Annotated in this window: 52 protein-coding genes and 2 pseudogenes (1 of these 54 only partly in view); 31 read left to right on the top strand and 23 right to left on the bottom strand. The window is 72.8% G+C overall.

The features are described from left to right. Positions 1-186: 186 nt before the first annotated feature. Positions 187-1,236: a DUF3533 domain-containing protein gene (locus ACFYOP_RS32710; protein ID WP_356899155.1), complete on the bottom strand. Its 1,050-nt coding sequence runs from the start codon at positions 1,234-1,236 to the stop codon at positions 187-189. 674 nt (positions 1,237-1,910) lie between these two features. Here ACFYOP_RS32710 and ACFYOP_RS32715 point away from each other — a divergent pair. The 3 genes from ACFYOP_RS32715 to ACFYOP_RS32725 all read left to right on the top strand — a co-directional run bounded on the left by ACFYOP_RS32715 (position 1,911) and on the right by ACFYOP_RS32725 (position 7,509). Next, on the top strand, positions 1,911-5,441 hold the full coding sequence (locus tag ACFYOP_RS32715; RefSeq protein ID WP_356899156.1) for a DNA polymerase III subunit alpha: 3,531 nt from the start codon (positions 1,911-1,913) through the stop codon (positions 5,439-5,441). Further along, a complete protein-coding gene (locus ACFYOP_RS32720; protein ID WP_356899157.1) occupies positions 5,438-6,421 on the top strand; it encodes a hypothetical protein in 984 nt (327 codons plus the stop codon). Before ACFYOP_RS32715 ends, ACFYOP_RS32720 begins: the two co-directional genes overlap by 4 nt. A gap of 218 nt (positions 6,422-6,639) precedes the next feature. Further along, positions 6,640-7,509, top strand: coding sequence for an alpha/beta fold hydrolase (locus ACFYOP_RS32725; RefSeq protein WP_356899158.1), 870 nt, complete (start codon positions 6,640-6,642; stop codon positions 7,507-7,509). A 71-nt stretch (positions 7,510-7,580) separates the two neighbouring features. Here ACFYOP_RS32725 and ACFYOP_RS32730 read toward each other — a convergent pair whose 3' ends face one another. Further along, positions 7,581-8,597, bottom strand: a complete 1,017-nt coding sequence (locus ACFYOP_RS32730; RefSeq protein WP_356899159.1) for a lytic polysaccharide monooxygenase — start codon at positions 8,595-8,597, stop codon at positions 7,581-7,583. 485 nt (positions 8,598-9,082) lie between these two features. Between ACFYOP_RS32730 and ACFYOP_RS32735 the strand changes: the two genes are divergently transcribed. The 4 genes from ACFYOP_RS32735 to ACFYOP_RS32750 all read left to right on the top strand — a co-directional run bounded on the left by ACFYOP_RS32735 (position 9,083) and on the right by ACFYOP_RS32750 (position 11,236). Beyond that, the gene (locus tag ACFYOP_RS32735; protein ID WP_356899160.1) at positions 9,083-9,682 is read left to right on the top strand and encodes a hypothetical protein; all 600 of its coding nucleotides are present in this window, start codon (positions 9,083-9,085) and stop codon (positions 9,680-9,682) included. Between the two features lie 21 nt (positions 9,683-9,703). Then, positions 9,704-10,099 carry a hypothetical protein gene (locus tag ACFYOP_RS32740; RefSeq protein ID WP_356899161.1) on the top strand — a complete coding sequence of 132 codons (396 nt, stop codon included), beginning with the start codon at positions 9,704-9,706 and terminating at the stop codon, positions 10,097-10,099. Between the two features lie 109 nt (positions 10,100-10,208). Continuing rightward, positions 10,209-10,874 (top strand): GNAT family N-acetyltransferase, encoded by a 666-nt coding sequence (locus ACFYOP_RS32745; RefSeq protein ID WP_356899162.1) that lies wholly within the window; start codon positions 10,209-10,211, stop codon positions 10,872-10,874. Further along, a complete protein-coding gene (locus tag ACFYOP_RS32750; protein WP_356899163.1) occupies positions 10,871-11,236 on the top strand; it encodes a DUF427 domain-containing protein in 366 nt (121 codons plus the stop codon). The genes ACFYOP_RS32745 and ACFYOP_RS32750 overlap by 4 nt, the downstream gene beginning before the upstream one ends. Here ACFYOP_RS32750 and ACFYOP_RS32755 read toward each other — a convergent pair. Then, positions 11,209-11,597 (bottom strand): annotated as a pseudogene (locus ACFYOP_RS32755) (flavodoxin); the annotation flags it as partial. The gene ACFYOP_RS32750 and the pseudogene ACFYOP_RS32755 overlap by 28 nt on opposite strands. Before the next feature lie 12 nt (positions 11,598-11,609). Here ACFYOP_RS32755 and ACFYOP_RS32760 point away from each other — a divergent pair. Beyond that, complete coding sequence (locus ACFYOP_RS32760; protein ID WP_356899213.1) at positions 11,610-11,765, top strand: hypothetical protein; 156 nt, start codon at positions 11,610-11,612, stop codon at positions 11,763-11,765. Between the two features lie 31 nt (positions 11,766-11,796). Here ACFYOP_RS32760 and ACFYOP_RS32765 read toward each other — a convergent pair whose 3' ends face one another. Beyond that, positions 11,797-12,483 carry a response regulator gene (locus ACFYOP_RS32765; protein WP_356899164.1) on the bottom strand — a complete coding sequence of 229 codons (687 nt, stop codon included), beginning with the start codon at positions 12,481-12,483 and terminating at the stop codon, positions 11,797-11,799. A gap of 122 nt (positions 12,484-12,605) precedes the next feature. Here ACFYOP_RS32765 and ACFYOP_RS32770 point away from each other — a divergent pair, with 122 nt between their 5' ends. The 3 genes from ACFYOP_RS32770 to ACFYOP_RS32780 are packed head-to-tail and all read left to right on the top strand — an operon-like array spanning position 12,606 to position 15,597. Then, positions 12,606-13,589: a tripartite tricarboxylate transporter substrate binding protein gene (locus ACFYOP_RS32770; protein WP_356899165.1), complete on the top strand. Its 984-nt coding sequence runs from the start codon at positions 12,606-12,608 to the stop codon at positions 13,587-13,589. Beyond that, a complete protein-coding gene (locus ACFYOP_RS32775) occupies positions 13,586-14,107 on the top strand; it encodes a tripartite tricarboxylate transporter TctB family protein (RefSeq protein WP_356899166.1) in 522 nt (173 codons plus the stop codon). Before ACFYOP_RS32770 ends, ACFYOP_RS32775 begins: the two co-directional genes overlap by 4 nt. After that, positions 14,107-15,597, top strand: coding sequence for a tripartite tricarboxylate transporter permease (locus tag ACFYOP_RS32780; RefSeq protein WP_356899167.1), 1,491 nt, complete (start codon positions 14,107-14,109; stop codon positions 15,595-15,597). Before ACFYOP_RS32775 ends, ACFYOP_RS32780 begins: the two co-directional genes overlap by 1 nt. 54 nt (positions 15,598-15,651) lie before the next feature. Here ACFYOP_RS32780 and ACFYOP_RS32785 read toward each other — a convergent pair whose 3' ends face one another. After that, positions 15,652-16,143 (bottom strand): DUF402 domain-containing protein, encoded by a 492-nt coding sequence (locus ACFYOP_RS32785; RefSeq protein ID WP_356899168.1) that lies wholly within the window; start codon positions 16,141-16,143, stop codon positions 15,652-15,654. Next, positions 16,124-17,044: a GNAT family N-acetyltransferase gene (locus ACFYOP_RS32790; RefSeq protein WP_356899169.1), complete on the bottom strand. Its 921-nt coding sequence runs from the start codon at positions 17,042-17,044 to the stop codon at positions 16,124-16,126. The genes ACFYOP_RS32785 and ACFYOP_RS32790 overlap by 20 nt, the downstream gene beginning before the upstream one ends. A 71-nt stretch (positions 17,045-17,115) precedes the next feature. On the opposite strand from ACFYOP_RS32790, the gene ACFYOP_RS32795 reads away from it, so the two are divergent. Further along, entirely contained in the window at positions 17,116-17,508 is a 393-nt protein-coding gene (locus ACFYOP_RS32795; protein ID WP_356899170.1) for a GntR family transcriptional regulator, read from the top strand. 427 nt (positions 17,509-17,935) lie between these two features. Here the strand turns inward: ACFYOP_RS32795 and ACFYOP_RS32800 are convergent, their stop codons facing one another. From ACFYOP_RS32800 to ACFYOP_RS32815, 4 genes are all read right to left on the bottom strand, one after another. Further along, the gene (locus tag ACFYOP_RS32800; RefSeq protein ID WP_356899171.1) at positions 17,936-19,033 is read right to left on the bottom strand and encodes a DUF5925 domain-containing protein; all 1,098 of its coding nucleotides are present in this window, start codon (positions 19,031-19,033) and stop codon (positions 17,936-17,938) included. Between the two features lie 72 nt (positions 19,034-19,105). Then, positions 19,106-19,915 (bottom strand): polysaccharide deacetylase family protein, encoded by an 810-nt coding sequence (locus tag ACFYOP_RS32805; protein ID WP_356899172.1) that lies wholly within the window; start codon positions 19,913-19,915, stop codon positions 19,106-19,108. Continuing rightward, on the bottom strand, positions 19,912-20,982 hold the full coding sequence (locus ACFYOP_RS32810; protein ID WP_356899173.1) for a glycosyltransferase family 2 protein: 1,071 nt from the start codon (positions 20,980-20,982) through the stop codon (positions 19,912-19,914). Before ACFYOP_RS32810 ends, ACFYOP_RS32805 begins: the two co-directional genes overlap by 4 nt. Then, positions 20,979-21,821, bottom strand: a complete 843-nt coding sequence (locus tag ACFYOP_RS32815; RefSeq protein WP_356899174.1) for a glycosyltransferase family 2 protein — start codon at positions 21,819-21,821, stop codon at positions 20,979-20,981. The genes ACFYOP_RS32810 and ACFYOP_RS32815 overlap by 4 nt, the downstream gene beginning before the upstream one ends. Positions 21,822-22,312: 491 nt before the next feature. Between ACFYOP_RS32815 and ACFYOP_RS32820 the strand changes: the two genes are divergently transcribed. Continuing rightward, on the top strand, positions 22,313-23,122 hold the full coding sequence (locus tag ACFYOP_RS32820) for an SGNH/GDSL hydrolase family protein (RefSeq protein WP_356899175.1): 810 nt from the start codon (positions 22,313-22,315) through the stop codon (positions 23,120-23,122). A 48-nt stretch (positions 23,123-23,170) separates the two neighbouring features. Here the strand turns inward: ACFYOP_RS32820 and ACFYOP_RS32825 are convergent, their stop codons facing one another. Then, a complete protein-coding gene (locus ACFYOP_RS32825) occupies positions 23,171-24,214 on the bottom strand; it encodes a serine/threonine-protein kinase (RefSeq protein ID WP_356899176.1) in 1,044 nt (347 codons plus the stop codon). A 282-nt stretch (positions 24,215-24,496) separates the two neighbouring features. On the opposite strand from ACFYOP_RS32825, the gene ACFYOP_RS32830 reads away from it, so the two are divergent. Continuing rightward, positions 24,497-24,760, top strand: coding sequence for a hypothetical protein (locus tag ACFYOP_RS32830; RefSeq protein WP_356899177.1), 264 nt, complete (start codon positions 24,497-24,499; stop codon positions 24,758-24,760). Positions 24,761-24,820: 60 nt separating this feature from the next. Here ACFYOP_RS32830 and ACFYOP_RS32835 read toward each other — a convergent pair whose 3' ends face one another. The 4 genes from ACFYOP_RS32835 to hmgA all read right to left on the bottom strand — a co-directional run bounded on the left by ACFYOP_RS32835 (position 24,821) and on the right by hmgA (position 29,438). Beyond that, a complete protein-coding gene (locus ACFYOP_RS32835; RefSeq protein WP_356899178.1) occupies positions 24,821-26,023 on the bottom strand; it encodes a CaiB/BaiF CoA-transferase family protein in 1,203 nt (400 codons plus the stop codon). Positions 26,024-26,101: 78 nt separating this feature from the next. Beyond that, positions 26,102-27,241, bottom strand: a complete 1,140-nt coding sequence (locus ACFYOP_RS32840) for a type ISP restriction/modification enzyme (protein ID WP_356899211.1) — start codon at positions 27,239-27,241, stop codon at positions 26,102-26,104. Positions 27,242-27,329: 88 nt separating this feature from the next. Then, positions 27,330-28,082: a GntR family transcriptional regulator gene (locus ACFYOP_RS32845; protein ID WP_356899179.1), complete on the bottom strand. Its 753-nt coding sequence runs from the start codon at positions 28,080-28,082 to the stop codon at positions 27,330-27,332. A 27-nt stretch (positions 28,083-28,109) separates the two neighbouring features. Next, on the bottom strand, positions 28,110-29,438 hold the full coding sequence (gene hmgA / locus ACFYOP_RS32850) for a homogentisate 1,2-dioxygenase (protein WP_356899180.1): 1,329 nt from the start codon (positions 29,436-29,438) through the stop codon (positions 28,110-28,112). A 95-nt stretch (positions 29,439-29,533) separates the two neighbouring features. Between hmgA and ACFYOP_RS32855 the strand changes: the two genes are divergently transcribed. The 9 genes and pseudogenes from ACFYOP_RS32855 to ACFYOP_RS32895 all read left to right on the top strand — a co-directional run bounded on the left by ACFYOP_RS32855 (position 29,534) and on the right by ACFYOP_RS32895 (position 40,973). Continuing rightward, entirely contained in the window at positions 29,534-30,178 is a 645-nt protein-coding gene (locus tag ACFYOP_RS32855) for a TetR/AcrR family transcriptional regulator (protein ID WP_388453840.1), read from the top strand. Positions 30,179-30,688: 510 nt separating this feature from the next. After that, entirely contained in the window at positions 30,689-32,938 is a 2,250-nt protein-coding gene (locus ACFYOP_RS32860) for a molybdopterin oxidoreductase family protein (RefSeq protein WP_356899182.1), read from the top strand. 164 nt (positions 32,939-33,102) lie between these two features. Then, a pseudogene (locus ACFYOP_RS32865) lies at positions 33,103-33,558 on the top strand (MFS transporter); the annotation flags it as partial. 118 nt (positions 33,559-33,676) lie between these two features. Continuing rightward, positions 33,677-34,360: a hypothetical protein gene (locus tag ACFYOP_RS32870; RefSeq protein ID WP_356899183.1), complete on the top strand. Its 684-nt coding sequence runs from the start codon at positions 33,677-33,679 to the stop codon at positions 34,358-34,360. Between the two features lie 274 nt (positions 34,361-34,634). Then, positions 34,635-35,252, top strand: a complete 618-nt coding sequence (locus ACFYOP_RS32875; protein WP_388453843.1) for a class F sortase — start codon at positions 34,635-34,637, stop codon at positions 35,250-35,252. A gap of 232 nt (positions 35,253-35,484) precedes the next feature. After that, positions 35,485-36,819 carry an ABC transporter ATP-binding protein gene (locus tag ACFYOP_RS32880; RefSeq protein ID WP_356899184.1) on the top strand — a complete coding sequence of 445 codons (1,335 nt, stop codon included), beginning with the start codon at positions 35,485-35,487 and terminating at the stop codon, positions 36,817-36,819. Between the two features lie 136 nt (positions 36,820-36,955). Beyond that, positions 36,956-38,350: an aldehyde dehydrogenase family protein gene (locus ACFYOP_RS32885; RefSeq protein ID WP_356899185.1), complete on the top strand. Its 1,395-nt coding sequence runs from the start codon at positions 36,956-36,958 to the stop codon at positions 38,348-38,350. A gap of 17 nt (positions 38,351-38,367) precedes the next feature. After that, positions 38,368-39,447, top strand: a complete 1,080-nt coding sequence (locus ACFYOP_RS32890) for a zinc-binding dehydrogenase (protein ID WP_356899186.1) — start codon at positions 38,368-38,370, stop codon at positions 39,445-39,447. 179 nt (positions 39,448-39,626) lie between these two features. After that, positions 39,627-40,973 carry an MFS transporter gene (locus tag ACFYOP_RS32895; RefSeq protein ID WP_356899187.1) on the top strand — a complete coding sequence of 449 codons (1,347 nt, stop codon included), beginning with the start codon at positions 39,627-39,629 and terminating at the stop codon, positions 40,971-40,973. Here ACFYOP_RS32895 and ACFYOP_RS32900 read toward each other — a convergent pair. Genes ACFYOP_RS32900 through ACFYOP_RS32910 form a run of 3 tightly spaced genes read right to left on the bottom strand, consistent with a single transcriptional unit; the run spans position 40,927 to position 43,345 of the window. Further along, positions 40,927-41,910 (bottom strand): DMT family transporter, encoded by a 984-nt coding sequence (locus tag ACFYOP_RS32900; RefSeq protein WP_356899188.1) that lies wholly within the window; start codon positions 41,908-41,910, stop codon positions 40,927-40,929. The genes ACFYOP_RS32895 and ACFYOP_RS32900 overlap by 47 nt on opposite strands. 32 nt (positions 41,911-41,942) lie before the next feature. Continuing rightward, the gene (locus ACFYOP_RS32905; protein ID WP_356899189.1) at positions 41,943-42,644 is read right to left on the bottom strand and encodes a helix-turn-helix domain-containing protein; all 702 of its coding nucleotides are present in this window, start codon (positions 42,642-42,644) and stop codon (positions 41,943-41,945) included. A 14-nt stretch (positions 42,645-42,658) separates the two neighbouring features. Next, on the bottom strand, positions 42,659-43,345 hold the full coding sequence (locus ACFYOP_RS32910; protein ID WP_356899190.1) for a TetR/AcrR family transcriptional regulator: 687 nt from the start codon (positions 43,343-43,345) through the stop codon (positions 42,659-42,661). Between the two features lie 68 nt (positions 43,346-43,413). Between ACFYOP_RS32910 and ACFYOP_RS32915 the strand changes: the two genes are divergently transcribed. The 3 genes from ACFYOP_RS32915 (at position 43,414) to ACFYOP_RS32925 (ending at position 45,658) form a co-directional block, all read left to right on the top strand. After that, entirely contained in the window at positions 43,414-44,565 is a 1,152-nt protein-coding gene (locus ACFYOP_RS32915) for an acyl-CoA dehydrogenase family protein (RefSeq protein ID WP_356899191.1), read from the top strand. Between the two features lie 95 nt (positions 44,566-44,660). Further along, complete coding sequence (locus ACFYOP_RS32920; protein ID WP_356899192.1) at positions 44,661-44,948, top strand: YiaA/YiaB family inner membrane protein; 288 nt, start codon at positions 44,661-44,663, stop codon at positions 44,946-44,948. A gap of 71 nt (positions 44,949-45,019) precedes the next feature. Continuing rightward, complete coding sequence (locus ACFYOP_RS32925) at positions 45,020-45,658, top strand: TetR/AcrR family transcriptional regulator (protein WP_356899193.1); 639 nt, start codon at positions 45,020-45,022, stop codon at positions 45,656-45,658. Between the two features lie 65 nt (positions 45,659-45,723). Here the strand turns inward: ACFYOP_RS32925 and ACFYOP_RS32930 are convergent, their stop codons facing one another. Continuing rightward, the gene (locus ACFYOP_RS32930) at positions 45,724-46,185 is read right to left on the bottom strand and encodes a MaoC family dehydratase (RefSeq protein ID WP_356899194.1); all 462 of its coding nucleotides are present in this window, start codon (positions 46,183-46,185) and stop codon (positions 45,724-45,726) included. Between the two features lie 100 nt (positions 46,186-46,285). Here ACFYOP_RS32930 and soxR point away from each other — a divergent pair, with 100 nt between their 5' ends. Beyond that, complete coding sequence (gene soxR, locus ACFYOP_RS32935; protein ID WP_356899195.1) at positions 46,286-46,765, top strand: redox-sensitive transcriptional activator SoxR; 480 nt, start codon at positions 46,286-46,288, stop codon at positions 46,763-46,765. Positions 46,766-46,819: 54 nt separating this feature from the next. Here soxR and ACFYOP_RS32940 read toward each other — a convergent pair whose 3' ends face one another. Further along, entirely contained in the window at positions 46,820-47,893 is a 1,074-nt protein-coding gene (locus tag ACFYOP_RS32940) for an RNA ligase (ATP) (protein ID WP_356899196.1), read from the bottom strand. 146 nt (positions 47,894-48,039) lie between these two features. Between ACFYOP_RS32940 and ACFYOP_RS32945 the strand changes: the two genes are divergently transcribed. Then, positions 48,040-48,792 (top strand): hypothetical protein, encoded by a 753-nt coding sequence (locus tag ACFYOP_RS32945; RefSeq protein ID WP_356899197.1) that lies wholly within the window; start codon positions 48,040-48,042, stop codon positions 48,790-48,792. A gap of 46 nt (positions 48,793-48,838) precedes the next feature. Here ACFYOP_RS32945 and ACFYOP_RS32950 read toward each other — a convergent pair whose 3' ends face one another. The 3 genes from ACFYOP_RS32950 to ACFYOP_RS32960 form a co-directional block, all read right to left on the bottom strand. After that, entirely contained in the window at positions 48,839-49,450 is a 612-nt protein-coding gene (locus ACFYOP_RS32950) for a hypothetical protein (RefSeq protein ID WP_356899198.1), read from the bottom strand. Positions 49,451-49,551: 101 nt separating this feature from the next. Further along, positions 49,552-50,835, bottom strand: coding sequence for a serine-threonine protein kinase (locus tag ACFYOP_RS32955; protein WP_356899199.1), 1,284 nt, complete (start codon positions 50,833-50,835; stop codon positions 49,552-49,554). Positions 50,836-50,935: 100 nt separating this feature from the next. Further along, on the bottom strand, positions 50,936-52,174 hold the full coding sequence (locus tag ACFYOP_RS32960) for a DUF1343 domain-containing protein (RefSeq protein ID WP_356899200.1): 1,239 nt from the start codon (positions 52,172-52,174) through the stop codon (positions 50,936-50,938). A 175-nt stretch (positions 52,175-52,349) separates the two neighbouring features. On the opposite strand from ACFYOP_RS32960, the gene ACFYOP_RS32965 reads away from it, so the two are divergent. The 3 genes in view from ACFYOP_RS32965 to ACFYOP_RS32975 are tightly spaced (at most 50 nt apart) and all read left to right on the top strand, a layout consistent with a single transcriptional unit that may run on beyond the window. Continuing rightward, positions 52,350-53,114: an SDR family oxidoreductase gene (locus ACFYOP_RS32965; RefSeq protein ID WP_356899201.1), complete on the top strand. Its 765-nt coding sequence runs from the start codon at positions 52,350-52,352 to the stop codon at positions 53,112-53,114. Beyond that, positions 53,111-54,763, top strand: a complete 1,653-nt coding sequence (locus ACFYOP_RS32970) for an AMP-binding protein (protein ID WP_356899202.1) — start codon at positions 53,111-53,113, stop codon at positions 54,761-54,763. Before ACFYOP_RS32965 ends, ACFYOP_RS32970 begins: the two co-directional genes overlap by 4 nt. 50 nt (positions 54,764-54,813) lie before the next feature. Then, a protein-coding gene (locus tag ACFYOP_RS32975; protein WP_356899203.1) for a TetR/AcrR family transcriptional regulator crosses the window boundary here: on the top strand, positions 54,814-55,260 show its 5' portion. 147 nt of this gene lie beyond the right edge of the window; 447 of the gene's 594 nt are visible here — the first part of the coding sequence; the start codon lies at positions 54,814-54,816; its stop codon lies beyond the right edge, outside the window.

The raw sequence follows: 55,260 nt of genomic DNA on the forward strand, positions 1-55,260 counted from the left end.
GGGGGGGGGGGGCCCCCCCCCCGCCCCCGCCCCCCCCCCCCGGCGGGGCGCCCCCCCCCCCCCCGGGGGGGGGGGGCGCGCGGGGGGGGGGGGGGGGGGGGGGGGGGGGGGGGGGGGGGGGGGCCCCCCCCCCCCCCCCCCCCCCCCCCCACCCCCGCGCCTCAAACGCCGGCGAGGCTGACAGAGTCAGTCCGCCCGGGCCCGCTCCCCCCGCCGCACCACCGCGCACCCCAGCGTGACCACCGCACCCCCCGCCGCCCACGCCGCCAGCACCAGCAGCGGCCCGCCCACCCCGTTGCCCCGGAAGTACGCGATCGAGCGCGCCGCGTACGTGCCCGCCCCCGGCGGCAGCGCCGGGCCGATCGCCTGCCAGAACGGTGGCAGCAGCGGGTACGGATACGCGCCGCCCGCGCTCGGGTTGCCGAGGACGACCACCAGCAGGATCGCCAGCCCGATGCCGATGACCCCCGCCAGCCCCTGCAGCGCCAGCGTCACCGCGCCGACGGCGAAGACGAGCAGCGTGCCCAGCCCCCACAGGCCCCAGACGCTGCCGGGCAGTGCGTCCAGCACGGGGCCCGCGACCACCGTGCCGAGCAGTCCCGCGGCGATCGAGTACAGCAGCAGTGCGCCGAGCCGGATGACGGCGCGGCTCGCGTTGGCAGGACGGGCGCCCGCGCTGATCGCCAGGATCGCCGCGCACAGATAGCCGCCCACGCACCAGCCGACCACCAGGTAGAACGACGAGAGCCCGCGCGCGTCGCCGGCGGCGCCGGGGACGACGTCCACCACCCGTACCGCACGGCCCTGCGACTGCTCGGCCCTGGTGACGACCTCGGCGAGCGCCTGCGAGAGCGCCCCGCCCGCGCCGCCCGCGACGAGCAGCCGGTCGGTGGTGCCCCGCGGGTCGATGACGAGCGCCCCGTCGACCTTCCGTTCCGTGATCTGCCGGCGGGCCGCCGCCTCGTCGGCGACGGTGCGCGGTTCCAGGGGATCGCCCGGCAGCCGGTCGAGCCGGTACAGGGCCTCGTCGGCGACCTGGGTGTCGGGCGAGGTGACGGCCAGCGGAATCCTGTCGGGCCGCGGCTGATGGAAAGCGCCGATGTACGACGTGATGAAGCCGAGCTGGAGCGCCAGCACCCCGAGGACCAGGGCCGCGGCCCGCAGACTCACCGCGTCCCTGACCTCGCCGAGGAAGCCCCTGCGCTGCCCGTCGTCTGTCTGTGCCGTCTGTGCCATGGCCCAACGCTCGACCGCACCCGCGCCGGACGCAGGCGCTACGGGCCGAATGGGTCACCGCGCCACGCCGCCACGGCGGATCGACCACGAAAAGAGTTTCACGCTCCACTCCTGGTCCGGGCATGATCCCCACCGTGGACGAGGACCGCGACCATCGCGGCAGGGCCGGTACAGGCGGACGGACACCGGAAGCGGCCAGGTCTGGGGCGTCTGCGCCGAGGCGGAGGGACTGTGCGGGGAACCCCGGCGCGGGACGTACGAACTGCTCGGCTGGGTGCCGGACGGACCCTCGCGACGTTGCCCGTCGGCGATCGTGAGCACCGCGACCAGCAGTCGGAACGCCCGCTCCGCCACTCCGATGCGGGCTCACCTCCGGTGTTCCCGTCGGGAGGCGGTTCGGCCATGTGGGGGGAGGGCGGGGGGCTCAGGCACGTGCAGCGTCGAGCCCGTGTGACGAGTACGCCGTCCGTGCGCCGGCAGAAGCGAATGCCGGAGAAGTCCCAGGTCAGCGGCGCAACGGAAGCGCCTCGCGTGGCCAGGGGGCCGGCTGGAGCGCGTCGTCCGGGGGCCGTTCGGGCCGGGGCGGCGGATGGCGGGAATGTGTCGTACGTACGTTCGAAACTGGTCTATGGTGGAGATGGGGGAGGTGAGAACGACTGATCCAGGAGGTGCAGATGTCAGGCTTCACGCATCTGCGCACCGTTTCCGGGTTCTCCCTGAGATACGGGGCCTCCCACCCGGAGCGGCTGGCCGCCTCCGCCGCCGAGCGCGGCATGGACGCCCTCGCGCTGACCGACCGGGACACCTTCGCCGGTGCGGTCCGCTTCGCCTCGGCCTGTGCCAAGGAGGGGGTGCGGCCGCTGTTCGGGGTCGACCTCGCCGTGGGGGAGCGGGAGCGCCCGGAGGGGCCCGCCGAGCGGCGCCGTACACCGGTGCGCGGCGGGGCGTTCGTCGACGAGTCCGCGCCACGCAACGTCTTCCTCGCCCGGGACCGCCACGGCTGGGCCGCGCTGTGCCGGATGATCACCGCCGCCCACGCGAGTGACCCGCGCAGCCCGCTGCTGCCCTGGGACGACAACCACGGCGACGGGCTGACCGTGCTGCTCGGCCCGTCCTCCGAGGTGGGCGCCGCCCTGGCCGCCGGCCGCCCCGACCGTGCCGCCAGGCTGCTCGCCCCCTGGCGGGAGCGGTACGGCGACCGGCTGCGGCTGGAGGTCGTGCACCACGGCCGCACCGGCACCGGCGCCGGTTCGCTGCGGCACGCCGCCCGTACTCTCGGCCTCGCCGCCGAGCAGGGCGTACGGGCGGTCCTGACCAACGCCGTCCGGTACGCCGACCCCGGCCAGGGCCCGGTTGCCGACGTCCTCGACGCGGCCCGCCGCCTGGTGCCGATCGACCCGCGCAAGGGTCTCGACAGCGGCGAGCGCTGGCTCAAGGACCCGGCCGCGATGGCCCACCTCGCGGAGCGGGTCGCCGAGGCCGCGGGCTTCCGGCGCGACACCGCGCACCGGCTGCTCGCCATGACGGAGGAGACGGCCGCCGAGTGCCTGGTCGACCCCGAGGACGACCTCGGGATCGGCAGCGTCCACTTCCCGGAGCCCGCCCTCGTCGGCGCCGAGTACCGCACGGCGCAGCGGGTGCTGGCCTCACGGGCGGCCGCCGGAATGGTGCTGCGCGGCTACGACGGCCGGCGCGCGTACTGGGAGCGGATGCACCACGAGCTGGACATCATCGCCCACCACGGCTTCGCCTCCTACTTCCTGACGGTCGCCCAGGTCGTGGACGACGTGAAGGGCATGGGCATCCGGGTCGCGGCGCGCGGCTCCGGAGCCGGCTCCCTGGTCAACCACCTCCTCGGCATCGCGCACGCCGACCCGGTCGAGCACGGCCTGCTGATGGAGCGCTTCCTGTCCAAGCGGCGCCGGGTCCTGCCCGACATCGACATCGACGTGGAGTCCGCCCGCCGGCTCGAGGTCTACCGGGCGATCATCGGCCGCTTCGGCGAGGAACGGGTCGCGACCGTCTCCATGCCCGAGACCTACCGGGTGCGCCACGCGGTACGGGACGTGGGCGCCGCCCTGTCCATGGAGCCGGCCGAGATCGACCGGATCGCCAAGTCCTTCCCGCACATCCGGGCCCGCGACGCCCGCGCCGCCCTGGAGGAGCTGCCCGAGCTGCGCGGCGTGGCGCGCGAGGAGCACGGCAGGCTCTGGGAGCTGGTCGAGGCGCTGGACGCGCTGCCCCGCGGGGTCGCCATGCACCCGTGCGGCGTGCTGCTCTCCGACGCCTCGCTGCTCACCCGTACGCCGGTGGTGCCCACCAGCGGCGAGGGGTTCCCCATGTCGCAGTTCGACAAGGACGACGTGGAGGAGCTCGGGCTGCTCAAGCTCGACGTCCTCGGGGTGCGGATGCAGTCGGCGATGGCGCACGCGGTCGCCGAGGTGCGCAGGGCGAGCGGCGAGGGCGTCGACCTCGACGCCGTACCGCAGGGCGACCCGGACACCTACCGGCTCATCAAGTCGACCGAGACACTGGGCTGCTTCCAGATCGAGTCCCCAGGCCAACGCGATCTGGTGGGGCGGCTGCAGCCGGAGACCTTCGGCGACCTGGTCGTCGACATCTCGCTGTTCCGGCCGGGACCGGTCGCCGCCGACATGGTGCGGCCGTTCATCGAGGCCAGGCACGGCCGCGCGCCCGCCCGCTATCCGCACCCCGACCTGGAAGGGCCGTTGAGCCAGACGTACGGAGTGGTCGTCTTCCACGAGCAGATCATCGAGATCCTGGACATCATGACCGGCTGCGGCCGGGACGAGGCCGACCGGGTGCGGCGCGGCCTGTCCGACCCCGAGTCGCAGGGGAGGATCAAGGTCTGGTTCGCGCAGAGCGCCGGGGCGAAGGGGTACGCGCCCGAGGTGATCGGCCGCACCTGGGAGATCATCGAGGCCTTCGGGTCGTACGGCTTCTGCAAGGCGCACGCGGTCGCGTTCGCCGTGCCGACGTACCAGTCGGCCTGGCTCAAGGCGCACCACCCGGCCGCCTTCTACGCCGGGCTGCTCACCCACGACCCCGGCATGTACCCGAAGCGGCTGCTGCTCGCGGACGCACGGCGGCGCGGGGTGCCGGTGCTGCCGCTGGACGTGAACCGGTCCGCGGTCGCTCACCGAATCGAACTGGTGTCTGGTAACGGTGAGGGTGGGACTGGGACTGGGACTGGGGCTGGGGTTCGGGCTGAGAGCGGGGCTCGGGCTGAGGTCGGGGCGGGTTCCGGCCGGTGGGGGCTGCGGCTCGCGCTCTCGGACGTCCACGGCATCAGCGAGGCGGAGGCCGCCCGTATCGAGGCCGGACAGCCGTACTCCTCCCTGCTGGACTTCTGGCAACGGGCCAGCCCCGCACGGCCGGTCGCCGAGCGGCTCGCCCAGGTCGGCGCGCTCGACGCCTTCGGCGCCAACCGCCGCGACCTGCTGCTGCACCTCGCCGAACTGCACCGCACCCGGCGCGGCGCCGCCTCCTACGGCAGCCAGCTCCCGCTCGCCCAGGGGCAGCGGACCGCCCCCGTCGGGCTGCCCGACCTCGGTGACGCGGAACGCCTCAGCGCCGAGCTGGGTGTGCTCGGCATGGACGCCTCCCGCCATCTGATGGCCGATCACCACGCCTTCCTGGCCGAGCTGGGCGCGCTCTCCGCGCAGCGGCTGCGCGGCGCGCCGCACGGGGCGACGGTGCTCGTCGCGGGCGCCAAGGCGGCCACCCAGACACCGCCGATCCGCTCCGGCAAGCGGGTCATCTTCACCACGCTCGACGACGGCACCGGCCTGGTCGACCTCGCCTTCTTCGACGACAGCCACGCCGCCTGCGCCCACACCGTCTTCCACTCCTGGCTGCTGCTGGTGCGCGGAGTGGTGCAGCGGCGCGGACCGCGCAGCCTCAGCGTGGTCGGCTCGGCCGCCTGGAACCTCGCGGAGCTGGTGGAACTGCGGCGCACCGGCGGCCTCGACGCGGTCGCCGCGCGGCTGGCGGCCCCGGCGCCGGAGCCGGACGGCGAGACCTCCGGCGGCGAGACCTCCGGCAACGGGGCCTCCGGCAGCGGCCGCCGTATCCAGCTGCCGACCGGATACGAGCTCAACCCGTGGGCCGACCTCAGGCCCGCCGGCGAAGGCGCCGCGAGCGGAAGGAAGTTGTGGCACCAGAGCCCGGGGAGCGCCGGATGATCCTCTGCGTACGCTTCCTGCCGGCTCCGCCCGCACTTGGAACGGGAGGGGTCGAGGCGGCGCTGCCCGCGCTGCTCGCCCTGGCCGAGGACATCAGCCCCGTCGTCCAGGCCCTGCCGCCGGACGCGGCGCTCCTCGACGTCCGGGGCGCGCAGCGGTACTTCGGGCGGGACGCGGTCGAACTCGCGTCGCTGCTGCGGGTCCGGGCGCTCGCCCACTGCGGTGTCGACTGCGTGATCGGCGCCGGCCCCGTACCCATGCTCGCCAGGATGGCGGCACGGGAGGCCGTACCCGGTACGACCCTGGCGGTGACGGAGGAGGAGTCCGCCGCCTTCCTGGGCGGCAAGCCGGTCGGCGCGCTCGACGGGGTGGGCACGGTGACCGCCCGCACCCTGTGCGCGTACGGGCTCGACTCCGTCGGCCGGCTCGCCGACGCGCCGCTCGCCGTGGTCCAGCGGATCCTGGGCGCGCGGGCCGGGCGCGAGGTGTGGGAGCGGGCGCGCGGCATCGACCGCACGGCAGTCGTTCCGAACGCGCTCTCACGCTCCATGGCCGCCGAACGGTCTTTTGCCCTCGACGAGTTGGACCAGTCTGAGCACCGGCGGGCACTGCTCTCGCTCGCCGAGGAGCTGGGGTCGCGGATGCGGGGCGAGCGCCAGGTGTGCCGGTCCCTGACGCTCACCGTGCGCTACGCCGACCGGTCCACGACCACCCGTACCCGCACCCTGCGCGAGCCGACCGCCCACTCGGCGGCACTCGCCGACGCCGCGTACGCGCTCCATACGGCGCTCGGGCTCCAGCGGGCCAGAGTGCGGGCGCTGTCGCTGCGGGCCGAGGACCTGACGGCCGTCGAACGGGCCGCGCGGCAGCTGACGTTCGACCCCGCCGACGAACGGGCGCGCAGGCTCGAGGAAGTGGCGGACCGGGCCCGGGCGAAGTTCGGTCCACGGGCCGTCGTGCCGGGGTCGCTGGCGGCCTGAGGCGGTACGGGGTCATCTCGCGGCCTGAGGCGGCACGGGCCGTCCTGTGGCGACCTCGAACAGGCTCTGACCTGCGCTACGCCTCGTTTCGTAAGTCTGTAGAAAAATCAATCTTTACCGACGCGTAACTTCCCAGTCATGGTTACTCGCCCGTAAGTTGACGTGACCACAGCAACCCCCACCAGTCGAAATCCCTTGAGCCGCAAGGAGACTGACCGATGCTGCCTTGGAGACGTGCCCTCAGACCGCTGTCAGCCCTCATCCTCGCAGTGGCCGTCGCCCTCACCCCCGCCGCCACCGCGACCGCCGCGTCCACCACCGCCGCCCCCAGCAGTGGCTGGAACAACTACGACTGCAAGCCCTCCGCCGCCCATCCCCGCCCCGTCGTCCTCGTCCACGGAACCCTCGGGAACTCGGTCGACAACTGGCTCGTCCTCGCCCCCTACCTGGCGAAGCGCGGCTACTGCGTCTTCTCCCTCGACTACGGGCAGCTCCCGAACGTGCCCTTCTTCCACGGCCTCGGCCCCATCGACAAGTCGGCCGAGCAACTCGCCGGGTACGTCGACCGGGTCCTGGCCGCCACCGGCGCCTCCAAGGCCGACATCGTCGGTCACTCCCAGGGCGGCATGATGCCGCGCCACTACCTCAAGTTCCTGGGCGGAGCGGCCAAGGTGAACGCCCTGGTGGGCCTCGCGCCCAGCAACCACGGCACCACCCTCAACGGACTGACCGGGCTGCTGCCGTACTTCCCCGGCGCGGCGGACCTGCTCGGCACGCACACCCCCGCCCTCGCCGACCAGGTCGCCGGGTCCGACTTCCTCGCCAAGCTCAACGCGGGTGGCGACACCGTGCCCGGAGTGAAGTACACGGTCATCGCCACCCGTTACGACGAGGTGGTCACCCCCTGGCGGACGCAGTACCTCAGCGGGCCGAACGTCCGCAACGTCCTGCTCCAGGACCTCTGCCCCGCCGACTTCTCGGAGCACATCGCGATCGGCATCTTCGACCTGATCGCGTTCCACGAGGTGGCCAACGCGCTCGACCCGGCGCGCGCGAAACCCACCACCTGCGCGTCCGTCTTCGGCTGACCACCGTCACGAAGGCCGGTCTCCGCTCGCGCGAGCGGAAACCGGCCTTCGTGACGGCCTCGCGGCCTCGCTCAGCGGCCGTGCCGACCGCCCGCCGGCGCGGTCCTGCGGCGGCCGAGTCCGAACAGCGCCGCGGCCCCGACCGCGAGGGCGGACGCGCCGCCGACGGCCAGGTACGCGGTGCTGCTGTCGCCGCCCGTCTCGGCGAGGTTCGCGCCGGACGTCTCCGGGGCCGGCGGGACGGCCGGGGGCTCCTCGGCGCCCTTCGCCTCCGGCGCGTTCTCGACGGGCTGCTCGGCGGGCGCGCCGGTCTCCCCGGTACCAGCCTCCGCCTGCTCGCCGTGGTCGTCGCCGCCGTGACCGCCGTGGTCGACCGTCGACTTGTCCGCGCCTGCCGCGATGTCCTGCTCCGAGGGCGCACTCGCCTCCGGGGCCGCCGCGCCGCCGCCGTCGTCCTTGCCGAACACCACGTCCGAGCAGGTGTAGAACGCCTCGGGGGAGTCGGAGCGCTGCCAGATCGAGTAGACCAGGTGCCGGCCGGACTTGTTCGGCACGATGCCGTCGAAGACGTACGCCCCGTTCTCCAGCTTCGGGTTCGTGACCTTGGCGAACGGCTTGTCCTCCAGGTCCGACCAGGTCAGCGGCCGGGTGGGGTCGTAACCGTCCTTCGTGAGGTACAGCTCGAAGGAGCCCTTGTGCGGTGCGGTCGCCTTGTACCGGAAGGTGCGGTTCCCCGACGCCATCGGGGACGACGGCCAGTCCGCGCGGGGCAGGTCCAGCCCCTGGTACTTGTCACGGCCGGCGCTGCACAGCTTCCCGTCGGGGATCAACTGCCGGTGGTTCCCCGCCGCGTTGGCGATGTTCACCTCGTTCCAGTCGTACAGCGGCTGCGTCCCGCCCGCCGCGACCAGCGCCTTGCACGCCGCCGAGTCCGGGCTCTCCGGCCCCTCCGCGAAACACGCCGATATCCGGCTGACCGGGTCCGTCATCGAACCGTGCGCGGACGCCGGCACGGCACTGAGACCGGCGAGCGCGAGCGGCGCGAGACCCAGTGCGGCGACCGTGGTGACCTTGCGGCGAGCGGTCATGGGGACGTTCTCCTTCAAGCGGCTATGGGGGGGACACAGGGATCCGGCTCGAACGGGCGGCGCAGCCCCCCGCGGACTTCGGCGCCGACTGCCCGAACCGGCCCCGGCCTTACGCAAGTTAGCCCCTCACGACCTCGAAATCCCCTGCTGGGACGGGGTGACGGCGATCCTTATGGTCCCTTTAAGGCAACGCTAAGAGACCGCTGAGGAACGGCGCCGCCCAGGCTGCTGCCGGCCTCCGGCCGGCCAGGCTGGGCGAGCGCGTCCGCGTGGCATGTCTTCCCGTGACCGGGACTGACGCAGTCAGACCTGTGCGTGATGCCGTGAATGGCACCCGCCTTACCGCTCCATTTCTCAAGATCAGCTCAAGTCCCTTGTTCCCGAAGGGAGATGTGGGACAAGATCAAGTCCGCCGGAAGCGCCACTGACCATGGCGTCGCCGGCTGAGTGATTCGTGTTTCACATAAAGCAGGGGGAACAACATCATGGCGGCATTTGTCAACTCCGGCACCGGCGCCCTTTTCCGGCGTCGTGCGGCAGTGATTGCCGGTGTGGCGACCGCGGCGGTCTTTGCCGCGACGGTCGGCGCCCACGCCTCGGAAGCCCGGACGGCGGAGCCCGTCACGGCCGTGTCGGCCGTTGCCGCACCCGCCTCCGTCAACGACGAAGCGGCGTTCGCCGAGATCGAGAAGGCGCTGCAGCTCATCACGGAGATACCCGAGGACGTGCTGGCTCAGGGGGACGAGGCGGCCGGGCAGTGGCTGACGAAGCGGGTGACCGACGACCTCGCGAAGGCGTCCAAGGGCGGGGCCCAGCGTTCGTTCAGTGCCGGAGGCTGCGCCCGCGGAATTCTGCTCGCGATCGGTTCCAACGTGTTCGCCGTGGCCAAGATCTACAAGATGAAGAAGGCGATCGACAAGCTCGGTGGAATCACCAAGGTGGTGAACAAGATCCGTTCCAAGAAGAAGAAGGGAAAGACGTTCAAGAAGGGAATCGCCGAGGTCTTCGAGGAGGCCGGCGGCGGCCTCGGGGGAATGGCCGCCTCGATACTCGGGGTCGACGGAGTCATCAAGCACTGCTGGTGAGCAGGACGGACGATCGGAGGCATGGAGATGGACATCGTCGCGAACGCTCTGCGCTGGGGCTTCCTCGGCGCCGGGACCGCTCTGCTGGTCGCCTTCGCGGTCAAGGCGGTTGCGCGCCGACGGGCCGGTGCGGGCTTCGGTGAGCTGGCCGAGCTGATGGAACGCGAATGGTTCAGCGCCGGGAAGGTCTTCTTCGCCGTCCTGACCGGACTCGCCGGCTCCTGGGCCGCCGCGTATGTCGGCGGCACACGCAGCGGGCTGACCGAGGCGGTTCCCATTCTGTTCCCGCTCGGCATCGTCGCGGCCTTCGCGGCATGCCGTTTCGCGGGCGGCGCGGGAGGACGTTCCCTGGGGGAGAAGGCGCTGGCTCTTGTGGCGGCGCCTGTCGCTCTGGGCGCGGTCATGACCGGCTGGTAGGCGTCTTCACCCGCGGTGAGCGGCCGGCATGAGGCCGCCCGCGAGGCTCACGCACCACGCTCGGCGGGCCCGCCCGCCGAGCGTGGGTCCATTCCCGAGGAGACAGCTCATGCACGAACTTGCGGAACCGGAGGGCCTCGCGCCGGCGCACGAACGGGCTGCGCAGGCTGCCTCGCGCGCCCGAGTCCCATCACTTCGCGCGGACGCGACGTCGACGACCCCCGCGCTCGTGATCCGCCCGTGGTGCGAGCAGGACGTCGCCGCGCTGGTGGAGGCGCATCAGGACCCGGCCATGCGCAGGTGGCTCACCTCGACGGTGGAGACCGAGGCCGACGCGGCGCACTGGGTGCGGACAGAACAGCGGGGGTGGACGGAGGGGAGCAGATACGCCTTCGCGGTCCTCGAGACCCAACCAGGCGTGCCCGGCGAGCACTTGGCCGGGAACGTGGTGCTCAAGCACGTCGCCCCCGGAAAGCCGTCGGCCGAGGTCGGCTACTGGACCTCGGCCCGTGCTCGCGGACGCGGCGTGGCCCGGCGGGCTCTCGACGTGCTCACCGGCTGGGCGTTCGACACGTTCGGGCACGAGGGGCTGGAGCGCCTCGAACTCCTCCACCAGGTGGACAATCCCGCATCGTGCCGTGTCGCGGAGAAGTGCGGTTACGCGCTCGACCGGGTACTACCCGGGGCACCCCCGGCCTTCCCTCTCGACGGTCACCTCCATGTGCGCCATCTGGCGGGAACATCGGGTCCCGCCACGGCGCTGACCGGAGTATGACCTCACACGCACCACACACGGACGCCCATGGATCCGGCGGAGCCCACCGGATCACCGTCGAGGCCGGGACCGAGCATGTCCGGGTCGTACGCGACGGGCAGGTGCTCGCCGAGAGCCGGCGGCCGCTGGTCCTGCGCGAGACCGGGTGCCCGGTCCGGTACTACCTGCCGGCCGACGACGTACGCACCGACCTCCTGACGCCCTCCGCCACCCGTACCCACTGCCCGTTCAAGGGCGACGCCTCCTACTGGTCCGTGCCCGGCGCGGAGGATCTGGTGTGGGCCTACCCCGATCCGAAACCGGAGGTGGCCGCCATCGCCGGTCACTACTGCTTCTACGACACGGACGTGGTGTCCTCGTAGGGGAACCGGGCGAGCGGGGTCTCGCGCTGGAAGAAGGTCTTGGCGCGGACGAGTGCCCGGTCGTCCGCCGTACCTGACCGGGGCGGGAGCCGTTGCCGAGGAGCAGTCCGCCGAAGCGCGTGCGCAGATGGGCCGCCGTGTGGTTGAGGGTGGTCTCCGGGCCGCCGGCGACGCTCTCGTCGTCGTCGGCCATGACGGTCACGCCCCACAGGGTCCGGCCCGCCATCCGCTTCTTGAAGTCCGATCCGGGCACGGCCGGCCGGCCGGACCAGTAGTCGAGACAGCGCTTGGTCTGCGCGGAGAGCGTGTACCGGTACAGGGGTGAGGCGAGGACGATGTCGGTGGCCTCGGTCTGTTCTTCGAGGTCGACGACATGGAGACCGCCGTCGCCCGGGTGCGCGAGCTCGGCGGCAGTGTCGACGGCATCGACGTGGGCGGTGACGAGGAGACGGTCGCCCGGTTCGGACGCTTCCGGCTGTGCCACGACGACCAGGGCTCCCCGTTCGGTCTGCACCGGCCACCGGTCTGACCCAGCCCCCGACCCCGGGCCCCCGGACCCGTCAGCCGATACGGCGGTAGCGCCGTTCCGGGCGCCCCGTCCCGCCGTACCGCAGGGTCACCTCCGCGCGGCCCGTCTCCGCGAAGTACTCCAGGTAGCGCCGCGCGCTCACCCGTGACAGCGAGCCCGCCTCCGCGCACTCCGAGGCCGACAGGTCGCCCGGATGCTCGCGCAGGATGCGCTCGACCAGTTCCGCCGTGTGGGGCGCGAGGCCCTTGGGGAGTTCGCGGGAGCCGGGCGGCCGGGGGCCGAAGATCTGGTCGACGTCCTCCTGGCGCGCCTCGTCCAGCCGGTCGAGGCGTGAGCGCAGCGACGCCACATGCCGGAGCTGCTCGTGCAGCGCGGCCTGGTTGAAGGGCTTGATCAGATAGTGCAGCGCGCCCGCGCGCAGCGCGGAGCGGACGACGGAGGCGTCGCGCGCGGCCGTGATGAACAGGACGTCCACCGGTGGGCGGCCCGGGTCGAGGGACTCCGCCGCCCGCAACTCGCGCAGCACGGCGATCCCGTCCATGTCCGGCAGAAAGACGTCGAGCAGTACGAGGTCGGGCCGCAGCCGCTCGGCGGCGCGCAGCGCCTCCCCACCGCTGTGGGCCACCCCGGCGACCGTGAAGCCCTCCGCCTGGGACACATAGCGGCTGTGCAGCTTCGCGACCATGAAGTCGTCGTCCACCACCAGCACCTTTGTCACGCCGACACGCTAGGCCGCGACCGCAAGGACCACAACGTCCATTGATTCCGGAAGAGAGACAGCTTCTTAACGCGCAGGCAACATGTGGGCCACTTCACACGTACACGACGAGAGGCGATCAGTTGCGCATGCGCACCCCCATTGCCCTGCTCGGGGCCGCGCTGCTGGTGCTCGTGGGGCCGCCGCTGCTCACGACGGGCAGCGGCGCCGAGACCGGGACGCAGATCCCCGGTCTGCGGTTCATGGTTCCCAACACACCCGGCGGCGGCTACGACATCACCGCCCGAACGGCCGCGAAGAACGCCGAGGACGCAGGGCTCACCCACAACATCGAGGTCTTCAACCTGCCCGGCGCCGGCGGCACCGTCGGTCTCGCCCGGCTCGCCGGCGAGCACGGCAACGGCAGGCTGGCCATGTCCATGGGCCTCGGCGTCGTCGGAGCCGTACACACCAACAAGTCGCCCAAGACGCTCGCCGACACCACCCCGATCGCCCGGCTCACCGAGGAGCAGGACATCGTGGTCGTGTCCAAGGACTCCCCATACCGGACCATCGACGAGCTGATCACGGCCTGGAAGAAGAACCCCGGCAAGCTGCCCGTCGGCGGCGGTTCCTCGCCCGGCGGGCCCGACCACCTGGCGCCCATGCTCATGGCGCAGGCGGCGGGAATCGCCCCCAAGTCCGTCAACTACATCCCCTTCGACGGCGGCGGCGAGCTGCTGGCCTCCATCCTGGGCAACAAGGTCGCCTTCGGCGTCTCCGGCGTCGGCGAGTACCTCGACCAGATCAAATCGGGCGAGCTGCGGCTGCTGGCCGTCACGGGCCCGAAGCGCGTACCGGGTCTGGACGCGCCCACCCTGCGCGAAGCCGGGCTGGACACCGAGTTCACCAACTGGCGCGGCATCGTCGCACCGCCCGGTCTGTCCGACGCGGAGCGGGACAAGCTCGTCGGTCTCGTCACCGAGCTGCACGACTCGCAGGAGTGGCGGGACTCGCTCAAGAAGAACCGCTGGGACGACGCCTTCCTTCCCGGGGACGAGTTCGGCGACTTCCTCACCGAACAGGACAGCAGAGTCGACCAGGTGCTGAAGGAGCTGGGGCTGTGAGCACGACAGAGACCACCGGCGGCCGCCGCTCCCGGCTGCGCGAATACTCCGAACTCGGCGTCGGCCTGCTGCTCCTCGTCATCGGCGTCCTCGTCCTCACCGACGCGCTCACCATGGACGTCGACCTCACCCAGCGCGGGCCCGTCGGCCCCAGGACCGTCCCGATCGCCGTCGGTGTCGGCCTGCTCGTCGTCGCCGTCCTCCTCGCCGTCGACGTACTGCGAGGCGGCCGGGGCGAGGCCGAGGGCGGCGAGGACGTCGATCTGTCGGAGCCGAGCGACTGGCGCACCGTCCTGCTGCTCGCCGGGGTGTTCCTCGCGGGCGCCGTCCTGATCGGACCGCTCGGCTTCCCGGCCTCCGGCGCGCTGCTCTTCTGGGGCTCCGCGTACGCGCTCGGCAGCCGGCGCTTCGACCGCGACCCGCTGATCGCCGCCGTCCTCTCCCTCGTCACCTACGTCGTCTTCAACAACCTGCTCGGCGTCCCGCTCCCCGGCGGCCCGCTGATGGGAGTGCTCTGATGGATTCCCTCAACTCCCTCCTCGACGGCTTCGGCACGGCGCTCACCCCGGTCAACCTGCTGTGGGCGGCGATAGGCGTCCTGCTCGGCACGGCCATCGGCGTCCTGCCCGGCATCGGCCCGGCCATGGCGGTCGCGCTGCTGCTGCCGGTGACGTACGGCCTGGAGCCGACCGGCGCGTTCATCATGTTCGCCGGGATCTACTACGGGGCCATGTTCGGCGGCTCCACCACCTCCATCCTGCTCAACACCCCCGGTGAGAGCGCGGCGGTGGTCGCCGCGATCGAGGGCAACCCGATGGCCAAGGCGGGGCGCGGCGCGCAGGCGCTGGCGGCCGCGGCGGGCGGTCACTTCGCGGGCGGCATGATCGGCACGATTTTGCTGGTCGTGCTCGCCCCGACGGTGGCCGAACTGGCCGTCGACATCGGCGCCCCCGACTACTTCGCGATCATGGTGCTGGCCTTCATCGCCGTCACCTCGGTGCTCGGCTCCTCGCGGATCCGGGGACTCGCCTCGCTGCTGATCGGCCTCACCCTCGGCCTCGTCGGCCTCGACCAGATGACCGGCCAGCAGCGGCTGACCTTCGGGTCGCTCCAGCTCGCCGACGGTGTCGACGTCGTCATCGTCGCCGTCGGACTCTTCGCCATCGGCGAGGCCCTGTGGGTCGCCGCGCATCTGCGGCGGAACAGCGGCGACGCGATCCCGGTCGGCCGGCCGTGGCTTGCCAGGGCCGACGTCCGGCGCACCTGGAAGCCCTGGCTGCGCGGCCCGGTCATCGGCTTCCCGTTCGGCGCGATCCCGGCGGGCGGCGCGGAGATCCCCACCTTCCTGTCGTACGTCACGGAGAAGCGGCTCTCGAAGCACAAGGACGAGTTCGGCACGGGCGCCATCGAGGGCGTCGCCGGGCCGGAGTCGGCCGCCTCCGCGTCCGCCGCCGGCACCCTCGTGTCCATGCTCACGCTCGGACTGCCCACGACCGCCGTCGCGGCGGTCATGCTGGCCGCCTTCCAGCAGTACGGCATCCAGCCCGGACCGCTGCTCTTCGAGCGCGAACCCGACCTGGTGTGGGGCCTGATCGCCTCGCTGTTCGTCGGCATGGTGCTGCTGCTCGCGCTGAACCTGCCGCTCGCGCCGCTCTGGGCGAAGCTGCTGCGCATCCCGCGTCCGTACCTCTACGCCGGCATCCTGTTCTTCGCGGCGGTCGGCGCGTACGCGGTCGGCGGCGAGGCGATCGACCTGGTGATCCTGCTCATCATCGGCCTGATCGGCTTCGGTATGCGGCGCTACGGGCTCCCCGTGCTGCCCGCCGTCATCGGCGTCATCCTCGGCCCGGCGGCCGAGCAGCAGCTGCGGCGCGCGCTCCAGATCAGCGACGGCAGCGCGGCCGGACTCGTCAACACGCCCTTCTCGGTGACCGTGTACGCGGTGATCGTGGTGCTGCTGGCCTGGCCCTGGCTGAAGAAGCTCGTCGTACGGCGCCGCTCCGCCTGACCCGGCGCCAGGAGGTGAGGGGCGGGCCACCGAGGTGGCCCGCCCCTCACCGCGTCACCGGTCCAGCAACCGCGTGAAGCGGCCGGTCCGGGCCCGCTCCTCCAGCTCGTCCAAGGCGCGGACCGCGGCCGCCGCGGCCTCCGGGTCGCGGACGGCGAGGCCGCTCTCCTCGAACTCGTCCTCGTCCAGCCGGAGGATCTCCGTACCGTCCGCCGACACCCACAGGTCGAGGTCCAGGTCCTCGACGCTCAGCTCGCCGCCGTCCTCCGCCAGTACGGCGGGCCGGGTGATGTCGCAGTACCAGCCCTTGAGCGTGCCGTCGCCCGCGCGGACCTCCTTGACCGAGTACCAGCGGTCGCGCCAGTAGTACTCGGTGAACACATCGCCCGGCTCGAAGCGTACGAAGCCGAAGTCCCGCACGCCCGAACCCGCCCACGGGGCGCGGACGGCGAGACGGTCGCCGTCGTCGCCGAGCAGCTCGGCGGGGTAGCGGATCTTCGTCGCACCGGCCTTGACGAGCCGTACGTCAATCGAGCGTGCGGACATGGCGGACCTCCGTCGCGCAGATCTCGTACCCGAACCACCTGTTGATCGCGAGCATCGGACCATTGTCGGCGTCGTTGTTCGTGAAGGCGTCCGTGTAACCGGCCGCGCGGGCCCGGTGCAGCGAGTCGGTCTTGGCCAGCTTCGCCAGTCCCTTGCCGCGGTGGGCACGCAGCGTGCCCGTCATCCCCGTCAGATAACGGGTGGCGCCGTCCGTGAGCGCGGCGGTGTACGACGCGACCTTGCCGTCGACCACGACGACCGTGGTCAACCGCCGGTCGAGCAGGGGATCGTTCCAGGTGTGGGCGATCCAGTCCTCGTAGTCGGCCAGGTCGGTGGGGATGTCACTCGGCTCGTCCGACGTCGCCTCCGCGTCCGCCTCGAACATCGGCCGCGGGTCGGCCTCGAAGTCGGCGGCGGTACGCAGCTCGACGCCCGGCGGCAGGGCGGGAACCTCGGGGAGCGGGCCGTTCGCCAGATCGAGCCGCTGGAAGTGCGCGGAACGGGTGGGCCGGTAGCCGCGCTTCTCGGCGAACGCGACGTTGTCCGCGCCCTCGAGGACCCACGCGTACACGTTCTTCGCGCCCTGCTCTGCGAGATGCTCCTCCGCGACCCGCAGCAGCAGACCGCCCGCTCCGCGACCCCGGTGCTCCGGGTGGACATGCGGGGTGACGAACGACTGGCCGGGCTCGGCGGAGTCGTACGCGATTCCGGCATGGGCGGTGCCGATCAGCTCCCCGTCCTGCTCGGCCACCAACAGCCGGTACCTTTTCGCCGGGTTGGCGGTCTCGACCCCGAAGAGGAGGGACGCGGGTGTCGTCACTTCGAAGGGCATGCAGGCGCGCCGAACCCGGGTCACGGCTTCGGCGTCCTCCGGGCGGAAATCACGAACGATCACAGTCATGTGCAGGCACGCTACGCACGGGGAGGGCGGCGGCGCCTCCGGATTTCCGCCCCGTGAGGGAGAATCGCGCCGTGACCTCGAACATCAACATCACCATCGACGCCGATGCGGCCGACGCACCGTACGAGCAGCTCCGCGCGCAGATCTCCGAACAGGCGCGCTCGGGGGCGCTCCCGGTCGGTCACCGCCTGCCCACCGTCCGCGGCCTCGCCGAGCAACTGGGCCTCGCGGCCAACACCGTGGCCAAGGCCTACCGCGCGCTCGAGGCCGACGGCGTGATCGAGACACGGGGCCGCCACGGCACGTTCGTCGCGGCGGCGGGCGACGCGGCGGCACGCGAGGCGGCGGAGGCGGCGGCGGCGTACGCGGCGCGGGTACGGCGGCTGGGGCTGTCGCGTGAGGCGGCGGTGGAGGTGGTGGGGGACGCGGTGCGGGCGGTCTACGGGGAAGGTGGCGAGGCCTGACGGGGGCGCGCCTGCTCCCCGGCCCGCGCCTTTCCACTGGTCCGGGCGTGCGGCTCCGTCCCTGGGGAGCCGCGGCTGCCGGGTGTTTTTCGGCATACCGGGGACCGGCCGTAGGGTCGCGGCCATGACCGACTGTGTGCAGGCGTCGACCGCGACAGAAACCCGCGAACAGGCTGTTCAGCTGACCCGGGGCGGGGTACGCCTGCGGCGGGCTTGTCCCCTCCCCGCCCCTTCCCGAACCGGGCTCTGCCCGGACCCGCGCCTCAAACGCCGGCGGGGCTGATTTCGCGGAGCGAAATCCAGCCCGTCCGGCGTTTGAGGACACCGCGCGAAGCGCGGTATGGGGTCCGGGGCCTGCCCCGGTTTCGGGAAGGGGCGGGGTGGGGAACACGCCCCGCGCAGCGGGCCCCCGCACGGGACCCCCGCGTCACAGATACAGGCCCGCGTCCGCGTCGCCGCCCGGTTGGGACGGGACGGACGCCGGCGGGGTGCCGCGGCGGAGGGCGTAGAGCTCGGCCAGGGTCGCGCCCTCGCGGGACACGCCCTGGTCCGTGCCGAGCCACGACACCGCTTCCGGGCGGGTCAGCGGGCCGACCTCGATGCGGGCGAGGCAGCGGCCGGGGCGGACGACGGCCGGGTGGAGGCGCTCGAGGTCCTCGTTGGTGGTGACGCCGACGAGGACGTTGCGGCCCTGGCCGAGGAGGCCGTCCGTGAGGTTGAGGAGGCGGGACAGGGCCTGGCCCGCCGTGTGCTTGGCCTCGCCGCGGATGAGTTCGTCGCAGTCCTCGAGCAGGAGCAGCCGCCAGCGGCTCCTGGACGTGCCCTCGTCCTCCCCGATCGCGATGTCCATCAGATAACCGACGTCGTTGAAGAGCCGTTCCGGGTCCAGCACGCAGTCCACCTGGCACCAGTCGCGCCACGAGCGGGCCAGGGTGCGCAGGGCGGACGTCTTCCCGGTGCCGGGCGGGCCGTGGAGCAGCAGGAGCCGGCCCGCGATGTCGTCGGGCGTGACCTTCATCAGCCGGTCCATCGCGTCGGCGACCGGCGCGGTGTAGTTGGGCCGGATTTCGTCCCAGGTCCCGGCGGCGATCTGCCGGGTCGTGCGGTGCGGGCCGCGCCGCGGGGAGACGTACCAGAAGCCCATGGTCACGTTCGAGGGCTCCGGTTCGGGCTCGTCCGCCGCGCCGTCGGTCGCCTCCTTGAGGACCTTCTCGGCGACTTCGGAGGTGACCGCCGTGACCGTGACGTCCGCGCCGCGGTTCCAGCGGGAGATCAGCAGCGTCCAGCCGTCGCCCTCGGCGAGCGTGGCGCTGCGGTCGTCGTCGCGCGCCGAGCGCAGCACGGACGCGCCGGGCGGCAGCATCGTCGCGCCGGGCCTGACGCGGTCGATCGAGGAGCTGTGCGAGTACGGCTGCTCGCCCGTCGCGAAGCGGCCGAGGAACAGCGCGTCGATGACGTCGGAGGGCGAGTCGCTGTCGTCGACGTTGAGCCGGATCGGCAGTGCGTCCTGGGGGTTGGCAGACATGCCGCCCATGATCCGGCACGCCACCGGCCGCCGCACCGTCTTTTGCCGGTGCGGCGGCCGGTCCGATCGTGGTCACGCCCAGCGGCGGCGGGCCGGCGCCACTGCCCGGCGGGTCCGGCGCACCACGGCGTAGCCCTTGGTCAGCGTCCGGTCCACGGCGAAGTTCCGGGCGACGGCGAGAGCGTGCCCGTCGAGGAGCCGTTCGAACTCGGCCGGCCCCGTGCCGCGCCGCACCGTCAGCCGCCGCAGCGCGTACGGGCCCTGGCGCGGCGCCGCGCGCGCGTTGCCGACCGCGAGTGCCTGGGTGAAGCCCGCCGTACGGACGGCGGCGCGCACCCGGCGGTCGGAGTAGCCGTACGGATACGCGAACGAGACGGGCGCGGCGCCCAGTTCCCGGGCGATGAGGTCCCGGCAATGGACGGTCTCGTGGGCGAGGCGCGGGCCGTCGAGCTGGTCGAGCTGGGGGTGGGTGTGGGCGTGGCCGCCGATCTCCGTGCCGGCGGCGGCGAGTTCGCGCACCTGCTGCCAGTCGAGCATGGTGTCGAGCGCGTTCCCCCGGTCGTACGGTCCGCGCAGCCAGCCGGTGGTGACGAAGACGGTGGCGGCGAAGCCGTGCCGGGCGAGGACGGGGAGGGCGTGCCGGTGCACGCCCTCGTAGCCGTCGTCGAAGGTGATCAGCACGGGGCGTTCCGGCAGCGGACGGCGCCCGCCGGAGCGCCACGCGTCGCCGAGCCGCGCCGTGGTGACGGGGGTGAACCCGCGTTCCGCGAGCATCTCCATCTGCCGCGCGAAGGCGGCGGGGGAGACGGACAGGCCGTACGCCGCCGGGGCCGGCCGCTCCCCGACGGCGTGGTACATCAGGACGGGCACCGACGGGGTCATGGCCCGGCCCCCGAAGAGGCCCCCGAAGAGGCCCCCGAAGAGGCCCCCGAGGAGGCCGCCGAGGAGGCCGCCGCCGGGCTCGCGGCGATCGGCCCCGAGGAGAACGTCACGCCGCCGCGCGCCCGTACGCCGCCGACGACGTATCCGGCGGACGCCGCCGCGACGCCCGCGACGATCGCGCCCGCCCGGCCGGCGCCGCCCCGGCGGCCCCGCAGCGCGTCGCGCAGCCCGCGGACGACTCCGGCCGGCAGGACCCGGGTGGTGTAGCGGCGTTCGGACTCCAGTCCCTTGGCCGCGCCCACGCTACGGGCCACGAGCGCCTTGGACAGGCCCTCCGCGTAGGTGCGGGTGCGGAAGTAGCCGAACCGTTCGCGGGCGGCGGGCACCTTGTGGTGGATGACCGCGCGGTCGTCGATCAGCAGCAGCGCGCCGGGCAGCGCCCGGGTGAGGCGGATGCACAGCTCGGTCTCCTCGCACCCCAGTGGCCGCCGGTCGCCGTCGCGTCCGATGCCGGTGGCGAAGCCGCCGCAGGCGTCGAAAGCCGTACGCCGGAAGGAGGCGTTGCCGCCGAGTACGTTGCGCACCCGGACCCTTCCCGGCGGCAGGCCCCGGTACGTGCAGCCGACGACCCAGTCGAACTCCTCCGGGAACCAGGCGGGTCTGCGGCCGGAGGACCAGGCGGGCAGGGTGCGCCCGCCGACGGCCATGACGCGCGGATCCCCGTACGCCTCGGCGAAGTACCGCAGCCAGTCGCGCTCGGCGACGGCGTCGTCGTCGAGGAAGGCGACGAACTCCCCACGGGACGCGCCGATCCCGGTGTTGCGGCCGGCGGACAGGCCGCGGGGACCCGCGTTGGCGAGCACCCGCACGCCATGCGGCTCCCGCTCGTACCGCTCGCGCAGCCGCCGCAGCAGCGCCGGATGGTGGTCGACGACCAGCAGCGTCTCCAGGGCGGGCAGCGTCTGGCGGCGTACGGAGGAGACGGCCGCGAGGATGTCCTCCCAGCGGTCCTCGGTGTACGCGCAGATCACCACGGAGAACCGGCGTCCGTCGGGGGACGGGCTCACGACACCTCTCCTCGCGCCGGCCGGGAGGCCGGAAGGCCGGGGTGCGCGGGGCGCAGGCGGGCGGCCCGCCGTACGCGCTTCTCCTTGAGGATCACCTTCAGCACCCGCAGCCCGTCCCGGACGGCGCGCAGATTGCTGACGCCGTGGATGCGGAGGTACTCGTGGCTGGGCACCTCCTGGACCCGCAGCCCCGCCTTGACGACCCGGATGTTCATCAGGGTCTCGATCTCGAAGCCGGTGCAGTCCAGGGCGATGTCGTCGAGGCAGTGGCGCCAGAAGGCGTTGTAGCCGTAGCAGAGGTCGGTGTACCGCGCGCCGAACTTGGCGTTGACGACGGCGCACAGGGCCCGGTTGCCCAGTTTGCGCACCCAGGTCATGTCGTCGGTGCCGCCGCCGTTGGCGAACCGTGAGCCCTTGGCGAAGTCGGCCCCGGAGACGAGGGCGGAGACGTAGGAGACGATCTCCTGCCCGTCCGCGGAGCCGTCGGCGTCGACCATCACGATGATGTCGCCCGTGCAGGCGGCGAATCCGCTGATCAGGGCGTCGCCCTTGCCCTTGCCGAGCTGCTGGACGACCGTGACGCCGGGCCACAGGTCGCGGGCGACCGCGACGGTGTCGTCGGTGGACCGTCCGTCGACGAGCACCACTTCGTGGATCCAGCCGGGCAGGGTCTTGAAGACGTGCGGAAGGTTGGCCGCCTCGTTCATCGCGGGGATCACCACGCTAACGGGCGGGGTGATGGCGAGGTGCGAGGAGATCGGCCGGTATCTGCCCGGTGTACGGGCGTGTTCGTTCACCGGATCGTGCCCCGGGGCGGCCGGGTGCAGGACTGAGCTCATGGGCCTTGTTCCCTCTCTACCGGCGGGCCGCCCGCGTGCGGGCGGCCCGGATGAGTGTCCGGTTCGAAAGGGGGGTTCTACTCATCCGCCCATGGCGGAGCGCCGCTCCGCGCCGGGTGGTAGAGCCGGCATCACTGGCCGCGCCGTCCACGGCTCGACAGGTGCGCGAGCGCGGGAACGGACACGGCACCCCCCTGCCGTGACAACCCCCGCCCGGACCCCTCGCGGTGCCGATGCCCTCCCCTGAGCCGCGTTGCGTGATGGGCCGGTGCGGGTGGAAGTATGACGGTATTGATGATTGGGACTGTATGACAAGACCGCCGTAAAGACCCCTGTTTGCATCACCTTTGAGGACGGATCAGAGCCGTTGTGCGGTACCGCCCCAACTGCCCCACTGACTCGTCAGTAACAATTTTTGACATGGACACTTCCGAAGAACCTCCTGCGCTGCTAGGAAAGTTGAGGCAGAGATTCTGCTAAAGGGAGGTTCCATGAAACTGTCCCGAGCCGCGGCATTCTCATCCTCACTCCTCCTCGGCGCCGTCCTCGCTCTCACCGGAGCGGGCACCGCGCAGGCCGACACCACCGCCCAGTCACTGGACTACGTGGCACTCGGCGACTCCTACTCATCAGGTGTGGGAGCCGGCAGTTACGACAGCGCGAGCGGTAACTGCAAGCGCAGCACCCGGGCCTATCCCAAGCTCTGGGCCAACGCCAATTCACCCTCGTCGTTCGCCTTCACCGCTTGCTCAGGTGCTCGTACGGGTGATGTCACGGCCAATCAGCTCGCCCCCCTCACCTCCGCCACCGACCTCGTCTCCATCACCGTCGGCGGCAACGACGCCGGCTTCGCCGACGTGATGACCACCTGCGTCCTCCAGTCCGAGTCCAACTGCATCAGCCGGATCGAGCAGGCGAAGGCGTACGTCGACACGACGCTGCCCGGCAAGCTCGACCAGGTGTACTCGGCGATCAGCGCCAAGGCCCCCGCCGCCAGGGTGGTCGTCCTCGGCTATCCCCGCTTCTACCAACTGAACGGCAGCTGTCTCGCGGGCCTGACCGAGAACGAGCGGCGCGCCATCAACGGCGCCGCCGACCATCTCAACGCGGCGACCGCCAAGCGTGCGGCCGACCACGGCTACACCTTCGCGAGCGTCGTCGGGACGTTCACCGGCCACGAGATCTGCTCCGGCTCGTCCTGGCTGCACAGCCTCAACTGGCTCAACATCGGGGACTCCTACCACCCGACGGCGGCCGGCCAGTCCGGCGGCTACCTGCCCGTGTTCGACTCCAACGCCTGAGCGCAGCCGTGACCGGCCCGCAGTCGCGGGCCGGTCACGGTCCTTCTCTCACCCGCCGCCCGCCACCAGCCAGACCAGTGCCACGACGCAGAGCAGCAGCAGCGCCACCCCCACCACCAGGACCGTCGTCGCCCGCCTCGAGGCGTCGGACTGGGGGACCACGCCCGTGGCCATGGGCAGGTCCGGCCGCGGAGCGGCCTTCGGCGGGGAAGCGGCGTCCGGCCCGGCCGCCGTGTCCGGCGGGGTCCGCGGCTCGGACGCGACGTCCGCCGCGTGCGTCCGTACGTCACCGCCACCGCCGCCCGCGCTCGCCAGGCGCAGCAGGTGCTCGGCCTCCGCGGCGTCGAGACGGTCCGCCGGATTGCGGTGCAGCAGACCGGTGATCACCGAACCGAGGGCTTCGCCGGCCGGCGCCGACCCTTCCTCGCCGGCATCGGGAGACGCGCCCGACCGGGAGCCGGCGCCGAACGCCGAGCGCCCTTCCACCGCGGCGTGCAGCAGTGCACCCAGCGACCACAGGTCCGATTCCGGGCCCGGCTCACGGCCCGCGACCGTCTCCGGCGCGCCGAACTCCGGGGAGTCGCGGTCCGTCACCGTCCCGAAGTCGGTGACCATCACCCGGCCGTCGTTGGTCATCAGCACGTTCGACGGGTTCACGTCCCGGTGCAGCACGCCCGCGGCGTGCGCGGCGCGCAGCGCGGCCAGCACCTCTGCCCCGACCTGGGCGGCCCGGCGCGGCGGCAGCGGGCCCTCGGCGTCGAGGAGGTCCGCGAGGGTGAGCCCGCGCACCAGTTCGCTGACGATCCACGGCCGGCCGTCCTCGGTGACCACGTCGTGGACGGCGACCGCGTTGCGGTGCGAGACCCGGCCGGCGGCGCGGGCGGCGCTCTCGAGATGCGCGTACAGCCCGCGCGCCTCCCCGGGCGTGAGCGCGGCCGGCGCCCTGACCTCCCTGACCGCGACCTCGCGTCCCAGCACCTCGTCGCGGGCCCGCCACAGGATGCCGCCGCCGTCCTCCTCCAGCGGGCTCAGCAGGCGGTAACGGCCCGCGATCAGCCGTACGGTTCCCGGCGTCGCCGGTACGTCGCTCATGGCGGGCCCCCTGTCCGCAACCAGTGCCGCAGCATGGTGGAAATCACTCCAAGCTAGCTCAACTCGTCCGAGATGTAGCGGCCTTGATTGGCCATCAGTACGATGGCGGCTGGAAACCACATACACGCTGTCCAACTCGCCCTGGAAACAGTCGTATTCGGAGAGTAATGGTCAACGCGCGTACGAGTGCGGTGAATCATGCAGGTGGGATACACGGGTGTCCCGGCGGGGCGATAGGGTTAACCTGCCCGGGCCGGGTGCCTCGTACGGGTGGGGAGTGACATGGATCAGATAACAGTGCGCAGCAGGGCACGAGTACCTGCCATCACCTGCGGGAGCGGTGCGACCAGTTCGCGTCTGGACCGCCATCTCTCGGTGCTCGGCGGCCCCGCCGTCCCGCAGCGTGAGACGGCCGAAGCGACGCTCCTGATGCGTGAACTGACCTCGCGTGACGTGGCGCACAGCCGCCGGAGCAAGAGCGCGCGCGTTTCGCTCTTCGCGCCGCTGCGCCGGCTGCGCCGCTCGCTCTTCGGCAGCCGCGGCTGACCCAACGCCCGGCCCGCCACCCACCGGCCCTCCGCGTCGGGACGACCGCGCCCACCCCGCTCAGGCGACCACACCGTCCCGGCGCAGTACCGCCGCCGCTTCGTCCGTCATCCCCACGGCCCGCAGCAGCGCGTCGGTGTGCTCGCCCAGGCCGGGAACGTCCCCCATCCGAGCCGGTTCCCCGTCCGGCAGCGTGATCGGGGGCAGCATCGCCCGCAGCGGTCCCGTCGGCGACCCGACCTCGCGCCACCGGTCCCGCGCCTCGAGCTGCGGATGGGCGGCCACGTCGGTCATGCTGTTGAGCCGCGCGCAGGCGATCCCCGCCGCCTCCAGCCGCGCGACCGCCTCCCCGGTCTCCAGGCCCGCCAGCGCCTTGGCCACCGCCGCGTCCGTCCGCTCCCGGTTCGCCGTACGCGCCGTGTTCGTCGCGAACGCCGGATCGGCTCCCAACTCTGGTCGCTCCAGCACCTGTTCGGCCAGCCGCCGCCACTCGCGGTCGTTCTGCACCGACAGCAGCACCTGACCGCCGTCCGCCGTGGCGTAGGCGTCGTACGGCGCGATGACGGCGTGCGCGAGACCGGTGCGCGCCGGGGGCTCGCCCCCGTGCATCCCGTGGTGCAGCGGATGCCCCATCCACTCGGCCAGCGACTCCAGCATGGAGATCTCCACCGGCCCGCCGCGTCCCGTGGCGCCGCGCCGCAGCAGCGCCGCCAGGACGCCCGAGAAGGCGTACATCGCGGCGGCGATGTCGGCCGCCGGGACGCCCGCCTTCACCGGCTGCTCCGGTGTGCCCGTCACGGAGACGAGCCCGGCCTCGCACTGCACGAGCATGTCGTACGCCCGCTTGTGCGCGTACGGTCCCGTCGATCCGTAGCCGGAGATGTCGACGGCCACCAGCCGCGGGTGCTCGGCGCACAGTGCGGCGGCGTCCAGACCGAGCCGGGCGGCCGCGCCCTGCGCCAGATTCTGCACGAACACGTCGGCGCCGGCCACGAGCCGGTGCACGACCTCCAGGCCGCGGGGGTCCTTCAGGTCCACCGCGATGGACTCCTTGCCGCGGTTGCACCACACGAAGTGCGACGCCAGTCCGCGGGCGGCGGTGTCGTACCCCCGCGCGAAGTCCCCGCCGTCGGGCCGCTCCACCTTGATCACGCGGGCGCCCAGGTCGGCGAGCTGCCGGGTGGCGAACGGGGCGGAGACGGCTTGCTCGACGGCGACGACGGTGATGCCGTGCAGGGGCAGTGGCTGTGGCTGATGACTCATGCGCCGTGCATATCGTGTACGTGCCAGGTTTGTCACGACCCCGGCCTGTTCCCCTACCCGCCCCAGCCCCGCGCACCGTCACAGCAGCGCGACCTGACCCTCCGGGCCCTCCTCCGCGTGGTCCAGGACCGACGCCGGGCGGCGGCACCGTGACGGTGGTGGGAGGACGCCCGCCGCGCGGAGGGCCGAGGCCGGCAGCCGGTCCGGCGCGGCGGTCAGCGACGCCCGCCGCGGCGCGAGTTCGGACAGCATCGCCAGCACGGTGATCAGTTCCAGCAGCTCGGAGGTCCACCGCTGCGGCCACTCCGCCGGCCGCACCGCGTCCAGAGTCCCGGGCTCCCCGACGGCCGTCCGCTGCTCGAACCAGAGCTCCAGCACCCGCGCGCCACCCACCTCGTAGTCCCAGGCCGCCGCCGGCACCGGCGAGACGCGGCCGGTGTCCCCGATGAGGAGCGTCTCCTCTTCGGGGAGGTGGGTGACGGACGACGGCCTGGCCGGCAGGGCCGCCCGGACGTACGGGCGGCGGCCGCCCGGCAGTCTCGGGCGTTCCGCGCCCCGCGCGCCGCGCAGCATGACGCGGACCAGTTCGCGCCCCAGCGCGACCCCGGCCGCCCAGACGCCGGCGTCCGCCGTGAGCGGGACCGCCCACCCGGCCGGCGACGGCCGCGCGGCCGCCACCACCCACGCGGCGACGTCCTCCGCGTCCACCTCGCACCCGTACCGCTCGCCCAGCGCGTCCGTCAGACCGGGCGCGAGGTTGGGCTCGCGGCCGCCCGGCCGCCGGTACAGCGGCCGGATGCGGCCCGGCCGGCCCGCGGGCGTACGTCCGTCCGGCAGCAGCCCGGTCACCACGACGGCCGTGCCCGCCTCGACGACGAAGAGCTGGTGGTCGTCCCGGACCCGCCACAACTCGGGCCGTGCCACGTCGATCAGCCGGTGGTCCGGTATCAGCCACTGCTCGTCGAAGGGGCCGTGCAGCACCCGTACGGGCTCCGGGCAGCGTCCGTTCTCGCGCGCGAACCGCCCCGTGCCGGTCCACCGGCCGGGGAGCTGCGCCACCGCGCTGTGCGGTCCCCGCAGCCGGGTCGGGCGGAACAGCGCCTCGCGTTCGCCGCCCTCCGCCCGTACGAGCGTGTCCCAACGCGCCCGCAGACAGGCCGCGTCCGGGGCCATCACCCAGCTCCGGCCCGGTCGCAACGGCGCGACGGACCACGGCATGAGGTCGTCGAGCAGCGGCACGTCCTCGGTGAGAGCAGTCACCGTCCGATGCTATTGGGCGCCGACGGGACGTCCAGTCCGCGGCTGGCTAGTCAGCCGCGTCCAGTGTGACGGAGAACGAGAACCGGTCCCCGCGGTAGCGGATGCGGGCCACGTCCACGACCCGGCCGGAGTCGTCGTACGTCACGCCGGTGTAGTGGAGGATCGGGCTCAGCAGCGGCACCCGCAGCAGCTCGGCGGTCCGCGGGTCCGCGAGGCGGGCCTCCACGGTGTCGGTGATCCGGCTGATCCGGACGCCGAGTGAGTCCCGCAGGACCTTGGTCATCGGCCAGCGCTCCAGGTCCGCGAGGTCGAGGCCGGCGGCGACGTCCGGACGCAGGGCGTTCTCCGCCCAGTTGGTGGGCTCGCCGGTGTCGCCGTCGCAGCGCAGCCGCCGGTACATCACGATCTCCGCGGCGTCCGGGAAGTGTTCCGTGATCTCACCGGGCACCGGCTCGGGGCCGTGGTCGAGGATGGTGGTGCGCTCGCCGGACTGCTGGGCGACGATCGCGTCGATGGAGCCGAGGAGCCGGCGGGGCGCGCCCCGCCGCGCTCCCGGTTCGATGAAGGTGCCGCGCCGCCGGTGCCGGCTGATCAGCCCCTCCTCCTCCAGCTCCTTGAGCGCCTGGCGCATGGTGAGGACGCTCACGCCGTAGTGCTGGGCGAGCTGCTCCTCGGTGGGCAGCCGCAGCGAGGCCTCGGGGGGCCGGCCGAGTATCGAGGCGCGCAGCGACTGCGAGACCTGGTACCACAGCGGCAGTTTGCGGTTCAGGACCAGCGAGTCAGGGGCGAAGGAGGTCACGGCATCTCCGTACACGGCATCTCTCCACTACGGCCTGAAGTGGCGCTCCAGACCCTGCCATACGTCGTCGTACCCCTTCTGCAGGTGGTCGGCGCCGGCCGCCTGCCCGGTCGCGGTCACCGGCCAGCGCGTCTCGAACATGAAGGCCAGCCCGTTGTCGATCTTCTGCGGCTTGAGCTCGGCGGCGCTCGCCCGGTCGAAGGTCTCCCGGTCGGGGCCGTGTGCCGACATCATGTTGTGCAGCGAGCCGCCGCCCGGCACGAACCCTTCCGCCTTGGCGTCGTACGCGCCCTCGATGAGGCCCATGTACTCACTCATCACATTGCGGTGGAAGTACGGCGGGCGGAAGGTGTCCTCGCCGACGAGCCAGCGCGGTGCGAAGACGACGAAGTCGACACCGGCGAGGCCGGGGGTGTCGGACGGCGAGGTCAGCACCGTGAAGATCGAGGGGTCGGGGTGGTCGTACGAGATCGAGCCGATCACATTGAAGCGGCGCAGGTCGTAGACGTACGGGACATGGTTGCCGTGCCAGGCGACCACGTCGAGCGGGGAGTGGTCGTAGGTCGCCGCCCACAGGTTCCCGCAGTACTTGTTGACGACCTCCACCGGGCGCTCGACGTCCTCGTACGCGGCGACGGGGGCCAGGAAGTCGCGGGGGTGCGCCAGGCCGTTGGCGCCGATCGGGCCGAGGTCGGGGAGCTGGAACGGCTGCCCGTAGTTCTCGCAGACGTAGCCGCGGGCGGTCGGGTCCAGCAGCTCGACGCGGAAACGGACACCGCGGGGGATCAGGGCGACCTCGCCGGGGCGGACCGGCAGCAGCCCGAGCTCCGTCACCAGCAGCAGCCCGCCGCGCTCGGGAACGATGAGCAGTTCACCGTCCGCGTCGCTGAACACCCGGTCCGTCATCGACGTATTGGCGTGGTACAGGTGCACGGCCATACCGGTGCGCTGGGTGGCGTCGCCGTTGCCGCCGAGGGTCCACAGACCTGCCAGCCAGTCGGTGCCGGGCGCCGGCTCCGGCAGCGGGTTCCAGCGCAGCCGGTTGGGGTCGGGCACGGTCTCGGTGAAGGGGGCGCTGCGGACATGGCCGTTGTCGACGCGGACGAAGGGCGGGTGCGCGGCCGAGGGGCGGATCCGGTACAGCCAGGAGCGGCGGTTGTGGGCGCGGGGCTCGGTGAAGGCCGAGCCGCTGAGCTGTTCCGCGTAGAGACCGAGGGGGGCGCGCTGGGGCGAGTTCCGCCCGTGCGGGAGTGCGCCGGGCTCCGCCTCGGAGCTGTGCTCGTTGCCGAAGCCGGGGAGGAACGACCGGTCGGTCAGCCCCTCGACCCTCTTCCGCGCCTGCTCGGTGCCGTTCATCGTCCGCTCCTGGTGCTGAAGGATTCACTGAATCCATTCCTATGGACAACAGTAGGATTGCAGGTCCACCCCCTCCACGGCAACGGAGCGGCATGATGGACGGCGTGTCCCAGGCTCGTCGACCGCTTCCCGACGCCGCGCATCTGCGCCGCGTGCCGGTCCAGCAGCGCAGCGCCGACCGGCTCGCGCGGATCCTGGACGCCTGCGCGGAGGTCCTGGACGAAGCGGGCTACGAGGAGCTGTCCACCCGCGCTGTCGCGGCCCGGGCCGGGGTGCCGATCGGCTCGGTCTACCGCTTCTTCGGCAACAAGCGCGCCTTGGTCGACGCCCTCGCACGCCGCAACCTCGACGGATACGCCGAGCGGATCGCGGCGCGCCTGCCCGAGGTGCGGGCCGACGACTGGCGGGGCGCGGTCGACGTCGTGCTGGACGAGTATCTGGCGATGAAGCGCTCCGTGCCGGGGTTCGCGCTGGTCGACTTCGGCGCGCAGCTCCCGGTCGGCACCCCTGCCGCCGGGGCCGACCCCGACGTGCCGGGACGGCTCGCGGACCTGCTCGCCGGGCATCTCGGCCGCGCGGTGGACGAGGAGCTGCGGCGGGCGGTCCTCGTCTCGGTGGAGGCGGCGGACGCACTGCTCCAACTGGCCTTCCGGGTGCGGCCGTCGGGGGACGAGAAGATCGTGACCGAGACGCGCGAGCTGCTGCGCGCGTATCTGGCGCGGATCCTCGACGGGGCGTGACCGATCACGCCTGCGACGCCCGCCGGCCCGGCGATCCGCCGTGCCCGGCCGACCCGGTGGTGGCCAGCGACGCCCGCCGTGCCCGGCCGACCGGGTGGTGGCCTGCGACGCCCGCCGTGAACCGCCGACGGTCGGTTCGGTGCGCCGACCGGCTGACCCGCCGTGCACGCTGTGGCCCGTCGTGGACGACCGAGGGTCGCTGGTGGCCGGTCGTGAGCGTTGCGCCCGGCTGGTGGCCGGCCGACCCGCCGGCCCGGCGGCGACCCGCCGCGCCCGCCGTGGACCGTCGCCGGCCGTCGGTCGTCGGGCCTGACAGCTGGGGTCTGCCCTACCCCCGGCGGACCGTCGCCGGTGGCCGGGTGTGACCCGTTACGGCCCGCTGCGGACCGCCGGCGCCCCGCCGCGGCCGCGGTACGGACGTGTAACGGTCTTCCCCAGCGTGCATACCGGTCGGTATGCTCGGTGGCCCGGCACATCGCCGCTGCCGCTGCCGCCGCCCCGGGAGGGCTCATGCCCCGCACCGCTCCCAGCACCCGTACGACGACCTCCGCGCCCGACGCGCAGACCCGCACCGCGCTGCGCGTCTGTCCGCTGTGCGAGGCCACCTGCGGGCTCACCCTCACCATCGAGGGGACCCGCGTCACCCGCGCCAAGGGCGACCGCGACGACGTCTTCAGCCGGGGCTTCATCTGTCCCAAGGGCGCGTCCTTCGGCGAGCTCGACGCCGACCCCGACCGGCTGCGCACCCCCCTTGTCCGGGAGAACGGCGAGCTGCGCGACGCCACTTGGGAGGAGGTATTCGATCTGATCGCCGGCCGGATCAGGCCGCTGATCGAGGAACACGGGCCGAACAGCGTCGGCGTCGTGCTCGGCAACCCGAACGTCCACACCATGGCCGGCGGTCTCTACCCGCCCGTCCTTCTCGCCGCGCTGCGCTCCCGCAACGTCTTCTCCGCCTCCACCCTCGACCAGATGCCCAAGCACGTCTCCAGCGGACTGCTCTTCGGCAGCGCCGTCGCGATCCCCGTGCCGGACCTGGACCGCACCGATCATCTGCTGATGCTCGGGGCCAACCCGCTGGAGTCCAACGGCAGTCTGTGTACCGCGCCCGACTTCCCGGGCAAGCTCAAGGCGCTGCGCCGCCGCGGCGGCACCCTCACCGTCGTGGACCCGCGCCGTACCCGCACCGCCCGGCTCGCCGACCGGCACGTCGCGATCCGCCCCGGCACCGACGCGCTGCTGCTCGCCGCGCTCACCCAGGTCCTGTTCGAGGAGAACCTCACCGACCTCGGGTCGCTCGCCGGCCATGTCGAGCAGGTCGCCGAAGTGGAGGCGGCCGTCAAGGACTTCACGCCGGAGGCCGTCGCCCCGGCCTGCGACATGGAGCCCGAGGAGATCCGTACGATCGCCCGCGAGCTCGCGGCCGCGCCCACCGCCGCCGTCTACGGGCGCATCGGCAGCTGCACCGTCGAGCACGGCACGCTCGCCAGCTGGCTCGTGGACGTGCTCAACATCCTGACGGGCAACCTCGACCGGCCGGGCGGCGCCCTCTTCCCGTACTCCGCCACCGAACGCGCCCCGCGTCCGGCCGCCCCCGGCAAGGGGTTCGCGCTGGGCCGCTGGAGCAGCCGGGTCGGCGGGCACCCCGAGGCCAAGGGCGAGCTGCCGATCGCGGCCCTCGCGGAGGAGATCGAGACCCCCGGTGAGGGGCAGATCCGCGCGCTGATCGCCATCGCGGCCAACCCGGTGCTCTCGGCGCCCGACGGCGACCGCCTCGACCGCGCCCTGGCCGGCCTCGATCTGATGATCAGCATCGACCCGTATCTCAACGAGACGTCCCGCCACGCGGACGTGGTGCTGCCCCCGCCGCCGCCCGCGCAGAGCGCCCACTTCGACTTCGCCTTCAACTCGCTGGCCGTCCGCAACCAGGCCCGCTACAGCCCCGCGGCCGTACCGCTGGAGGCCGGGCTGATGGACGAGTGCGAGATCCACGCGCGGCTGATCCTCGCCGTGTCCGGGATGCACGGCGCCGAGCCGTCCGCCGTCGACGACATGGTCGTCCAGGGCGCTCTCGCCAAGGCGGTCGCCGACCCGCACTCCCCGATGCGCGGCCGGACCGTCGAGGAGGCCGCCGCCACGCTGACGGGCCGTACCGGACCCGAGCGCCGCCTCGACATGATGCTGCGCCTCGGCCCGTACGACCTCACCCTCGACACGCTGCTGGACCAGCCGCACGGCGTGGACCTCGGGCCGCTGGAGCCCCGGATCCCGCAGATCCTGCGGACCCGCAGCGGACGCGTCGAGCTGCTGCCGGCCCCCGTCGCCGACGACCTGCCCCGGCTGCGCGCCGCCCTCGACGCCCGCCCGGAGGGACTCGTCCTGGTCGGCCGCCGCCATCTGCGGTCCAACAACAGCTGGCTCCACAACGTGCCCGCCCTGAACGGCGGTTCCAACCGCTGCACCCTCCACGTCCACCCGGACGACGCCGCCCGGCTCGGGCTCGAGGACGGAGCCACGGCGAGCGTCACCGCCGACGGCGGACGCGTCGAGGCCCCCGTGGAGATCACGGACGACGTTCGCCCCGGTGTGGTGAGCCTGCCGCACGGCTGGGGCCACAGCCGCCCCGGCACCCGTCTCTCGGTGGCCGCCGAGCGCCCCGGGGTCAATGTGAACCAACTGCTGGACGGCTCACGGCTGGACCCGCTGTCCGGCACCGCCGTGCTCAACGCCATCCCGGTGGACGTGACGCCAAGTCGATGAGCTGGGGTTTTGCTCGTATTGCTCACACGGCAACACCTTGTTGACAGCAGATGACGACACGCCACCGCGAACGGCGTCATGAACACGCTGCCCTGGGGCGGCCCCACCGCTCGTGCGGCCACCGCGCTCAAGCTGGACGCGGCGGACGTCTTCGTGCCGAGGGGGTGACGCCGGTGATCCGCCTCCTCGGCTGCACCGCGCTGCTCACCGTGACCTGTCTGCTCGGCGGGGTGCTGTGCGCGGGCATCGCGCTGCCGGTGCCGCTGTGGGCCCTCGCGCCGATGCTGGCGGCGCTCGGCTTCTGCCCCGGGGCCGGGCAGCCGCTGTCCATGACGACGGTGGTGCGGGCGGCTCCCGACCGGGCGCGTTCGACGGCGTCGGCCCTGCGCCTGACGGGCGATCGCCTCGGCCAGGTCGCCGCGCCCGCCTCCGCCGGACCGGTCGCCGGCGTCACCGGTGCGGCCCCGCCCTTCGTGACGCTGGGCGCGCTGCTGCTGGCGTCGGGCGCGGTCGCCGTGCGTACGGGGCGGCCCGGGACCGGTGGGACGGGAAGGGGCGGCGGTGGGCAGGGCGCCGACGAGGGCGGATCGCCCGGTCGGCATACACATCGTGTCCGCTAGTAGGGGCATTTCTGACGCTTTCTCAGCGTTTCGAAGCTTCTTCCTGCCGAATCCGTGACATCTAGTCAGGCGATCGCGTGATCAGTATGACAATCGCATCGGCTTGAAGGAGCCTCGCATGAGCAGGACCGCAACTCTCCGTCCCCGCCGTGTCCGCACGGGGGCCGCCGCCCTCGCCGCTCTGGCCTACGCCGGCGTGACGCTGGCGGGGGCGCCGGCGGCGTTCGCCCAGCCCGGCGACAGCGGCGACCTCAAGATCCACAAGGCCGGCGTCCCGCACTGGGACACCCGGGACGACCTCAAGGGCGTCTGCAAGTTCAGCCTCAGCGCGTTCAACTTCGAGAGCCTCGAGCTGCTCGAGTGGACCATCACCCCGCAGCCGCCGACGGCCACCGGGCCCACGCTGAACGACACCATCGCGCTCATCGCCGGCCGCGGCCACACCGAGGAGTACGCCCTCCCCGACGGCGACTACCTGCTCACCTGGACGGTCCCGGGCAACCCCCAGGACAAGCAGAAGGTCTTCACCGTCGACTGCGACAAGTACGGCGACAAGCACGGCGCCAAGGGGAAGGACAAGATCCAGGACGACCAGAACAGCAAGGACTGGTCCAAGGGCGACAAGGGCTCGCCGCACGGCGCCGTCCCGGCCGGCGGCGGCGGCATGGCGGGTGACGGCGGTACGGGCGGGGACGACGGCTCCTCCGTCGGCATGACCACCGCGCTCGTCGCCGGCGCCGCCGGCCTCGGCGGACTGGTCCTCGTCCGACGGGCCCGTCGTCGCGCCCATGGCGCCGCGTAACGTCCGCAGTCGCCGCCGTCGACGCGGACCCAGCCGAGCCTGTCGTCTGACCATCACGCTCAGCGTGACGGCCACTCTGCTCACCGGCGTCGTCCGGGGGTGCGAGGACCCACCCCCGGACGCGTCGCAGGTCACCGTCGCGGCGGAGCGGCCGCTCGCGTCCGGCGAGCCGGCCGCCGCCGCGTCCGCCGGGGAAGGCACCGGTGCCGGTCCCGCGGAACGGGCCGGCGCGAAGGACGCCAAGGCAGGCGGCGGCGGCTCGAACGACATCGATCTGCCGCCGCTCACCACCCGTACCGCGGGTCCGGCGCCCACCCCGGCCGGAAAGCAGCCCGGGAAACCGGCCCCGCGGACACCGTCCGCCGCCACGCCGCCCCCCGAGCCGGCGCCGGCGCCGAAGAAGGGCGACCGGGGCGGCGCGCTCGCCCTGCCGCCCTCCCCGGCGAAGAAGCTGTCGATCCCGGCCATCACCATCGAGTCGCCCGTGACGGGGCTCGGCCTCGACCGCCACGGCCGGCTCACCGCGCCTCCGGTGGACAACCCGCGCCTCGTCGGCTGGTACCGGGACGGTCCCGCGCCGGGGGAGAGGGGCACGTCCCTGCTGGTCGGCCACCGCGACACCAAGACCGGTCCGGCCATCTTCCTCAACCTCAACGCGCTGAAGCCGGGCGACAAGGTCGACGTCGTACGCGCGGACCGGCGTACGGCGGTCTTCACCGTCGACAAGGTGCGCACCTACACGAAGAAGGAGTTCCCCGACGCCGAGGTGTACGGCCACTCCGGCCGGCCCGAACTGCGGCTGCTGACCTGCGGCGGCAGCTTCGACAAGAAGACCGGCTACGCCGCCAACGTCGTCGTCTTCGCACACCTCACGGACGTGAAACGGGTCTGATCGCCGAGTGGCACGCGGGGCCGGCCGGGCACGTTCCCGGGCGGGCCCCGCGGCCGGTTCCCAACCGCCTTACCCGGCCCGGCCGTTCGCGGCGGACCCGCCGACCGGTCTCGGATGGTGGACACATGTGTAACAAGCGCATCTTCCGCCGTGCGCGATCCATTCCCTGACGGGACACAGTGGGTTAGCTTCTGGCCACACAGCTGCCCCTTCTCATCCCGGGCGGGACCTCATGACTCGCGCCATCGCTCTGCACAACGTCAGCAAGAGATACGGCCGTGCTCCCCGGGCCGTCGACCGCTTCTCCCTCGGTGTCGCACCGGGGGAGTTCCTCGTCCTGCTGGGCCCCTCGGGCTGCGGCAAGTCGACGGTGCTGCGGATGATCGCCGGACTGGAGGACATCACGGAGGGCGAGCTGCTGCTGGACGGCGAGTACGCAAACGACGTCCCGCCGCGGGAACGCGACATGGCCATGGTCTTCCAGAACTTCGCGCTCTACCCCAGCATGACCAACCGGGAGAACATCGGCTTCCCGCTGAAGCTGGAGAACCCGAGGGCCGACCGCAACCCCCGCGTCGAGGCCACCGCCAGGATGCTCGGCATCGAGGACCTCCTCGACCGCTTCCCCGCCCAGCTCTCCGGCGGCGAGCGCCAGCGCGTGGCGATGGGCCGGGCCATCTCGAGGCGGCCCTCCGTCTTCCTGATGGACGAGCCGCTCTCCAATCTCGACGCCAAACTGCGCAACCATCTGCGTGCCGAAATAGCCCGCCTCACCGGCGAGTTGGGCGTCACGACCGTCTACGTCACCCACGATCAGGCGGAGGCGATGTCCCTGGGCGACCGGGTCGCGGTGATGCGCGGCGGCGTGCTCCAGCAGGTCAGCACCCCCCGCGACACCTACGCCCTGCCGGCGAACGTCTTCGTCGCCGCCTTCATCGGCACGCCCCGGATCAATCTGCTCCAGGCCGTCGTCCACGCGCCGCTGGACGGCAGGATGTCCATCGACCTCGGCCGCCAGCGGCTGCCGCTGCCCGAACCCCTCAGCCCCGACCACCAGCTGCTGCGCATCCAGCAGGGCCGGCAGATCATCGTCGGCCTGCGGTCGGAGGCCGCCCGGGTCGCGCCGCCCAGCCAGGCCCGGCCGGGAGAGGTCGCGCTCACCGGGATCGTCGAGCACACCGAGTACCAGGGGCACGAGACCCTGGTGCACTTCAACACCGGCTCCCGGCCCGCCGTGGTCGCCGAACTGGAGTCGCCGCGACGTCCCCAGTCGACCGTACGGCGGCGCAGAAACGTCGGGCCGGGAGTGCTGACCCGGCTCAAGGACCGTGCGATGGCCCAGGTCGCCGGGCCGGTCGCGGTGCTCGACGGGCCGGACCCGGAGCCCGTCCACGAGCGGCGGACGGCCGACCCGAGCGACCTCGTCGTCCGCACCGGCCCCGATCTGCGGGTGCGCACCGGCGCCCAGGTGCCGCTCCTCGTCGACCTCGCCCACCTCTATGTCTTCGACCACCAGGGCCGCCGTATCTGCCCGGCCCCGATGGACCTGCCGGGTCTCGACGCCTGATCCGCGGCCACGCCCGCCGCCTGATCGGGGTCGCGCCGGCCGGACAGTGGCGGGCGGCACGCCGGATGCCCCTGGCGCCGTAAAACTAACGGCGCTAGTTTGGGGCGGACGGTACCCCCAGGCGTGGAGGAGAGCGATGAAAGCCCACGACGGCATGTACATCGGCGGCCAGTGGCAGCCGGCCGCGGCACCGGACGTGATCGCGGTGGTCAATCCCGCGGACGAGCAGGTCATCGCCCATGTCCCGGCCGGCACGGTGGAGGACGTCGACGCCGCCGTACGCGCCGCACGCGCCGCCTTCCCCGCCTGGGCGGCGACGCCGCCCGCCGAGCGGGCGCGGCTTCTCGGGCTCCTCCGCGACGAGCTCGCGCGACGGGCGGAGGAGATCGCGGAGACGGTCACGGCGGAACTCGGCGCACCCCCCGCCCTGGCCCGGGCGGTCCACGCGGGCCTGCCCGTCATGGTCGCCGGGTCCTACGCGGAACTCGCCGGCTCGTACTCCTTCGAGGAGAAGCTGGGCAACTCCACCGTGCTGATGGAGCCGGTCGGCGTCGTCGGCGCGATCACCCCGTGGAACTACCCGCTGCACCAGATCGTCGCCAAGGTCGCCCCCGCGCTGGCGGCGGGCTGCACCGTCGTGCTCAAGCCCGCGGAGGACACCCCGCTGACCGCCCAGCTCTTCGCCGAGGCGGTCGACGCCGCGGGGACCCCAGCGGGCGTCTTCAACCTCGTCACCGGCCTCGGGCCGGTGGCGGGCCAGGCGCTCGCCGAGCACCAGGGCGTCGACCTGGTGTCCTTCACCGGCTCCACCGCCGTCGGCCGGCGGATCGGCGCGATCGCGGGCGGCGCGATCAAGCGCGTCGCGCTCGAACTCGGCGGCAAGTCCGCCAATGTGATCCTGCCGAGCGCCGATCTCGCGAAGGCGGTGAACGTCGGCGTCGCCAACGTGATGTCCAACTCCGGCCAGACCTGCAGCGCCTGGACCCGGATGCTCGTCCACCGCGACCGGTACGACGAGGCCGTCGAGCTCGCCGCGGCCGCCGTCGCCAAGTACGTCCCCGGCGACCGGGTCGGCCCGCTCGTCAACGCCAAGCAGCAGGAGCGGGTCCGGGGCTACATCGCCAAGGGCGTCGCGGAGGGCGCCCGGCTCGTCGCAGGCGGCCCCGACGCGCCGCTGGAGAGCGGCTACTACGTCAGCCCGACCGTCTTCGCCGACGTCACGGCGGACATGGCCATCGCCCAGGAGGAGATCTTCGGGCCCGTCCTCTCGATCCTGAAGTACGACGACGAGGACGACGCCCTCGCCATCGCCAACAACACCGTCTACGGACTCGCCGGCGCGGTGTGGGCGGGCGACGACGCCGAGGCCGCGGCCTTCGCCCGCCGGATGGACACCGGCCAGGTCGACATCAACGGCGGCCGCTTCAACCCGCTGGCGCCGTTCGGCGGCTACAAGCAGTCCGGCGTCGGTCGCGAGCTCGGCCCGCACGGCCTCGCCGAGTACCTCCAGACCAAGTCCCTCCAGTTCTGAGCGGTAAGGAAACCATCGTGGTCCGTGCAGTCGTCCTGCCCGCCGTCGGAGCTCCCCTGGAGATCACGGAGATCTCCCTGCCGGACCCCGGCCCCGGCCAGGTCCGCGTCAGGCTCGCCGCCGCCGGGGTGTGCCACTCCGACCTGTCCCTGTCCAACGGCACCATGCGGGTGTCCGTACCCGCCGTACTCGGCCACGAGGGCGCCGGCACGGTCGTCTCCGTCGGCGACGGCGTCACCCATGTCGCGCCGGGCGACGGCGTCGTCCTCAACTGGGCGCCCTCCTGCGGGAGCTGCCACGCCTGCGCGATCGGCGAGGTGTGGCTGTGCGACGACGCGCTGGCCGGCTCCGGCCGGGTGCACGCCACGGCGGCGGACGGCACCGGCCTCCATACCGGTCTGAACGTCGGGGCGTTCGCCGAGGAGACGGTCGTCGACGCGAAGTGCGTGCTCCCCGTCCCCGCCGGCGTCCCCCTCACCGACGCCGCCCTGCTCGGCTGCGCCGTGCTCACCGGTTACGGCGCCGTCCACAACGCCGCGCGGGTGCGCGAGGGCGAGTCCGTCGTGGTCTTCGGCGTCGGCGGGGTCGGCCTCGCCACCCTCCAGTCGGCCCGGATCGCGGGCGCGGGCCCCGTGATCGCCGTCGACGTCTCCCCGGAGAAGGAGGAACTGGCCCGCCGGGCCGGCGCCACCGAGTACGTCGTCGCCTCCGACACCACGGCGAGGGAGATCCGGGCCCTGACGGGCAAGCGGGGCGCGGACGTGGCCATCGAGTGCGTCGGCCGCGCCGTGACGATCCGCGCCGCCTGGGACTCCACCCGCCGCGGCGGCCGCGCGGTGGTCGTCGGCATCGGCGGCAAGGACCAGCAGGTCACGTTCCACGCCCTGGAACTCTTCCACTGGGGCCGCACGCTGTCCGGCTGCGTCTACGGCAACTCCGACCCGGCCGCCGATCTCCCGGTCCTCGCGGACCACATCCGCGCGGGCCGGCTGGACGTGAGCGCGCTCGTCACGGAACGGATCGCTCTGGACGGCATTCCGGCGGCGTTCGACAACATGCTGGCGGGGAAGGGCGGCCGGGCGCTGGTCGTGTTCTGACCCTGCGCCGGCCTGCGGGGCCGGGCCCGAGTGCCCGGCCCCGCTTCGCCGTGCCCGGAACCGACCGGCCCCGCGGAGGCCGCCGTAGCGGAATGCCTTCGTCCAACCCGTTGACCTACATACCCACCGGTCGGTATGTTCCCCGCACTCCCGTCCCCGCACCAACGGAGTGTGCACGCATGGACACCGCTCCCCAGCTCACGGACACCCCCGATCCGGGCCCCGCGCCGGCCGATCCCCGGCGGCGCCGGGTCGCCACCGCGGCCGCGCTCGCGTCCGCCGTCGAGTGGTACGACTACTTCGTCTTCGGCATCGCCGCCGCCCTCGTGCTCGGCGACCTGTACTTCCCCGCCGGCAGCTCCTCCGCCGGCGTACTGGCCGCCTTCGCCACCTTCGCGGTCGGCTTCCTCGCCCGCCCCGTCGGCGGCGTCATCGCCGGCCAGCTCGGCGACAAGCGGGGCCGTAAGCCGATGCTGGTCCTCGCGCTGACCATGATGGGTGTCGCGACCGCCGGAATCGGCCTGCTCCCCACGTACGAGACGATCGGCATCGCCGCCCCGATCCTGCTGGTCCTGCTCCGCATCGTGCAGGGCCTCGCCGTCGGCGCCCAGTGGGGCGGGGCCATGCTCATGGCCACCGAGTACGCCCCCGAGGGCAAGCGCGGCCTCTACGGCAGCCTGGTCCAGCTCGGCGTCCCCATCGGCGTGGTGACCGCCAACACCGTGTTCCTCGTCGCCGGTTCGCTCACCAGCGAGAGCACCTTCGCCGCCTGGGGCTGGCGCGTCCCGTTCTTCGTCGGCTTCCTCGTCCTCGGCCTCGCCTGGTACATCCACACCCGGGTCGAGGAGACGCCCGAGTTCCGCAAGGCGGAACGCGCGCTCGCCGAGCGGGAGAAGGGCGAGAGCGCCGCCCGGTCGCCGCTGCGCACGATCCTGCGCGACCACCTCGGCACCGTCTTCCTCGCCGGCGGCTCGTTCGCCGTGAACACGGCCACCTTCTACATCATCATCACCGGCGTGCTCGACTACGCGACCCGCGAACTCGAGATGAACCGCGGCGCCGTGCTGGCGGTGTCCCTGGGCGTGAGCCTCACCCAGCTCGTGCTGATACCCGCCGCGGCGGCCCTCTCCGACCGCATCGGACGGCTGCGGATCTACGCCGCGGGCGCCATCGGACTGCTGGTCTGGGCGGTGCCGATGTTCCTGCTGATCGACACCGCCTCGCTGCTGTGGCTCGGCGTCGGCACCTTCGTCACCAGCTGTTTCCTGAGCATCATGTACGGGCCGCAGGCCGCGCTCTTCGCCGAGCTGTTCACCGCGGAGATGCGCTACACCGGGGCGTCCCTCGGCTATCAGATCGCCGCCGTCCTCGGCGGCGGCCTGGCGCCGTTCATCATGGTCCTGCTGCTGGAGGTGACCGGGACCTCGATGGCCGTGTCCGCCTACATCATCGGGCTGGCCGTGATCGCCCTCGTCTCGATCAGGATCCTGGCGGCCCGGGCCGCGAAGGAGCCGGCGGAGGGCTGACGGCCTCCCCGCTCCCGGCCTCCCCGCTCCCGGCCGCGCGCACCGGCCGCGGCCGGGAGCGGGGCCGGGAGCGCGAGACGGCCACCCCGGCCAGGCAGAGCGCGCCGCCCGCGAGGGTCAGCAGCCCCGGGACCTCGTCCAGGGCCAGCCACGACATCAGCACCACCAGCGCGGGCACCGCGTACGTGGTCGCGCCCATCCGGCCGGCCGTCGTACGGGCCAGCGCGTACGCCCACGTCGTGAAGGCCAGCGCGGTCGGGAAGACGCCCAGATAGACCATGTTGAGCGTGGCGGACAGCGGCGCGTCCGCGGCCTGGCCGACGAGTTGTCCCGCGAACGGCAGACACGTCACCGCCCCCACCAGGCACCCGAACGTCGTCACCTGCAGCGCGCTCCCGTGCGCCAGCGCCGGCTTCTGCGCCACCACACCGCCCGCGTAGCCCACCGCGGCCAGCAGGCACAGCAGCACACCCAGCGTGGAGGCCCCTCCCTCGCCGGACATCGACAGGCCGACCACCACCGCCCCGCCGAACGAGACGGCCATGCCCGCCATCAGCCGGGGCGGCAGGCCCTCACCGAGTAGCCGGGCGCCGAGCAGGGCGATGAGGACCGGGCCGATGTTCACCACCATCGCCGCCGTGCCCGCGTCGACCTGCTGCTCACCCCAGTTGAGCACCACCATGTAGACGCCGAACCAGAGCAGTCCGGACACGGCGATGCCCGGCCACGCGGCGCGCGGCGGCAGACCCTCGCGCCGGATCAGCAGCACGCAGCCGAGGGCGAGCGATCCCGCGAGCAGCCGGCCGAGGGCGAGCGCGCCGGGGGAGTAGGCCTCGCCGGCGCTGCGGATGGACACGAACGCCGAGGCCCACAGCACGACGGTCACGCCCGCGGCCATCAGCGCGGGCCACTCGGGGTGGCGGATCTGCTTCGTCATGCCAGGACCGTACGGTGTGGACCGTTCGGCGTTCACCGCAATATCTCCGGATCGATGCCGAGCAGCGCGTGCAGCGCCCGCTCGCCGTCCGGGGTCACCTTCACCGCCCGCTCGGAGCCGATGCGCACGCACCACCCGCTGTCCAGTGCGTGCCGGCACAGCCGGGCGCCCGCCAGGCCGGCGAGGTGCGGCCGGCGTTCGGTCCAGTCGAGGCAGCCGCGGGCCAGCGGCCGCCGGCCCGCCCCGTCGAGCGGGACGCCCAGCTCGGCGAACCAGCCCGTGCCCGCGCCGGTGAGCGCGAAGCCGGCGTCCTGGCTCAGCAGACCGCGGGCGGTCATGGCCCCGGTGACGGTGATGCCGAGCCGCCCCGCGAGATGGTCGTAGCAGGTACGGCCCCGGGCCATCGCGGCGGCGGCGCTCGACTCGCGCAGCGACCGCGGCGGCCGAACCGGTGCGGGCGGTCCGGCGTACGCGGCCAGCTCCTCGACCAGTTGCGCCGCCCGCTCGTCGGCGAGCCGCAGATACCGGTGCCTGCCCTGCCGCTCCTGCGCGAGGAGCCCGCCGGACACCAGCTTGCCGAGGTGTCCGCTCGCGGTGGACGCGGCGACCCCGGCGTGGCGGGCGAGCTCCCCGGCGGTCCAGGCCCGTCCGTCGAGCAGCGCGAGCGCGAACGATGCCCGGGTCTCGTCGGCGAGCAGCGCCGCGAGGGCGGCGAGATCACGGGAGGAGGTCATGCCCCCAGGATGCGTCAGCCGCTCTTCGGCGACGGCCGAAGGGTGCCGTGCAGGGCGGCGTCCTGGCCGGCCGCCTCGTACTGCAGCGCCAGCCCGTCGAGCAGCGCCCGCAGACCCGTCTCGAACGCGCCCTCGTCGACCCGCTCCTGGCGCTGCGCGAGCAGGTGGGCCTGGCCGAGGTGCGGATAGTCGGCCGGGTCGTAGGCGGTGGCGTCCTCGACGAAGCCGCGCGCGAAGGAGCCGAGGGCGGAGCCGGTGATGAAGTAGCGCATCAGCGCGCCGATGCGGGTGGCCTGGGCGGGCGGCCAGCCGGCGCGGACCATCGCGCCGAAGACGGCGTCGGCGACCTTGAGGCCCGCCGGGCGGCGGCCGGGGCCGCGGGCGAGGACCGGGACGGTGTTGGGGTGGGCGCTCAGGGCGGCGCGGTAGGAGACGGCCCAGTCGTGCAGGGCGGTGCGCCAGTCGCGGCCGTCGCCCTCGTCGAACATCGACAGGTCGACACGGGCACTGACCGCGTCGGCGACGGCGTCGAGGATCTCGTCCTTGTTGCGGAAGTGGTTGTAGAGCGAGGGGCCGCTGACGCCCAGCTCGGCGGCGAGCCGGCGGGTGGAGACCGCGTCGAGCCCCTCCGCGTCCACGAGCGCGCTCGCCGTCTCGACGATGCGGTCTCTGCTGAGAAGGGGCTTGCGCGGTCGGGCCATGCGGCACATAGTAGGCCCGGGCCTGGAAACTAGCAGTGATAGTTAAATGTGAAAGGTGGGTGCCCCGCATGGACCTGGAGCTCGGGGAGGAGCGGACCGCCGTCCGGCAGCTGGCGAGGGACTTCGTCGACCGCGAGATCACCCCGCACGTCGTCGAGTGGGACCGCGCGGAGAACGTCGACCGGGGCATCGTGAAGAAGCTCGGCTTGCTCGGCTTCCTCGGGCTCACCGTCGACGAGGAGTACGGCGGCTCCGGCGGCGACCACCTCTCGTACTGCCTCGTCACCGAGGAACTCGGCCGCGGCGACTCCTCGGTACGCGGCATCGTCTCCGTGTCGCTGGGGCTGGTCACCAAGACGATCGCCTCGTACGGCACCGAGGAGCAGAAGCGCCACTGGCTGCCCCGGCTCACCGCGGGCGACGCGCTCGGCTGCTTCGGCCTCACCGAGCCCGGCACCGGGTCCGACGCGGGCAGCCTCGCCACCAGGGCCGTCCGCGACGGCGACGACTGGGTGGTCAACGGCTCCAAGATGTTCATCACCAACGGCACCTGGGCCGATGTGGTGCTGCTCTTCGCCCGGACCAACGACAGCCCCGGCCACAAGGGCGTCTCGGCCTTCCTCGTCCCCACCGACACCCCCGGTCTCGGCCGCCGCACGATCCACGGCAAGCTCGGGCTGCGCGGCCAGGCCACCGCCGAGCTGGTGCTCGAAGACGTCCGGGTGCCCGGCTCCGCCATGCTCGGCCCCGAGGGCAAGGGCTTCTCCATCGCCATGTCCGCCCTCGCCAAGGGCCGGATGTCGGTCGCGGCCGGCTGCGTCGGCATCGCGCAGGCGGCCCTCGACGCCGCGGTCGGCTACGCGAAGGAGCGCGAGCAGTTCGGCAGGTCCATCGCTCACTACCAGCTGGTCCAGGAGCTGATCAGCGACATCGCCGTCGACGTGGACGCGGCCCGGCTGCTGACCTGGCGCGTCGCCGATCTGATCGAGCGCGGCGAGGAGTTCGCCACCGCCGCGTCCAAGGCCAAGCTGTTCGCCTCCGAGGCGGCCGTGCGCGCCGCCAACAACGCCCTCCAGGTCTTCGGCGGCTACGGCTACATCGACGAGTACCCCGTCGGCAAGCTGCTGCGCGACGCCCGGGTGATGACGCTCTACGAGGGCACCAGTCAGATCCAGAAGCTGATCATCGGCCGCGCGCTGACCGGGGTCTCCGCCTTCTGAGACGGGCCGGCTTCAGGAGCCTGCCGGCCGGCTGAGTAGACGAAGTGAGTACGGGAGCCCATGCGGTCCACGTACCGCGCCGCGAAGCTGTGCGCATGAGTGAGACACCGGTCAAGCAGCAGAACACCGCGGCGTACTACGGGCAGGCCGTCGCCTCCTTCGGCGTCGCGCTCGTGGCCGTCGCCGTCGGGATCTTCAACATGGAGATCGACGCCTGGGTGCGCGCCTTCCTCGGCATCGCGGTCCTCTATCTCACGACCTCCGCCTTCACGCTGGCCAAGGTGGTCAGGGACCGGCAGGAGGCCGGCCAGATCGTGAGCCGGGTGGATCAGGCCAGACTGGAGAAGCTCCTCGCGGAACACGATCCGTTCCAGAAGCTCTGATCAAGTTCTAAGCGCTTGCTCAGCTTCGGGGTATGGTGTTCGTCCTGTGCCACGAAAGGGGCGAACGAGCGATGAGTGCGGCGGACGAGACGGCGGACCGGGCGGCCGGCGACGAGAAGCCGTGGGACGAGGTGACTCCCGAGGCGGCGAGGAAACTGCTCGTCGCCGCCGTCGAGGCCTTCGCCGAGCGCGGTTACCACGCCACCACCACCCGGGACATCGCCGGCCGCGCCGGCATGAGCCCGGCCGCGCTCTACATCCACTACAAGACGAAGGAAGAGCTGCTCCACCGGATCAGCCGGATCGGGCACGACAAGGCCCTCGAGATCCTCAACGCCGCGTACGACGACGGCGGCACGCCCACCGAGCGGCTCGCCGGCGCCGTGCGCTCCTTCGTCCGCTGGCACGCCGGTCGGCACACCACCGCCCGGGTGGTGCAGTACGAACTCGACGCGCTCAGCGACGCGCACCGCACCGAGATCTTCGGGCTGCGCAGGCAGAGCGACGCTGTGGTGCGCCGCATCCTCACCGAGGGCGTCGAGACGGGCGAGTTCGACGTGCCCGACGTGCCGGGCACCACGGTCGCGGTGCTGTCGCTCTGCATCGACGTGGCGCGCTGGTTCAACACCCAGGGCCGGCGGACGCCCGACGAGGTCGGCGCGCTCTATGCCGACCTCGTCCTGCGGATGGTGAGCGCCCGGAAGGACTGAGCGCTCCCGAAGCGCCGCCGGGCGCGAGCGCCCGGCGGAACCGGACGCTCACCGGCGGCGGGCGCTCAGAAGAAGTAGCGGGACAGCGACTCCGCCACGCACACCGGCTTCTCGCCGCCCTCGCGCTCGATCGTGACGAGGGCGGTCACCTGCACGCCCCCGCCCACCTCGTCGACGCTCTGCAGGACCGCGGTCGCCCGCAGCCGCGAGCCCACCGGCACCGGGGCCGGGAAGCGGACCTTGTTGGTGCCGTAGTTGATGCCCATCTTCATGCCCTCGACGCGCAGGACCTGCGGCACCAGCGCGGGCAGCAGCGACAGCGTCAGATAGCCGTGGGCGATCGTCGTGCCGAAGGGGCCGCTCGCGGCACGCTCCGGGTCCACATGGATCCACTGGTGGTCACCGGTGGCGTCGGCGAAGAGGTCGATCCGCTTCTGGTCGACCTCCAGCCAGTCACTGTGCCCCAGCTGCTCGCCGACGCCGGCGCGCAGCTCCTCGGGGGAGGTGAAGATCCTCGGCTCTGCCATGTCCCTGGTCCCTGCCTCTCGAAGACTGATGTCTAAGCGCTTGCTCAGCATGGTTGGGCAGGCGCCGTTCTGTCAACGACGGACCAGTAGGCTTCGAGGGGTGCCGCAGATTCCAGAGAAGATCCACGAGCTCACGGTCGGCCAGCTCTCCGCGCGCAGCGGCGCGGCCGTGTCCGCCCTGCACTTCTACGAGTCCAAGGGCCTCATCACCAGTCGCCGCACCAGCGGCAACCAGCGCCGCTACAGCAGGGACGCACTGCGCCGGGTCGCCTTCGTCCGCGCCGCGCAACGCGTCGGCATCCCCCTCGCCACGATCAGGGCGGCCCTCGCGGAGCTGCCGGAGGAGCGGACGCCCGACCGCGAGGACTGGGCCCGGCTCTCCGAGGCATGGCGCGGGGAGCTCGACGAGCGGATCAAGCAGCTCAGCCGGCTCCGCGACCATCTGACCGACTGCATCGGCTGCGGCTGCCTCTCCCTGGAGAACTGCGTCCTGTCCAACCCGGACGACGTCTTCGGCGAGCGGCTGACCGGCTCGCGACTGCTGCCGGAGCGGGGCCGCGCCAAGGGCGACGGCGCCTGACGCACGGAGAGGCGGGCCCGCACCCCCGTGACGGGCCCGCCTCCGTGACCGGCGCTACTCGAACTCGGTACCGCCCTTGCGGGTCAGATACGCCGGGCTCACCGCCTTGGCGATCGCCCGCCCGCCGGTGACCGGGCTGTACCGCTCGACCGCGGGCCGGACGACCACGCCCTCCCGCAGATGCAGCCTGCGCCCCGACACCGTCTCGCGGCCGCTCGCCAGCTCCAGCACCGTGTCCGCGTCGTACGGTCCCTCGAACAGCCGTGGCGCCACGGGCAGTTCGCCGCCGAGCACGGCCGCCGCGTCCAGCCAGCGGACCTGGCCGTCGATCTCCGCGCAGACGTCGAAGACCGCGTATCCGAGGCCGTCCTCGGCCCGGGCGTCCTTGCCGTAGCCGAGGTCCTGGACCCCGGCGCCGTAGACCTCGGCGAACAGGCCCACCCGGCTCGCGCCGAGCCGTTCGGCGAGACGCGCCGCGATCTTCGGCACGCCGTGCCCGAGGACGGCGCGCCAGTACAGGTTGGCCGGGTCCTGCTTCAGCGCCAGGCCCTTGGCGCCGAACCCCTTGGACGAGACCTGCACCCGGCCGCCGCCCGCCGTGCTGTAGGTCGTCAGGCAGGCCGAGCCGTGGAGCTTCTCGGTCAGCACGACCGGCTCGCCGGGCTCGAAGATGTCCGGGTAGCGCTGCAGATTCTCGATGTCCACCCACGGCAGCAGGTCCGGGGCCGCCTCCACGTCGCCGTTCATCCGGGACGGGACCGGCGGCGCCCACTTGGTGATCGACAGCAGGTCCGCGAAGTCCGTCCCGTCCTCGGCGGCCCGGAAGAGATCGACGTCCGCGAGCGCCCGCGGCCGGCACACGATCCCCTGCGACAGCTCACCCCGCAGCCGCACGGCCTTGACCCGGTTGGCGTCACCGCCCGCGAGACGTCCGGTCAGCCCCAACTCCTCGACGAGCCCCGCCGGGAGCACGGCCTGCTCGGGGATGTACAGCGCGGCGTCGCCGGTGCGGTAGACGCCCTTGGCGACGACGGCGCGGTACAGGCCCACCTGGGCCAGCTCCAGCGCGTCGGCGTTCGGGTGTTCGTGCACGGTCAGGACTTCGGCGGTGACGCGCAGCGTCGACATCTCAGGGCTCCTCGGTGGTGGTGCACATCGACGCCAACTGTGCTGCTGCCGAATCCCGTTGGCCCAGCGGATTTCCGCCCTGGTAACGTCGCGCCCTTCGGCGGGCGGGAGCCGCGACCGGAGTACCCGGACGGGACGTGGCGCACATGGCCTCCTCTCCACTCGACGCGGCGGTTGACCGCGTACGCACGGTCTTCGCCGGCCTGACCAGTCCCGGCGAGACGGGCTGCGGCCGGTGCCATCTGCCGGAGGAGACGGCCCTGTTGCGCACCCCGGACGTGGACCTGCCCGACGATGTGCTGCGGATGTTCGCCCATGAGGAGCCGAACCACTTCGACGACCACCCGGCCGCCGTGCGACGGATCCTGCCGCAGCTCGCCGAGCGGCTGGCGACGGGCCGGTACGCCGGGCTCGACGCCTATGAGCTGACCGGCCTCGGACGCTCCGGCTGGCGCGACTGGCCGGACGAACAGGCCGGGGCGGTACGGGCGTTCCTCCAGGCATGGTGGACGGACACGGTCGCTTCCGACACGCCGCCGTACCCGGTGCACGACGTGTTCGAGGCATGCGTCACCGCGAGCTCCACCCAGACGCCGTACCTCGCCGTCTGGGCCGGGCAGCCGCCGGGCGGACCGGCCGACCGGCATCTGGCCGACTGCACCGAGGAGTGGGTCGACGATCTGCTCGGCGACGTCACGTCGTCCGTCTTCCGCTGGTGGAGCGACCACACCCGTGACGAACCCCTCGCGGAGCTTCAGACGTGGCTCGCCGAGCACGCGCCGGGGCGGCTGCGTGCCCTCGGCGCCGACCCGATGCTCGTGTTCAAGGCCGGACTGCTGGCCCTGCCGTACGACCGGCGCTGGACCGATCAGGTGTGGGCCGCGGCGCCCGGTGCCTGACGGCGGCCGACGGGTCCCGGGCGTTCGGGTCCGGGACCCGTGGGGGTCATGCCACCGGCGCGAGTTCGCGCCGCCCCGCGCGCTTCGCCGCGGACACGGCCCGCGGCGTCAGCACGGGCTGCGGCACGACGATGCCGCAGCCGGTGCAGACGGGGCCGGTCCACGGCTGGTGCTTCAGGTCCTGGCGCCACACGATGTGCGTCTCACCGCACACCGGGCATCCGTCCCCCGGCTCCGCCTCCAGCGCGGCGATCAGCCGGCGCAGCACCTCCCCGAGGGGCGCGGACGGGTGTTCGGCCGGGGCGTCGCAGCGCGCCACCCCGTTGCCGCCCCAGGTCCTGCGGTGCCAGTCGTCGATGTGTCCGGGCCGCCGCAGCCCGTCGTGCTTCTCCCGTTTGCGGCGGTCCGCGAAGTTGTCCTCGTAGGCGAGCCAGACGGCCCGTGCCTCTTCCAGTTCCTCGAGCGCGGCCACCAGCCGCGCCGGATCCGGGGCCCTGTCCTCCGGGTCGATACGGTGCCTGCCGCACAGGTGGTCCCATGTGGCGCGGTGCCCGTAAGGGGCGAACCGTTCCAGGCATTTGCGCAGTGAGTAGCGCCGTAGCGCCAGATCACACCGTGGGTCGCGCACCTGTCTCGCGAGACTCCGGAAACCGGCCATCGCCCTGCCACCTCCGTCGCTGGTACATCGGCGTTGAAGAATGGACGTAGGAGTGCCCGTTTCGGCTCCATCGAAAAGAAAAAGGCGGCGCTTCGACCGGATCACGCCCCCGGCCGGGAGCCCCCGACACGGCCCGCGGTCAGCACCACCCGCGCGAGTTCCTCATGACAGATGTCGCCGTGCGCGCCCGTCGGCGGCGGCCCGTGGCGCACCACGGCCGAGGCGTCGACGTTGACGCAGCCCGCCGTGGGCAGCCCGTCGCGCAGCGCCTCGTCCAGCGTCAGCCGTGGCGTGTCCGCGACGGCCCGGATCCCGTCATGGCCCATTGCCCACCATCGCCGGTCGGCCCCGGCCGCGGCTGCCGTGTCGCCGGCGAGGCTCGACGCCAGCGGGTAGAACACGCCGAGGAGGGTGTCGTACCGCGAATGGCAGGCCACCACCGGACCGCTCACCCGGTGCTGGAGCGCGCCCAGCACACCGCAGCGGTGCGGGGCGTGCGGGAGCCCGGTGGCGAACGCGTAATGCGAGAACGCCGCTTGGAGCAGCGTCACCGACGTCACGTTCCGCGCCCCTTCGGGGAGCCCGCGCAGCGCGAACGCGACCAGCCGCGCACCGTGGCCGTGCCCGACGAGATGCACCCGCAGACGGGGCGCGGACCGCGACAGGTGTCCCAGCAGCGGGCCGAGCCCCAGTTCGCCGACGGCGCCCGCGCGCCGCTTCATCGCGTAGTACGTGGCCTGCCGCAGCAGTTCCTTCGCGCCGGGCCAGGCCGCGGGCCGGCCGCCCCCGGCCGCCGCCGGGTCGAGGGCCGCCGCCAGCCGTTCGCAGAGGGTGAGCGTGTCCTCGTACAGGACGGCCGGCGGGCTCTGCTCGTCGCGCGGCAGGTCCTCCGCGAAGGCCGCCTCCAGCCCGCCCGGCGGGGCCGCGGTGAGCTGCCGGGCCAGCATCCCGTACTCGGCGAACGCCGCCCGGGAGTCCGGTCGTTCGCCGAGGAGCCAGGCCAGCCGGTCCACCGTCGCCCCGTGCCCGGGGAACAGGCAGGAGAGCAGGTCCCGCGTCGTCTTGTCGAGCCCGGGGTCCGGCGCCGGCGCCTCTCCCGCCCGCCCAGTGCCGGGAAAGGGTTCGTCGGGGAAGCGCATCGAGGGCCACAGCACTCCGGCGTACCCGACCCGTACGTCCGGTGCGGACGCCAGCAGTCCGGGGAAGGGAGCGAAGAACTGCAGATGCAGCCGGCGGGCCGTGGCCGGGGAGTTGTTCCAGCCATGTGCGAACACGACGAGATCGGTGAGGTCCGAACCGGCGGCCACGCCGTACGGGTCGCCGCCCGGATCGCCGTCCGCGTCGAAGCAGATCTCCCGGTACGGCCGCACATCCGTCCCCGCCATTGGCCCCGCCCCTCCCCTTGCGCTTCGCTGTCACAGCATCCTGCGCAAGGGGAGAAACAGCCATACCTCGTGACGGGCCGGAGGCACGCGAGCGGGTGCGTCAGTAGCGCAGGTACCGCTTGCGGACGGCGCTGAACGCGGCCAGTTCGTCCTGCCACGCGCCGGTGACCTCGTCGGTGTCCGCGCCCGCGTCGATCAGGGTGCGCACCTTGGTGGAGCCCGTCAGTTTGTCGATCCAGTTGTCGGAGCGCCAGGCGAAGCCGCTCCACGTGCGCTTCGCGGTCACCAGGAGGGCGATGCCCGTGCGGACCGGGTCGTAGGCGTCGCGGTCGTGGACGTGGAGCTGGACGCCGCCGACCGTCCTGCCCTGGAACTTGGAAAAGGTGGGGGCGAAGTACGCCTCGCGGAAGCGGACGCCCGGCAGGTCCAGCTCGTTCGCGGCCTCCGCCCAGGCCGGGCCGATGCCCTCGGCGCCGAGCAGTTCGAAGGGGCGGGTGGTGCCGCGGCCCTCGGAGAGGTTGGTGCCCTCGAAGAGACACGTGCCGGAGTAGACCAGCGCGGTCTCCGGGGTGGGCATGTTGGGGCTCGGCGGGACCCAGGGCAGCCCCGTGTCGTCGAAGAAGTCGTGCCGCCGCCAGCCCTTCATCGTCACGATCCCCAGCTCGACGGGCCGGGTGAGGAACTCGCCGTTGAACAGCAGCGCCAGCTCGCCCACCGTCATGCCGTGCGCCTGCGAGATGGGCTCACGGCCCACGAAGGTCGCGAACGCCTTGTCGAGCACCGGCCCGAGCGCCGCCCGGCCGGTCACCGGGTTCGGCCGGTCGAGGACGACGAAGCGCTTGCCGGCCAGCGCCGCCGACTGCATGCAGTCGAAGAGCGTCCAGATGTACGTGTAGAAGCGGGCGCCCGCGTCCTGGATGTCGAAGACGACCGTGTCCACGCCGGAGGCCGTGAAGATGTCGGCGAGCGGCTGCCCGCTCTTGAGGTACGTGTCGTAGACGGGCAGCCCGGTCGCCGGGTCGTCGTAGCGGCCCTCGGAGCCGCCGGCCTGCGCTGTGCCGCGGAAGCCGTGCTCGGGACCGAAGACGGCGACGAGGTCCACCCGGTCGTCGGCGTGCATCACGTCCACGATGTGGCGCACGTCGCGGGCGATGCCCGTCGGGTTGGTGACGACCCCGACGCGCTGCCCGGACAGCGCCGCGTACCCGTCGGCGGCCAGGCGTTCGAAACCGGTGCGGACCCGGCCGCGGCCCGTGTGGGCGGCGGCGGGCGCGGGAGCGGCGGCCAGTGCCCCCACCGCGCCGCCCGCGACCAGCAAACCCCGTCTGGACAGGCTCATAGAGCTACCTCCGTGATCGCCGTGTGTCATGACCACTGCACGCTAGCGCTCATGTCGGCACCGGGGAACGACCCCGGCACGTGGTTGTGCCGCCCTCTTCCGTCGCGACATACCGACTGGTTAGTCTGCGCGGAAGGACCGGGTGGGACGAGAGAGTCGGGAAGAGGCGGAGTCGATGAGTACGGTGCAGGGCGCTGGGGTCGTGGTCACGGGCGCGGGCGGCGGTATCGGAGCCGCGCTGGCCCGGCGGTTCGCCCGGGAAGGCGCCCGGGTCGTCGTCAACGACATCGACGCGGGCAAGGCCAAGGCCGTCGCCGACGAGATCGGCGCCACCGCCGTGCCGGGCGACGCCTCGGGGATCGTGGACGAGGCACGCGACGCGCTCGGCGGCGTCGTCGACGTCTACTGCGCCAACGCCGGACTCGCCTCCGGCGGGGACGCCTTCGCCGACGAGGACGTATGGGCCGCCGCCTGGGACGTCAACGTGATGGCGCACGTACGCGCGAGCCGGGCCCTGCTGCCCGACTGGCTCGAGCACGGCGGCGGACGCTTCGTCTCCACCGTCTCGGCCGCCGGCCTGCTGACGATGATCGGCGCCGCCCCGTACAGCGTCACCAAGCACGGCGCGCTCGCCTACGCCGAGTGGCTCTCCCTCACCTACCGGCACCGCGGCCTCAAGGTCCACGCCATCTGCCCCCAGGGCGTCCGCACCGACATGCTCACCGCCAGCGGCACGGCCGGCGAACTGGTCCTCACGCCGACCGCCATCGAACCGGAGGACGTCGCCGACTCCCTCTTCGAGGCCATGGCCGAGGACCGCTTCCTGGTCCTCCCGCACCCCGAGGTCGCCGAGTACTACGCGGCCCGCGCGACGCACAACGACCGGTGGCTCGCCGGCATGAACCACATCCAGCAGAAGTGGGAGGAGACCGGCCGATGAACTCGATCTACGCCGCCAAGCCCTGGCTCTCGCAGCTCACCGACGTCCAGCGGGCACCGATCGACCCGCCCCCGACCGTGCTGCACGCCTTCCGCGCCGCCGTCGCGCGCGCCCCGGAGCACACCGCCCTCGCCTACTTCGACGGCAGAGTGAGCTACCGCGAGACCGACGAACTGTCCGACTCGGTGGCCGGGCACCTCGCCGCCGGCGGCATCGCGCGCGGCGACCGGGTCGCCGTCATCCTGCAGAACACCCCGCACTTCGTGATCGCGCTGCTCGGCGCCTGGAAGGCCGGGGCCACCGTCGTCCCGCTCAACCCGATGTACAAGTCGGGCGAGGTCGCGCACGTCCTCGCGGACGCCGAGGCCGGCGCGCTGATCTGCTCCGACCGCGCCTGGGAGGCGTATCTGCGCGACTGCGCCGCCGCCTCGCCCGTACGGATCGCCCTCACCGCCTGCGAGCTCGACCTGCAGACCCGGGACGACGAACGGGTCCTCGGCTTCGAGCGGACCGCACCCGCCGACGACGCCGACGACCTGCTCACGGTCGCCCGCCGCGGCCTGCCCGCCCCGGCGGGCCGCGAACTCGCCGCGGACGACGTGGCGCTGATCAGCTACACGTCCGGCACCAGCGGCACCCCCAAGGGCGCCATGAACCTGCACGGCGGCATCACCTACAACGCCGAACGCCAGCGCACCGGGCACCCGGTCCCCGAAGGCGCCTGCTACTTCGTGCTCGCGCCGCTGTTCCACATCACCGGCATGGTCTGCCAGCTCGCCGTCTGCTTCGCGAACGCCGGCACCCTCGCCCTCGCCTACCGCTTCGAGGCCGGGGTCGTCCTCGACGCCTTCCTGGAGCACCGGCCCGCGTACACCGTCGGCCCCTCCACGGCGTTCATGGCGCTCGCCGCCCACCCCGCCGCCACCCGGGACCACTTCGACTCCTTCGCGGTGATCTCCTCCGGCGGGGCCCCCGTGCCGCCGGCGCTCGTCGAGAAGTTCCGGGCCGGCTTCGGGCCCTACATCCGCAACGGCTACGGCCTCACCGAGTGCACCGCCCCCTGCGCCGCCGTGCCCCCGGAGAAGGAAGGTCCCGTCGACCCGGCCTCCGGCACCCTGTCCGTCGGCGTGCCCGGTCCCGACACCCTGGTCCGCATCGTCGACGAGCTCGGCGAGGACGTCCCCTTCGGCGAGCAGGGCGAGATCACCGTCCGCGGCCCGCAGGTCGTGCCCGGCTACTGGCGGCTGCCCGAGGCCACCGCGGCGGCCTTCCCCGACGGCGAACTGCGCACCGGGGACATCGGGTTCATGGACGCCGACGGCTGGCTCTACGTCGTGGACCGCAAGAAGGACATGATCAACGCCTCCGGGTTCAAGGTCTGGCCGCGCGAGGTCGAGGACGTCCTCTACACCCACCCCGCCGTCCGCGAGGCGGCCGTCGTCGGCGTCCCGGACGCCTACCGCGGCGAGAGTGTGAAGGCGTTCGTCAGTCTTCGTCCCGGGGCGAGCGCCGACGGCGCCGAACTCTCCGCGTACTGTGCCGAGCGGCTGGCCGCCTACAAGTACCCGCGCGACGTCGAGGTACTGCCGGAGCTGCCGAAAACGACAAGTGGGAAGATCCTCAGGCGGGAACTGCGTTCCCCGGCGTAACACGCGGTCCGAACGGCACACGGGTACAGAAAGAAAGGCGGGTGGCGGCAATGGCCAGAACGACGGACGGGGACGGCACCCCCGTGCCGCAGAGGCTGCTGGCCGCTGCCACCCGGCTCTTCGCCGAGCGCGGCTACGACCGCACGTCGGTGCAGGAGATCGTGGAGGCGGCCGGCGTCACCAAGGGCGCGCTGTACCACTACTTCGGCTCCAAGGAGGACCTCCTCCACGAGGTCTACGCCCGCGTGCTGCGCCTCCAGCAGCAGCGGCTCGACGCCTACGCGGACGCCGACGAGCCGGTGGAGAAGCGGCTGCGGGGCGCGGCGGCGGACGTCGTCGTCACCACCATCGAGAACCTTGACGACGCCGACATCTTCTTCCGCTCGATGCACCATCTGAGCCCCGAGAAGCACAAGCAGGTGCGCGCCGAGCGCCGCCGGTACCACGAGCGCTTCCGAGCGCTGGTGGAGGAGGGCCAGGAGAGCGGCGTCTTCTCC

Source organism: Streptomyces sp. NPDC006294 (genome assembly GCF_042870895.1).
Classification (GTDB): Bacteria; Actinomycetota; Actinomycetes; order Streptomycetales; family Streptomycetaceae; genus Streptomyces.

Excerpts from the sequence above, each read along its gene's own strand:
- ACFYOP_RS32710 (WP_356899155.1), bottom strand. The coding sequence starts at position 1,236 with ATGGCACAGACGGCACAGACAGACGACGGGCAGCGCAGGGGCTTCCTC.
- ACFYOP_RS32715 (WP_356899156.1), top strand. The coding sequence starts at position 1,911 with ATGTCAGGCTTCACGCATCTGCGCACCGTTTCCGGGTTCTCCCTGAGA.
- ACFYOP_RS32720 (WP_356899157.1), top strand. The coding sequence starts at position 5,438 with ATGATCCTCTGCGTACGCTTCCTGCCGGCTCCGCCCGCACTTGGAACG.
- ACFYOP_RS32725 (WP_356899158.1), top strand. The coding sequence starts at position 6,640 with ATGCTGCCTTGGAGACGTGCCCTCAGACCGCTGTCAGCCCTCATCCTC.
- ACFYOP_RS32730 (WP_356899159.1), bottom strand. The coding sequence starts at position 8,597 with ATGACCGCTCGCCGCAAGGTCACCACGGTCGCCGCACTGGGTCTCGCG.
- ACFYOP_RS32735 (WP_356899160.1), top strand. The coding sequence starts at position 9,083 with ATGGCGGCATTTGTCAACTCCGGCACCGGCGCCCTTTTCCGGCGTCGT.
- ACFYOP_RS32740 (WP_356899161.1), top strand. The coding sequence starts at position 9,704 with ATGGAGATGGACATCGTCGCGAACGCTCTGCGCTGGGGCTTCCTCGGC.
- ACFYOP_RS32745 (WP_356899162.1), top strand. The coding sequence starts at position 10,209 with ATGCACGAACTTGCGGAACCGGAGGGCCTCGCGCCGGCGCACGAACGG.
- ACFYOP_RS32750 (WP_356899163.1), top strand. The coding sequence starts at position 10,871 with ATGACCTCACACGCACCACACACGGACGCCCATGGATCCGGCGGAGCC.
- ACFYOP_RS32760 (WP_356899213.1), top strand. The coding sequence starts at position 11,610 with ATGGAGACCGCCGTCGCCCGGGTGCGCGAGCTCGGCGGCAGTGTCGAC.
- ACFYOP_RS32780 (WP_356899167.1), top strand. The coding sequence starts at position 14,107 with ATGGATTCCCTCAACTCCCTCCTCGACGGCTTCGGCACGGCGCTCACC.
- ACFYOP_RS32785 (WP_356899168.1), bottom strand. The coding sequence starts at position 16,143 with ATGTCCGCACGCTCGATTGACGTACGGCTCGTCAAGGCCGGTGCGACG.
- ACFYOP_RS32790 (WP_356899169.1), bottom strand. The coding sequence starts at position 17,044 with ATGACTGTGATCGTTCGTGATTTCCGCCCGGAGGACGCCGAAGCCGTG.
- ACFYOP_RS32800 (WP_356899171.1), bottom strand. The coding sequence starts at position 19,033 with ATGTCTGCCAACCCCCAGGACGCACTGCCGATCCGGCTCAACGTCGAC.
- ACFYOP_RS32805 (WP_356899172.1), bottom strand. The coding sequence starts at position 19,915 with ATGACCCCGTCGGTGCCCGTCCTGATGTACCACGCCGTCGGGGAGCGG.
- ACFYOP_RS32815 (WP_356899174.1), bottom strand. The coding sequence starts at position 21,821 with ATGAGCTCAGTCCTGCACCCGGCCGCCCCGGGGCACGATCCGGTGAAC.
- ACFYOP_RS32820 (WP_356899175.1), top strand. The coding sequence starts at position 22,313 with ATGAAACTGTCCCGAGCCGCGGCATTCTCATCCTCACTCCTCCTCGGC.
- ACFYOP_RS32825 (WP_356899176.1), bottom strand. The coding sequence starts at position 24,214 with ATGAGCGACGTACCGGCGACGCCGGGAACCGTACGGCTGATCGCGGGC.
- ACFYOP_RS32830 (WP_356899177.1), top strand. The coding sequence starts at position 24,497 with ATGGATCAGATAACAGTGCGCAGCAGGGCACGAGTACCTGCCATCACC.
- ACFYOP_RS32835 (WP_356899178.1), bottom strand. The coding sequence starts at position 26,023 with ATGAGTCATCAGCCACAGCCACTGCCCCTGCACGGCATCACCGTCGTC.
- ACFYOP_RS32840 (WP_356899211.1), bottom strand. The coding sequence starts at position 27,241 with ATGCCGTGGTCCGTCGCGCCGTTGCGACCGGGCCGGAGCTGGGTGATG.
- hmgA (WP_356899180.1), bottom strand. The coding sequence starts at position 29,438 with ATGAACGGCACCGAGCAGGCGCGGAAGAGGGTCGAGGGGCTGACCGAC.
- ACFYOP_RS32855 (WP_388453840.1), top strand. The coding sequence starts at position 29,534 with ATGGACGGCGTGTCCCAGGCTCGTCGACCGCTTCCCGACGCCGCGCAT.
- ACFYOP_RS32860 (WP_356899182.1), top strand. The coding sequence starts at position 30,689 with ATGCCCCGCACCGCTCCCAGCACCCGTACGACGACCTCCGCGCCCGAC.
- ACFYOP_RS32870 (WP_356899183.1), top strand. The coding sequence starts at position 33,677 with ATGAGCAGGACCGCAACTCTCCGTCCCCGCCGTGTCCGCACGGGGGCC.
- ACFYOP_RS32880 (WP_356899184.1), top strand. The coding sequence starts at position 35,485 with ATGACTCGCGCCATCGCTCTGCACAACGTCAGCAAGAGATACGGCCGT.
- ACFYOP_RS32885 (WP_356899185.1), top strand. The coding sequence starts at position 36,956 with ATGAAAGCCCACGACGGCATGTACATCGGCGGCCAGTGGCAGCCGGCC.
- ACFYOP_RS32895 (WP_356899187.1), top strand. The coding sequence starts at position 39,627 with ATGGACACCGCTCCCCAGCTCACGGACACCCCCGATCCGGGCCCCGCG.
- ACFYOP_RS32900 (WP_356899188.1), bottom strand. The coding sequence starts at position 41,910 with ATGACGAAGCAGATCCGCCACCCCGAGTGGCCCGCGCTGATGGCCGCG.
- ACFYOP_RS32905 (WP_356899189.1), bottom strand. The coding sequence starts at position 42,644 with ATGACCTCCTCCCGTGATCTCGCCGCCCTCGCGGCGCTGCTCGCCGAC.
- ACFYOP_RS32910 (WP_356899190.1), bottom strand. The coding sequence starts at position 43,345 with ATGGCCCGACCGCGCAAGCCCCTTCTCAGCAGAGACCGCATCGTCGAG.
- ACFYOP_RS32915 (WP_356899191.1), top strand. The coding sequence starts at position 43,414 with ATGGACCTGGAGCTCGGGGAGGAGCGGACCGCCGTCCGGCAGCTGGCG.
- ACFYOP_RS32920 (WP_356899192.1), top strand. The coding sequence starts at position 44,661 with ATGAGTGAGACACCGGTCAAGCAGCAGAACACCGCGGCGTACTACGGG.
- ACFYOP_RS32925 (WP_356899193.1), top strand. The coding sequence starts at position 45,020 with ATGAGTGCGGCGGACGAGACGGCGGACCGGGCGGCCGGCGACGAGAAG.
- ACFYOP_RS32930 (WP_356899194.1), bottom strand. The coding sequence starts at position 46,185 with ATGGCAGAGCCGAGGATCTTCACCTCCCCCGAGGAGCTGCGCGCCGGC.
- ACFYOP_RS32940 (WP_356899196.1), bottom strand. The coding sequence starts at position 47,893 with ATGTCGACGCTGCGCGTCACCGCCGAAGTCCTGACCGTGCACGAACAC.
- ACFYOP_RS32945 (WP_356899197.1), top strand. The coding sequence starts at position 48,040 with ATGGCCTCCTCTCCACTCGACGCGGCGGTTGACCGCGTACGCACGGTC.
- ACFYOP_RS32950 (WP_356899198.1), bottom strand. The coding sequence starts at position 49,450 with ATGGCCGGTTTCCGGAGTCTCGCGAGACAGGTGCGCGACCCACGGTGT.
- ACFYOP_RS32955 (WP_356899199.1), bottom strand. The coding sequence starts at position 50,835 with ATGGCGGGGACGGATGTGCGGCCGTACCGGGAGATCTGCTTCGACGCG.
- ACFYOP_RS32960 (WP_356899200.1), bottom strand. The coding sequence starts at position 52,174 with ATGAGCCTGTCCAGACGGGGTTTGCTGGTCGCGGGCGGCGCGGTGGGG.
- ACFYOP_RS32965 (WP_356899201.1), top strand. The coding sequence starts at position 52,350 with ATGAGTACGGTGCAGGGCGCTGGGGTCGTGGTCACGGGCGCGGGCGGC.
- ACFYOP_RS32970 (WP_356899202.1), top strand. The coding sequence starts at position 53,111 with ATGAACTCGATCTACGCCGCCAAGCCCTGGCTCTCGCAGCTCACCGAC.